Source organism: Modestobacter sp. SYSU DS0904, assembly GCF_054051115.1.
This window is the reverse complement of sequence record NZ_JBJHAQ010000004.1, coordinates 55,528-109,302: the sequence shown is the minus strand read 5'-3', so window position 1 is coordinate 109,302 and position 53,775 is coordinate 55,528. Positions and strand designations below refer to the sequence as shown.

At 75.0% G+C, this 53,775-nt stretch carries 62 protein-coding genes, 1 tRNA gene and 1 riboswitch (2 of these 64 cut by a window edge); of the genes, 29 read left to right on the top strand and 34 right to left on the bottom strand.

Annotated features, from left to right (window positions below):
- The 3 genes from ACI79U_RS04115 to ACI79U_RS04105 all read right to left on the bottom strand — a co-directional run.
- On the bottom strand, positions 1–394 hold the 5' portion of the coding sequence (locus tag ACI79U_RS04115; protein ID WP_457065656.1) for an FBP domain-containing protein. Its footprint begins 107 nt before the window's first position; only the first 394 of its 501 coding nucleotides appear in the window; it begins with the start codon at positions 392–394; its stop codon lies off the left edge, out of view.
- Between the two features lie 156 nt (positions 395–550).
- A complete protein-coding gene (locus ACI79U_RS04110) occupies positions 551–793 on the bottom strand; it encodes an acyl carrier protein (RefSeq protein WP_457065658.1) in 243 nt (80 codons plus the stop codon).
- A gap of 102 nt (positions 794–895) precedes the next feature.
- Positions 896–1,132, bottom strand: coding sequence for a hypothetical protein (locus ACI79U_RS04105; protein ID WP_457065660.1), 237 nt, complete (start codon positions 1,130–1,132; stop codon positions 896–898).
- A gap of 83 nt (positions 1,133–1,215) precedes the next feature.
- On the opposite strand from ACI79U_RS04105, the gene ACI79U_RS04100 reads away from it, so the two are divergent.
- The 6 genes from ACI79U_RS04100 to ACI79U_RS04075 all read left to right on the top strand — a co-directional run bounded on the left by ACI79U_RS04100 (position 1,216) and on the right by ACI79U_RS04075 (position 6,956).
- Positions 1,216–1,545, top strand: coding sequence for an ArsR/SmtB family transcription factor (locus ACI79U_RS04100; RefSeq protein WP_457065662.1), 330 nt, complete (start codon positions 1,216–1,218; stop codon positions 1,543–1,545).
- A complete protein-coding gene (locus ACI79U_RS04095; protein WP_457065664.1) occupies positions 1,542–2,042 on the top strand; it encodes an SRPBCC family protein in 501 nt (166 codons plus the stop codon). Before ACI79U_RS04100 ends, ACI79U_RS04095 begins: the two co-directional genes overlap by 4 nt.
- Before the next feature lie 317 nt (positions 2,043–2,359).
- Positions 2,360–4,174: a phosphoenolpyruvate carboxykinase (GTP) gene (locus tag ACI79U_RS04090; RefSeq protein WP_457065667.1), complete on the top strand. Its 1,815-nt coding sequence runs from the start codon at positions 2,360–2,362 to the stop codon at positions 4,172–4,174.
- A gap of 172 nt (positions 4,175–4,346) precedes the next feature.
- Positions 4,347–5,561 (top strand): MFS transporter, encoded by a 1,215-nt coding sequence (locus tag ACI79U_RS04085; RefSeq protein ID WP_457065669.1) that lies wholly within the window; start codon positions 4,347–4,349, stop codon positions 5,559–5,561.
- The gene (locus tag ACI79U_RS04080; protein ID WP_457065671.1) at positions 5,558–6,226 is read left to right on the top strand and encodes an acVLRF1 family peptidyl-tRNA hydrolase; all 669 of its coding nucleotides are present in this window, start codon (positions 5,558–5,560) and stop codon (positions 6,224–6,226) included. The genes ACI79U_RS04085 and ACI79U_RS04080 overlap by 4 nt, the downstream gene beginning before the upstream one ends.
- A gap of 43 nt (positions 6,227–6,269) precedes the next feature.
- Entirely contained in the window at positions 6,270–6,956 is a 687-nt protein-coding gene (locus tag ACI79U_RS04075) for an alpha/beta hydrolase (protein ID WP_457065673.1), read from the top strand.
- 6 nt (positions 6,957–6,962) lie between these two features.
- On the opposite strand, the gene ACI79U_RS04070 is transcribed toward ACI79U_RS04075, so the two are convergent.
- Positions 6,963–7,736, bottom strand: a complete 774-nt coding sequence (locus tag ACI79U_RS04070) for a PRC and DUF2382 domain-containing protein (RefSeq protein ID WP_457065675.1) — start codon at positions 7,734–7,736, stop codon at positions 6,963–6,965.
- Positions 7,737–7,839: 103 nt separating this feature from the next.
- Between ACI79U_RS04070 and ACI79U_RS04065 the strand changes: the two genes are divergently transcribed.
- Entirely contained in the window at positions 7,840–9,885 is a 2,046-nt protein-coding gene (locus ACI79U_RS04065; protein WP_457065677.1) for a HelD family protein, read from the top strand.
- Between the two features lie 33 nt (positions 9,886–9,918).
- Positions 9,919–10,770 (top strand): PPK2 family polyphosphate kinase, encoded by an 852-nt coding sequence (locus ACI79U_RS04060; RefSeq protein ID WP_457065679.1) that lies wholly within the window; start codon positions 9,919–9,921, stop codon positions 10,768–10,770.
- On the opposite strand, the gene ACI79U_RS04055 is transcribed toward ACI79U_RS04060, so the two are convergent.
- The 4 genes from ACI79U_RS04055 to ACI79U_RS04040 form a co-directional block, all read right to left on the bottom strand.
- Positions 10,760–11,590, bottom strand: coding sequence for a YihY/virulence factor BrkB family protein (locus ACI79U_RS04055; protein WP_457065681.1), 831 nt, complete (start codon positions 11,588–11,590; stop codon positions 10,760–10,762). The genes ACI79U_RS04060 and ACI79U_RS04055 overlap by 11 nt on opposite strands.
- A 74-nt stretch (positions 11,591–11,664) precedes the next feature.
- Complete coding sequence (locus ACI79U_RS04050) at positions 11,665–11,814, bottom strand: hypothetical protein (protein WP_457065683.1); 150 nt, start codon at positions 11,812–11,814, stop codon at positions 11,665–11,667.
- 89 nt (positions 11,815–11,903) lie between these two features.
- Entirely contained in the window at positions 11,904–13,454 is a 1,551-nt protein-coding gene (locus ACI79U_RS04045) for a phytoene desaturase family protein (protein ID WP_457065686.1), read from the bottom strand.
- Positions 13,451–13,909 (bottom strand): GNAT family N-acetyltransferase, encoded by a 459-nt coding sequence (locus ACI79U_RS04040; RefSeq protein ID WP_457065688.1) that lies wholly within the window; start codon positions 13,907–13,909, stop codon positions 13,451–13,453. Before ACI79U_RS04040 ends, ACI79U_RS04045 begins: the two co-directional genes overlap by 4 nt.
- Positions 13,910–14,334: 425 nt before the next feature.
- Positions 14,335–14,504, top strand: a riboswitch (cyclic di-AMP (ydaO/yuaA leader).
- Positions 14,505–14,519: 15 nt separating this feature from the next.
- On the opposite strand from ACI79U_RS04040, the gene ACI79U_RS04035 reads away from it, so the two are divergent.
- From ACI79U_RS04035 to ACI79U_RS04020, 4 genes are all read left to right on the top strand, one after another.
- Positions 14,520–15,680 (top strand): C40 family peptidase, encoded by a 1,161-nt coding sequence (locus tag ACI79U_RS04035; protein WP_457065690.1) that lies wholly within the window; start codon positions 14,520–14,522, stop codon positions 15,678–15,680.
- Between the two features lie 173 nt (positions 15,681–15,853).
- A complete protein-coding gene (locus tag ACI79U_RS04030; RefSeq protein WP_457065692.1) occupies positions 15,854–16,201 on the top strand; it encodes a DUF3817 domain-containing protein in 348 nt (115 codons plus the stop codon).
- Between the two features lie 9 nt (positions 16,202–16,210).
- A complete protein-coding gene (locus ACI79U_RS04025) occupies positions 16,211–17,542 on the top strand; it encodes a serine hydrolase domain-containing protein (RefSeq protein WP_457065694.1) in 1,332 nt (443 codons plus the stop codon).
- Positions 17,539–18,261: an aspartate/glutamate racemase family protein gene (locus ACI79U_RS04020; RefSeq protein WP_457065696.1), complete on the top strand. Its 723-nt coding sequence runs from the start codon at positions 17,539–17,541 to the stop codon at positions 18,259–18,261. Before ACI79U_RS04025 ends, ACI79U_RS04020 begins: the two co-directional genes overlap by 4 nt.
- A 2-nt stretch (positions 18,262–18,263) precedes the next feature.
- Here ACI79U_RS04020 and ACI79U_RS04015 read toward each other — a convergent pair whose 3' ends face one another.
- Both ACI79U_RS04015 and ACI79U_RS04010 read right to left on the bottom strand, forming a co-directional pair.
- Positions 18,264–18,782 carry a hypothetical protein gene (locus ACI79U_RS04015; protein WP_457065698.1) on the bottom strand — a complete coding sequence of 173 codons (519 nt, stop codon included), beginning with the start codon at positions 18,780–18,782 and terminating at the stop codon, positions 18,264–18,266.
- A 66-nt stretch (positions 18,783–18,848) separates the two neighbouring features.
- Positions 18,849–19,343: an Lrp/AsnC family transcriptional regulator gene (locus ACI79U_RS04010; RefSeq protein WP_457065700.1), complete on the bottom strand. Its 495-nt coding sequence runs from the start codon at positions 19,341–19,343 to the stop codon at positions 18,849–18,851.
- A gap of 214 nt (positions 19,344–19,557) precedes the next feature.
- Here ACI79U_RS04010 and pdhA point away from each other — a divergent pair, with 214 nt between their 5' ends.
- From pdhA to ACI79U_RS03980, 6 genes are all read left to right on the top strand, one after another.
- Positions 19,558–20,697 (top strand): pyruvate dehydrogenase (acetyl-transferring) E1 component subunit alpha, encoded by a 1,140-nt coding sequence (pdhA, locus tag ACI79U_RS04005; protein ID WP_457065702.1) that lies wholly within the window; start codon positions 19,558–19,560, stop codon positions 20,695–20,697.
- Positions 20,694–21,671 carry an alpha-ketoacid dehydrogenase subunit beta gene (locus ACI79U_RS04000; RefSeq protein ID WP_457065704.1) on the top strand — a complete coding sequence of 326 codons (978 nt, stop codon included), beginning with the start codon at positions 20,694–20,696 and terminating at the stop codon, positions 21,669–21,671. Before pdhA ends, ACI79U_RS04000 begins: the two co-directional genes overlap by 4 nt.
- Positions 21,671–23,083, top strand: a complete 1,413-nt coding sequence (locus ACI79U_RS03995; RefSeq protein WP_457065706.1) for a dihydrolipoamide acetyltransferase family protein — start codon at positions 21,671–21,673, stop codon at positions 23,081–23,083. The genes ACI79U_RS04000 and ACI79U_RS03995 overlap by 1 nt, the downstream gene beginning before the upstream one ends.
- Positions 23,084–23,145: 62 nt before the next feature.
- Positions 23,146–24,339, top strand: a complete 1,194-nt coding sequence (locus ACI79U_RS03990; RefSeq protein ID WP_457065708.1) for an AGE family epimerase/isomerase — start codon at positions 23,146–23,148, stop codon at positions 24,337–24,339.
- 90 nt (positions 24,340–24,429) lie between these two features.
- Positions 24,430–24,903, top strand: coding sequence for a hypothetical protein (locus ACI79U_RS03985; RefSeq protein ID WP_457065710.1), 474 nt, complete (start codon positions 24,430–24,432; stop codon positions 24,901–24,903).
- Between the two features lie 144 nt (positions 24,904–25,047).
- Positions 25,048–25,509 (top strand): SRPBCC family protein, encoded by a 462-nt coding sequence (locus tag ACI79U_RS03980; RefSeq protein WP_457065712.1) that lies wholly within the window; start codon positions 25,048–25,050, stop codon positions 25,507–25,509.
- A gap of 116 nt (positions 25,510–25,625) precedes the next feature.
- Here the strand turns inward: ACI79U_RS03980 and ACI79U_RS03975 are convergent, their stop codons facing one another.
- Genes ACI79U_RS03975 through ACI79U_RS03960 form a run of 4 tightly spaced genes read right to left on the bottom strand, consistent with a single transcriptional unit; the run spans position 25,626 to position 29,862 of the window.
- Positions 25,626–25,886, bottom strand: a complete 261-nt coding sequence (locus ACI79U_RS03975; protein WP_457065714.1) for an HPr family phosphocarrier protein — start codon at positions 25,884–25,886, stop codon at positions 25,626–25,628.
- 34 nt (positions 25,887–25,920) lie between these two features.
- Positions 25,921–28,050, bottom strand: a complete 2,130-nt coding sequence (locus ACI79U_RS03970) for a PTS fructose transporter subunit IIABC (protein WP_457065716.1) — start codon at positions 28,048–28,050, stop codon at positions 25,921–25,923.
- A 16-nt stretch (positions 28,051–28,066) separates the two neighbouring features.
- The gene (locus ACI79U_RS03965) at positions 28,067–29,098 is read right to left on the bottom strand and encodes a 1-phosphofructokinase family hexose kinase (RefSeq protein ID WP_457065719.1); all 1,032 of its coding nucleotides are present in this window, start codon (positions 29,096–29,098) and stop codon (positions 28,067–28,069) included.
- Positions 29,095–29,862, bottom strand: a complete 768-nt coding sequence (locus tag ACI79U_RS03960) for a DeoR/GlpR family DNA-binding transcription regulator (protein ID WP_457065721.1) — start codon at positions 29,860–29,862, stop codon at positions 29,095–29,097. Before ACI79U_RS03960 ends, ACI79U_RS03965 begins: the two co-directional genes overlap by 4 nt.
- A 218-nt stretch (positions 29,863–30,080) precedes the next feature.
- On the opposite strand from ACI79U_RS03960, the gene ACI79U_RS03955 reads away from it, so the two are divergent.
- Both ACI79U_RS03955 and ACI79U_RS03950 read left to right on the top strand, forming a co-directional pair.
- Complete coding sequence (locus ACI79U_RS03955) at positions 30,081–31,796, top strand: phosphoenolpyruvate--protein phosphotransferase (protein WP_457065723.1); 1,716 nt, start codon at positions 30,081–30,083, stop codon at positions 31,794–31,796.
- Positions 31,797–32,074: 278 nt separating this feature from the next.
- Positions 32,075–32,230 carry a hypothetical protein gene (locus ACI79U_RS03950; protein WP_457065725.1) on the top strand — a complete coding sequence of 52 codons (156 nt, stop codon included), beginning with the start codon at positions 32,075–32,077 and terminating at the stop codon, positions 32,228–32,230.
- A gap of 234 nt (positions 32,231–32,464) precedes the next feature.
- Here ACI79U_RS03950 and ACI79U_RS03945 read toward each other — a convergent pair whose 3' ends face one another.
- Both ACI79U_RS03945 and ACI79U_RS03940 read right to left on the bottom strand, forming a co-directional pair.
- On the bottom strand, positions 32,465–33,301 hold the full coding sequence (locus ACI79U_RS03945) for a tyrosine-protein phosphatase (RefSeq protein WP_457065727.1): 837 nt from the start codon (positions 33,299–33,301) through the stop codon (positions 32,465–32,467).
- A gap of 17 nt (positions 33,302–33,318) precedes the next feature.
- On the bottom strand, positions 33,319–34,209 hold the full coding sequence (locus ACI79U_RS03940) for a 3-methyladenine DNA glycosylase (RefSeq protein WP_457065729.1): 891 nt from the start codon (positions 34,207–34,209) through the stop codon (positions 33,319–33,321).
- 178 nt (positions 34,210–34,387) lie between these two features.
- Between ACI79U_RS03940 and ACI79U_RS03935 the strand changes: the two genes are divergently transcribed.
- The 4 genes from ACI79U_RS03935 (at position 34,388) to ACI79U_RS03920 (ending at position 38,134) form a co-directional block, all read left to right on the top strand.
- Positions 34,388–35,338: an ABC transporter ATP-binding protein gene (locus ACI79U_RS03935; RefSeq protein WP_457065731.1), complete on the top strand. Its 951-nt coding sequence runs from the start codon at positions 34,388–34,390 to the stop codon at positions 35,336–35,338.
- Between the two features lie 59 nt (positions 35,339–35,397).
- The gene (locus ACI79U_RS03930) at positions 35,398–36,225 is read left to right on the top strand and encodes an ABC transporter permease (protein WP_457065733.1); all 828 of its coding nucleotides are present in this window, start codon (positions 35,398–35,400) and stop codon (positions 36,223–36,225) included.
- A 68-nt stretch (positions 36,226–36,293) separates the two neighbouring features.
- Complete coding sequence (locus ACI79U_RS03925; RefSeq protein ID WP_457065735.1) at positions 36,294–37,496, top strand: sensor histidine kinase; 1,203 nt, start codon at positions 36,294–36,296, stop codon at positions 37,494–37,496.
- Complete coding sequence (locus ACI79U_RS03920) at positions 37,493–38,134, top strand: response regulator (RefSeq protein WP_457065738.1); 642 nt, start codon at positions 37,493–37,495, stop codon at positions 38,132–38,134. Before ACI79U_RS03925 ends, ACI79U_RS03920 begins: the two co-directional genes overlap by 4 nt.
- An 85-nt stretch (positions 38,135–38,219) precedes the next feature.
- On the opposite strand, the gene ACI79U_RS03915 is transcribed toward ACI79U_RS03920, so the two are convergent.
- The 13 genes from ACI79U_RS03915 to ACI79U_RS03855 form a co-directional block, all read right to left on the bottom strand.
- A complete protein-coding gene (locus tag ACI79U_RS03915; RefSeq protein ID WP_457065741.1) occupies positions 38,220–38,399 on the bottom strand; it encodes a hypothetical protein in 180 nt (59 codons plus the stop codon).
- A gap of 25 nt (positions 38,400–38,424) precedes the next feature.
- Positions 38,425–38,658, bottom strand: a complete 234-nt coding sequence (locus ACI79U_RS03910) for a hypothetical protein (RefSeq protein ID WP_457065744.1) — start codon at positions 38,656–38,658, stop codon at positions 38,425–38,427.
- 114 nt (positions 38,659–38,772) lie between these two features.
- Entirely contained in the window at positions 38,773–40,617 is a 1,845-nt protein-coding gene (locus ACI79U_RS03905) for an acyl-CoA dehydrogenase (protein ID WP_457065747.1), read from the bottom strand.
- 183 nt (positions 40,618–40,800) lie between these two features.
- On the bottom strand, positions 40,801–40,959 hold the full coding sequence (locus ACI79U_RS03900) for a hypothetical protein (protein WP_457065749.1): 159 nt from the start codon (positions 40,957–40,959) through the stop codon (positions 40,801–40,803).
- Entirely contained in the window at positions 40,956–41,405 is a 450-nt protein-coding gene (locus ACI79U_RS03895; protein WP_457065751.1) for a hypothetical protein, read from the bottom strand. Before ACI79U_RS03895 ends, ACI79U_RS03900 begins: the two co-directional genes overlap by 4 nt.
- A gap of 98 nt (positions 41,406–41,503) precedes the next feature.
- Positions 41,504–42,139, bottom strand: coding sequence for a TetR/AcrR family transcriptional regulator (locus ACI79U_RS03890; protein ID WP_457065753.1), 636 nt, complete (start codon positions 42,137–42,139; stop codon positions 41,504–41,506).
- 172 nt (positions 42,140–42,311) lie between these two features.
- On the bottom strand, positions 42,312–42,440 hold the full coding sequence (locus ACI79U_RS03885) for a hypothetical protein (protein WP_457065755.1): 129 nt from the start codon (positions 42,438–42,440) through the stop codon (positions 42,312–42,314).
- A 108-nt stretch (positions 42,441–42,548) separates the two neighbouring features.
- Positions 42,549–43,430, bottom strand: a complete 882-nt coding sequence (locus ACI79U_RS03880; RefSeq protein ID WP_457065758.1) for a metal ABC transporter permease — start codon at positions 43,428–43,430, stop codon at positions 42,549–42,551.
- 3 nt (positions 43,431–43,433) lie between these two features.
- Entirely contained in the window at positions 43,434–44,231 is a 798-nt protein-coding gene (locus ACI79U_RS03875) for a metal ABC transporter ATP-binding protein (RefSeq protein ID WP_457065760.1), read from the bottom strand.
- Entirely contained in the window at positions 44,228–45,286 is a 1,059-nt protein-coding gene (locus tag ACI79U_RS03870) for a metal ABC transporter solute-binding protein, Zn/Mn family (RefSeq protein ID WP_457065763.1), read from the bottom strand. The genes ACI79U_RS03875 and ACI79U_RS03870 overlap by 4 nt, the downstream gene beginning before the upstream one ends.
- Before the next feature lie 334 nt (positions 45,287–45,620).
- Positions 45,621–45,785 carry a hypothetical protein gene (locus ACI79U_RS03865; protein WP_457065765.1) on the bottom strand — a complete coding sequence of 55 codons (165 nt, stop codon included), beginning with the start codon at positions 45,783–45,785 and terminating at the stop codon, positions 45,621–45,623.
- A gap of 41 nt (positions 45,786–45,826) precedes the next feature.
- Complete coding sequence (locus ACI79U_RS03860) at positions 45,827–46,753, bottom strand: ribokinase (RefSeq protein WP_457065767.1); 927 nt, start codon at positions 46,751–46,753, stop codon at positions 45,827–45,829.
- A gap of 32 nt (positions 46,754–46,785) precedes the next feature.
- On the bottom strand, positions 46,786–47,304 hold the full coding sequence (locus ACI79U_RS03855; RefSeq protein WP_457065769.1) for a DUF6328 family protein: 519 nt from the start codon (positions 47,302–47,304) through the stop codon (positions 46,786–46,788).
- A 48-nt stretch (positions 47,305–47,352) separates the two neighbouring features.
- On the opposite strand from ACI79U_RS03855, the gene ACI79U_RS03850 reads away from it, so the two are divergent.
- The 3 genes from ACI79U_RS03850 to ACI79U_RS03840 are packed head-to-tail and all read left to right on the top strand — an operon-like array spanning position 47,353 to position 49,509.
- Positions 47,353–47,703, top strand: coding sequence for a DUF3140 domain-containing protein (locus ACI79U_RS03850; RefSeq protein WP_457065771.1), 351 nt, complete (start codon positions 47,353–47,355; stop codon positions 47,701–47,703).
- Entirely contained in the window at positions 47,700–48,455 is a 756-nt protein-coding gene (locus ACI79U_RS03845; RefSeq protein WP_457065773.1) for a methyltransferase domain-containing protein, read from the top strand. Before ACI79U_RS03850 ends, ACI79U_RS03845 begins: the two co-directional genes overlap by 4 nt.
- A gap of 28 nt (positions 48,456–48,483) precedes the next feature.
- A complete protein-coding gene (locus ACI79U_RS03840) occupies positions 48,484–49,509 on the top strand; it encodes a type III polyketide synthase (protein WP_457065775.1) in 1,026 nt (341 codons plus the stop codon).
- Between the two features lie 30 nt (positions 49,510–49,539).
- On the opposite strand, the gene ACI79U_RS03835 is transcribed toward ACI79U_RS03840, so the two are convergent.
- The 4 genes from ACI79U_RS03835 to ACI79U_RS03820 all read right to left on the bottom strand — a co-directional run bounded on the left by ACI79U_RS03835 (position 49,540) and on the right by ACI79U_RS03820 (position 51,763).
- A complete protein-coding gene (locus ACI79U_RS03835; protein WP_457065777.1) occupies positions 49,540–50,085 on the bottom strand; it encodes a GNAT family N-acetyltransferase in 546 nt (181 codons plus the stop codon).
- 62 nt (positions 50,086–50,147) lie between these two features.
- Positions 50,148–50,218: transfer RNA gene (locus ACI79U_RS03830), tRNA-Gly, on the bottom strand.
- A 79-nt stretch (positions 50,219–50,297) separates the two neighbouring features.
- On the bottom strand, positions 50,298–51,248 hold the full coding sequence (locus ACI79U_RS03825) for a methyl-accepting chemotaxis protein (RefSeq protein WP_457065779.1): 951 nt from the start codon (positions 51,246–51,248) through the stop codon (positions 50,298–50,300).
- 2 nt (positions 51,249–51,250) lie between these two features.
- The gene (locus ACI79U_RS03820; protein WP_457065781.1) at positions 51,251–51,763 is read right to left on the bottom strand and encodes a PAS domain-containing protein; all 513 of its coding nucleotides are present in this window, start codon (positions 51,761–51,763) and stop codon (positions 51,251–51,253) included.
- Between the two features lie 205 nt (positions 51,764–51,968).
- Between ACI79U_RS03820 and dcd the strand changes: the two genes are divergently transcribed.
- Together dcd and ACI79U_RS03810 are read left to right on the top strand one after the other, a co-directional pair.
- On the top strand, positions 51,969–52,574 hold the full coding sequence (gene dcd, locus ACI79U_RS03815) for a dCTP deaminase (RefSeq protein WP_457065783.1): 606 nt from the start codon (positions 51,969–51,971) through the stop codon (positions 52,572–52,574).
- An 89-nt stretch (positions 52,575–52,663) separates the two neighbouring features.
- Positions 52,664–53,437: a methylase gene (locus tag ACI79U_RS03810; RefSeq protein WP_457065785.1), complete on the top strand. Its 774-nt coding sequence runs from the start codon at positions 52,664–52,666 to the stop codon at positions 53,435–53,437.
- On the opposite strand, the gene ACI79U_RS03805 is transcribed toward ACI79U_RS03810, so the two are convergent.
- Positions 53,367–53,775: the 3' portion of a CynX/NimT family MFS transporter gene (locus ACI79U_RS03805; RefSeq protein ID WP_457065787.1), read on the bottom strand. It continues 977 nt past the right edge of the window; the window shows 409 of its 1,386 coding nt (coding positions 978–1,386); its start codon lies off the right edge, out of view; the stop codon is at positions 53,367–53,369. The two genes, ACI79U_RS03810 and ACI79U_RS03805, sit on opposite strands and share 71 nt — an antisense overlap.

The following is a 53,775-nucleotide window of genomic DNA, read 5'->3' as shown; positions in this document are numbered from 1 at the left end:
ACGGCGGCACCTCCCGCACCCGGCCGGCGCACCGCAGGTCGGCGCAGACGTAGGTGCCGATCGTGTTGCCGTTGCGGCCCGCCTCGCCCACCCGGCGGGCGGTGAACAGCGAGATCGCATCGGCGCTCTGCACCGTGTGGCAGAGCAGGCACATCGCCGACCGGCGGCTGGACATCTTCGTGTCCGCCGCGCGCAGCGCCACCCCGACGGGCCGGCCCTCGTGCTCGTGCACCAGCCAGCCGCGCAGCTCCGCCTTCGGGTCGCGCCAGCCGAGCACGTCGACCGCGGGCCAGTCGACGTCGTCGATGTCGCGGGGGAGCGTCATCGCCGCGGCCTCGCTGCGGGAGCAGTTGACCAGCGACCGGCGGATCGCGGCCTCGGACAGGGCCTGCACGGGGGACCTCCAGGAGCGGTGGGAGGGGCGGCCGCAGAGGCTACGTACCGCGTCCGTCGCGCCGCACCCGGATTTCGCCGGCCGCACCAGTGCGCCGGAATGGCCACTCCGGCGCCCGGGAGCGCCGGAGTGGCCACTCTGGTGCGTCGGGACGGATCAGCTGAGCGCCGGTCCGCCCGTCTCGGTGTCCGAGAGCTTCCGCAGCAGGTCGTGGCAGCGCTTCGCCCGCTGGGAGTCCTGCTCCATCACCTCGCGGAAGAACGAGGCGACGTCGTCCAGGCCGGCGTTCTCGGCGTCCCGGACGTACTGGCCGTAGTCGTGCCCGGCCTTCAGGGAGTGGTACTGCACGGAGATGAGGTCGTAGCTGACGTCGGCGAAGCCGGTCTCACCGGTGGCCATGGGTCCTCCTCGGAGACTGCGCGCGGGCCGTTGCTCAGCCCGTGCCGCAGCGCTACCCGGCCACCCGGTGGGTGACACGCCCCCGGGACGGACCGGTCCGGCTCAGGTCCGGTCGGCCGGCGGGGCCTCGCCCACCGCGCCGGCGAACCCGCCGGTGACGTCGCCGCCGCCGGCCTCGTCGGCCTCGGTGCGGGCGGTGGCGAGCTCGTCCTCGCCGGTGGCCACCTCGTCGTCCTCGGCCGAGGCGAGGTCCTCGCCCTCGCCGAGGGCGCCGGGGTCGGCCTGGGTGGTGCGCGGGTCGTTGAGCGGGTCCGGGACGTCGGGGTCGGTGACGGTCATGCCCGGGGCGTTCCCCGTCGGCCGGCGTCCGAACCGTCGTGCGTAACTGGAGGCTTACGTAAGCTTCGTGTTACACATGCTGCATGGAGGCGCTCGGAGCCCTGGCCGACCCCATCCGGCGGCAGATCGTCGCCCTGCTCGCCGCCGGTGAGCAGGGCGCCGGCGAGCTGGCCGAGCGCTTCCCGGTGAGCCGCCCGGCGGTCAGCCGGCACCTGCGGGTGCTCCGCGAGGCCGGCCTGGTCCGGGTGCGGGCCGACGGGCAGCGCCGGCTGTACGCGCTGGACCCCGCGCCGCTCGCCGAGCTCGATGCCTGGCTGGCGCCCTACCGCCGGCTGTGGGCCCAGCGCCTGGACGCGCTGGACACCGAGATCGCCCGCGGTCGGCGGGCCCGAGGGCAGGAGGACGGTCGATGACCACGGACGACGAGCGGCTGGGGCAGGTCGGCGAGGTGCCCGAGGGGGTGCGCCTGCAGTTCCGCCGCAGCTGGCCCGACCCGATCGAGGACGTCTGGGCCGCGCTCACCGAACCCGACCGGATGGCCCGCTGGATCGGCACCTTCGAGGGCGACCGGTGCGTCGGGGGCACCGGCACCTTCACCATGACCCACGAGGAGGAGCTGGTCGGCGAGCCGATGCGGATCGCCGAGTGCGCGCCGCCGCACCGGCTGGTCGTCGAGTGGCTCACCGACGAGGGGTGGCGGGTCGAGCTGGACCTCACCACCGAGGACGGCCGGACGATCCTGCGGTTCACCCAGGTCTTCCCGGCCGGCACCGAGGTCGCCGACTTCGCGATGGGCTGGCACTGGTACCTGGACAAGCTCGCCGCCGAGGTGGGCGGGAGCCCGGCCCCCGGTGGCTGGGACACGTTCCTGGCCGAGCACGGCCCCGCCTACGGCCACAGCGGGGGTTGAGCCGCGCCACCTGAGGGGGAGCCGCGCCACGGCACGGCTCCCCCTCAGGTCCGCCGGCTCAGGCCAGGGCAGTCGGCTCCGACACCCGGACCGGGTCCGGGTGTCGGCTCGCCCCGCGCACAACGGGACATCCGTCCCGGTACATCCCCCGGCGAGCTGGGTCACACTTGAGGTAGACGTCTTATACGTACGCAATTCACCCGCTAGTCTCATGCGATCCGCCCCGGCCCCACCGACGTGGCCGGGACGGCGCTCCCCAGCCGCCCAGCTCCAGCGCCGGTGCCGTTCCGCACCCGGCGTACCCCAGAGGAGACGCCGTGACTTCTGTTGCCACCCCCGGTCTCGACAACGCCCCGACCACCCACCCCCGGCTGCTGGCCTGGGTGCAGGAGATGGCCGAACTGACGGCGCCGGACCAGGTGGTGTGGGTCGACGGTAGCGACGAGGAGTGGGAGCGGCTCACCACCAAGCTCGTCGACGCCGGCACCTTCACCCGGCTGGCGAAGAAGCCCAACTCCTTCCACTGCGCCTCCGACCCCAGCGACGTCGCCCGGGTCGAGGACCGCACGTACATCTGCTCGGTCGACGAGGCCGACGCCGGCCCGACCAACAACTGGATGGACCCGGGCGAGATGAAGGCGGTGATGACCGAGCTGTACCGCGGCTCCATGCGTGGCCGCACGATGTACGTCATCCCGTTCTGCATGGGCCCGGTCGAGGCCGAGAACCCGATGTTCGGCGTGGAGCTCACCGACTCCGAGTACGTCGTCGTCTCCATGCGGGTGATGGCCCGGATCGGCAGCCGGGTGCTCGAGGCGATGGGCACCGACCGCGACTTCGTCCCGGCCATGCACTCCCTCGGCGCGCCGCTCGAGGCCGGCCAGGCCGACGTCCCGTGGCCGTGCAGCCAGACCAAGTACATCGTGCACTTCCCCGAGGAGCGGGCCATCTGGTCCTACGGCTCCGGGTACGGCGGCAACGCGCTGCTGGGCAAGAAGTGCTACTCGCTGCGGATCGCCTCGGTGATGGCCCGCGACGAGGGCTGGCTCGCCGAGCACATGCTGATCCTCAAGCTGACCAGCCCCCAGCAGAAGACCTACTACGTCGCCGGCGCCTTCCCCAGCGCCTGTGGCAAGACCAACCTGGCGATGCTCGAGCCGACCATCCCGGGCTGGAAGGTCGAGACGATCGGCGACGACATCGCCTGGATGCGCTTCGGCGAGGACGGCCGGCTCTACGCCATCAACCCCGAGTACGGCCTGTTCGGCGTCGCGCCCGGCACCGGGTGGGACACCAACCCCAACGCCATGCGCACGATCGAGCACGGCAACTCGGTGTTCACCAACGTCGCGCTCACCGACGACGGCGACATCTGGTGGGAGGGGATGACCGACGAGCCGCCGGCCCACCTGACCAGCTGGAAGGGCGCCGACTGGACGCCGGGGTCCGACGAGCCCTCCAGCCACCCGAACAGCCGGTTCTGCACCCCGATCAGCCAGTGCCCGATCCTCGCCCCGGAGTACGAGGACCCGAAGGGCGTGCCGATCTCGGCGATCCTCTTCGGCGGTCGCCGCAAGACGACGATCCCGCTGGTCAGCGAGGCGCGGGACTGGAACCACGGCGTCTTCATGGGGTCCACGCTCTCCTCGGAGACCACCGCCGCGGCCACCGGCGCCGTCGGCGTCGTCCGCCGCGACCCGTTCGCGATGCTGCCGTTCATCGGCTACAACGCCGGCGACTACTTCAAGCACTGGGTCGAGACCGGCAAGCAGCACGACGCCAGCAAGCTGCCGCGGATCTTCTACGTCAACTGGTTCCGCCGGGACGACGAGGGCGGCTTCCTGTGGCCCGGCTTCGGCGAGAACAGCCGGGTGCTCAAGTGGGTCGTCGAGCGCCTGGAGGGCACCGCCGCCGCCGAGGAGACGCCGGTCGGGCACGTGCCGACGCCGGACTCGCTGGACGTCTCCGGGCTCGGCATGACCCGCGAGCAGGTCGAGCAGGCGCTGCGCGTCGACCCCGAGGAGTGGCGCGCCGAGGTCCCGCAGATCACCGAGTGGTTCGAGAAGTTCGGTGACAAGCTGCCGACCACCCTGTGGGACGAGCTGGAGATCCTCAAGAGCCGGCTGGCCTGAGAAAGGACCCCGGTCCGCGCGGCAGCGTCGCCGTCGCGGCCCGGCCCCTCGACGGAGTCCCGTTCCCGACAACGTGGTCGGGGACGGGACTCCGTCATGTCCGGGGCCGGACGGGTCCGTCGGTTACCGTGGCTGCGGCACGCCCGACCCCGTCCCGGAGGCAGCCCCGCTCGTGCCCAACCCGTACCTGCACGTGCTGCGGACGCCGCACGCGGTGCCGATGGTGCTGGCCGCGTTCATCGGCCGGCTGCCGCTGTCGATGCTCGGCCTGGGCAGCGTGCTGCTGGTCCAGGACGAGACCGGCTCCTACGGACTGGGCGGCGCCGTCGCGGCCGTCGGGGCGGTCGCCACCGCCGTCGCCGGGCCGGTGATCGGCCGGCTGGCCGACGCCCACGCCCAGCGGCGGGTGCTGCTCGCCGTGCTGGCGGCCTTCGTCACCTCCGCCGTGGTGTTCCTGGCCGCGGTGCGCCAGGACTGGCCGCTGTGGACGGTGTTCCTCAGCGCCGCCGCCGCCGGGGCCACCATCCCGCCGGTCGCCTCGATGATCCGGGTGCGCTGGACCCACCTGCTGCGCGGCACGCCACGACTGCCCACCGCCCTGGCGATGGAGTCGGTGGTCGACGAGTTCGTCTTCATCGTCGGGCCGGTGCTGGTCACCTTCCTGTCCACGACCGGGCACACCACCTCCGGCCTGGTCACCGCGTTCACCCTCGCCGCGGTCGGTGGCCTGCTGTTCGCCGCCCAGCGGCGCACCGAGCCGCCGCCGGCCGAGCACGAGCACCGCGGCGGCCCCTCGGCGATGCGCACCCGCGGGTTGCGGGTGCTCTTCGTCGTCGGTGCTGCGGTCGGGGCGGTCCTCGGCACGCTGGAGATCGCGCTGGTCGCCTTCGCCGACGAGGTCGACCAGCGGTCCCTGGCCGGCCTGCTCATCGCCGGGCTGGCGGCCGGGTCGATGGCCTCGGGGATCGGCTGGGGCGCGGTGCACTGGCGGCTGCCGCTGCGCCACCGGCTGGTGGCCGCGCTGCTGGTGCTCAGCGTGCTCACCGTGCCGCTGCTGCTCGTGGAGGACTTCTGGCTGATGCTGCCGCTGGTGGTCGTCGCCGGGGTCGCCGTCTCGCCGTCGCTGATCAGCGCGTTCACGCTGGCCGAGGTGCTCGTCCCGCGGGCCGCCGTCACCGAGGCCTTCACCTGGATCGGGACGGCGCTGGCCCTCGGTGTGGCGGTGGGCGCCTCGCTGGCGGGCCAGATCGTCGACACGGTCGGCGCCAACGCGAGCGTGCTGGTGGCCGTGGTCGCCACCCTGGTCGCGGCCGCCGTCGTGGCCCTCGGGCAGGGGCTGCTGCACGTGCCCGCCGAGCACGTCGCCGACCCCGCCCTCGCGCGATGACCTCGCCCCGACCGGCCGCCGGTGGTGGACGGCTGCTCGGGGTGGCCCCCGAGCGGCTGGGCCGCTGGCTGGACGGCGTCGCGGAGCGGCACGGGGCGTTCGGCGAGGTGCGGGTCGAGGACGGCGACGCGGTGATCACCTGCGCCGACGCCACCTGGCTGCAGGTGACCGGCCCGCCGGGCTGGACGCCGGGGCCGGCGGTGCTGACCTCGCTGACCGTCGCCGCCCGGCAGCCCCGGCGCACGGCCGTGCTGCTGGTCCGGCGCGGCCGCTGGGCGGTCGGGGTGTTCGACGGCGCCGCGCTGGTCGTCTCCAAGGTCGACGCGCGCCGGGTGCAGGGCCGCACCGCGGCCGGCGGCTGGTCGCAGCAGCGGTTCGCCCGCCGGCGGGCCAACCAGACCGACGCCGTGGTGGGCGCGGCGGCCGACACCGCGGCCCGGGTGCTGCTGCCGCACGCCGACGGGCTGCAGGCGCTGGCCCCCGGCGGCGACCGGGGGCTGGTCGCCGAGGTGCTCGAGGACCCGCGGCTGCGTCCGCTGGCCGAGCTGCCGCGGCTGGCCCCGCTGGACGTCGGGGAGCCGACCAAGGCGGTGCTGCTGCAGACCCCCGCCCAGTTCCGCGCCGTCCGGGTGCACATCGTCGAACCGGAGGAGCGACCGGCCTGACCTCCTCCGTGCGGATGGGCCGGCCGGCGGGTAGGGGACCGTGGTGTCCGTTCCCCGCCGCGCCGCCGACGGCCGCCTCGACAGCCGCCCCCTCCCCGACCCAGCCGGCGTCCCGTTCCCGCCGGGGCTGACCACCCTGGACCCGGGGACGGGGACGGGAGCGGTGCTCGCCGTCCCGCCGGGTGACCCGGTGCCCCGCCCATTGCTGGTGTTCTGCCACGGGGCGGGCGGTTCGGCGGACGACTCGCTGGCGCTGGTCGGCGAGCCGGCCGCCGCCCGCGGGGTGCTGGTGCTCGCGCCGACGTCGGCGGCGTCCACCTGGGATCTCCTCGCCGGTGGGCTGGGGCGCGACGTCGCCAGCATCGACGCCGCCCTCGCCCAGGTCGTCGCCCGCACGGCGGTCGACCGGGTCGCGATCGGCGGGTTCTCCGACGGTGCCTCGTACGCACTGTCGCTGGGGATCGCCAACGGCGACCTCGCCGAGGCGGTGCTGGCCTTCTCCCCGGGGTTCGCCGCGCCACCGGGCCGCTACGGACGGCCGCGGTTCTGGGTCGCGCACGGCACCGACGACCGGGTGCTGCCGGTGGCCCGGTGCGGCCGGCGGGTCGCCGCGGAGCTGGCCGCCGACGGGTACGAGGTCACCTACGACGAGTTCGCCGGCGGCCACGTGGTCACGCCGGGGCTGGTGTCCGGGGCGCTGGGGTGGTGGCTGGGCGGCCCCGGGGCCTGACCCGGCTCAGCCCCGCGGGTCCTGCACGGTGGTCAGCTCGACCTGCTCGCGGCGGAGCTGGTCACCGACCTCGTGCTGCTCCGTCGTCCAGGAGGTCGCCAGCCGCACCCGCTCGATCGGCTCCCGCTCGACCGAGACCACCGGCCGCTCGCCGTAGAGGGTCACCCACTCGCCGGTCCGCTCGCTGCCCGGGTCGATCGTCGCGTCGCCGTCCGGCCGGTCGCCGGGGCGGACCGGCAGGTACTCGATCCGGGCACGCTGCCGGGTGACGGTCACCGGCACCATCACCTCCTCGGAGACCTCCTCGATCCGCAGCACCGCGCGGGTCCAGGGCTCGATCACCGTGTCGACCTGGAGCTGCTCCTCCGAGCGGGTCATCGCACCGTCGGCCGAGGCGTGACCGGCGGGGGGAGTCGTCCCGGGGCGCTCCACCGCCGGCCCGGTGCCGGCGACCTCGCCGAGGCGGTAGTGCTCCTGCAGCACGGCCTCCTCCTCGGGGCTGAGGTGGTCCGGGCGGGCGACGCGCGGGGCGGAGCGGACCGCCGTGACGGGCACGGTCAGGTGCAGCCGGCCGCCGGTGAGCTCGGCGCCGGCCATCGGTGCGATGGTCGGCACCTCCTCGTCGTCGGGCGCGGCGTGCAGCCCCTCGGTGAGGCCGATCCAGGTGGGCTGGCCGGTCACGTCGTCGAGGAAGACGGCGGTCACGGTACCCAGGGGGGTGCCGTCCCGGTCGTCGACGATCGCCCCGATGACGGGAGGCGGCGCGGAGTCACTGGTCATGCCCTGGTGGGTGCTCCGGTGTGGGCCCCGCTACACATCCCCGGCGCGCCGCGCGCGGAAGTCGGTTGAGCCGGTCCCCGTGCACGCGTAGCGTCCTCCGACCGTGTCTCCGACCCCCGCCACCGCCGAGACCGCCCCCGATCCCGTCCTCGCCGCCGAGCGCGCCCACCTGGTCCACGCAGCCGACTGCCTGACCCGGATGCGCACCGCGGCCACGGCCGTCACCGACGCCGGGGTGGACGCCTGGGCGTCCGAGCGCCTCGGTGCCGCCCGCGCCGAGCGGCTGCGTTCGCTGGCCGCCGACCCCGGCGTCCCGCCCTTCTTCGGCCGCACCGACGGGGAGTCCGAGACCTTCCACATCGGCCGCCGGCACGTGCGCGACGCCGTCGGCGACCCGGTGGTCATCGACTGGCGGGCGCCGATGAGCCGGCCGTTCTACCAGGCCAGCGCCGCCGACCCGCAGGGGCTGGCGCGCCGCCGACGGTTCGGCTTCGCCGCCGGTGAGCTGACCGGCTACGAGGACGAGCTGCTGGCGGCCGGCCATGAGATCGGCCAGGAGCAGGGCAGCGAGTTCCTCCGGCAGGAGATCGAGCGCCCGCGCAGCGGCCCGATGCGGGACATCGTCGCCACCATCCAGCCCGACCAGGACGACATCGTCCGGGCGCCGCTGGCCGAGTCGATCTGCGTGCAGGGCGCGCCCGGCACCGGGAAGACCGCCGTCGGGCTGCACCGGGCGGCCTACCTGCTCTACACCCACGGCGAGCAGCTGGCCCGCACCGGCGTGCTGGTGGTCGGGCCGAACCGGGCGTTCCTGCGCTACATCGAGCAGGTGCTGCCCGCCCTCGGCGAGGTGGAGGTCGACCAGGCCACGGTCGCCGACCTCACCGCCCGGGTGACCGTCCGGGCGCAGGACGAGCCGGCGGTCGCCGTCCTCAAGGGCGACCCGCGGATGGCCGAGGTGCTGCGCCGGGCGCTGTGGGGCGGCGTCCGCAAGCCGGTCGACTCGGTGCAGGTGGCGTTGTCCGGCCGGAAGTACCGGATCGGCGAGGACCGGCTCAAGCGTTTCGTCGACGACCTGCGCCGGGCCGGCACCAGCGGCGCCGACGACCAGCAGCTGGTGCACTACGCGGCCGGCCGGGAGCGGCTGGCGATGGGGCTGGCCGAGTACGCCCGGCGGCTCAAGGAGGCCGGCGGGGGCAGCCCGACCGACGCCGAGACCCGCCGCTGCGCCCGCAGCGCCGAGGTGCGCGCCTTCTGCGACGCCGTCTGGCCCGCGGTGGACGCCGCCGGGCTGGTGCACGACCTGTTCACCGACCCCGGGCGGCTGGCCCGGGCCGCCCGCGGGGTCCTCACCGACGAGGAGCAGGCGCTGCTGCACTGGCCGAAGGCGCCGCGGTCGGTGAGGACCGCCCCGTGGACCGCCGCGGACGCCGTCCTGGTCGACGAGGTCGCCGGCCTTCTGGAGCGCACCCCCGGGTACGGCCACGTCGTCGTCGACGAGGCGCAGGACCTGTCCCCGATGCAGTGCCGGGCGATCGCCCGGCGCCTGGGCGCGGGCTCGCTGACCGTGCTCGGCGACCTCGCCCAGGCCACCAGCCCCTGGTCGGCGCCGGACTGGGCGCAGACGCTGGCCGGCCTCGGCCGGCCGGGGACGACCATCCGGCCGCTGACCCGGGGCTACCGGGTGCCCGGCGAGGTCCTCGACTTCGCCAACCGGCTGCTGCCGCGGATCGCCCCCGGGCTGCCCGCGGCCACCGCGGCCCGCGCGGAGCCCGGTGCACTCCGGCTGCGCCCGGTGACGGCACTGGCCGGGCCGCTGGCCGCGGTGGTCGCCGAGCTGACCGACGCCGAGGGTTCGACCGGCGTCGTCTGCGCCGACGCCGACGTCGCGGAGGTGGTCGGGATGCTGGCGTCCGCCGGGCTCGAGGTGACGGCGCTGGCCGACGACGGCAGCGCGCCCGCCCGGGTCTCGGTGGTGCCGGCGACCCTGGTCAAGGGGCTGGAGTTCGACCACGTCGTGGTGGTGGAGCCGGCCGCGATCGTGGCCGCCGAGCCGCGCGGGCTGCACCGGCTCTACGTCGTCCTCACCCGGGCGGTGAGCAGCATGGTCGTGCTGCACCGCGGCGAGCTCCCCGACCTCCTGACCTGAGGCCGGCGCGAGCGGCGTCCCTAGGCTGGGCGGATGTCCTCCCTGCGCCGAGCCCTGCGCGTGCCCCCCGCCCCGGTCCGGCTGAGCACGCTCGACCCCCGCTCGACGCCGCACGTCCCCGGCGACAAGGAGCACACCCGGGAGGTCATGCGGGTCGACGCGGAGCGGCTGGCCGAGCTGCAGCAGCGGCTCTACGCCGAGGGCACCGGCGGCAGCCGGCGTCGGGTGCTGCTGGTGCTGCAGGGCATGGACACCAGCGGCAAGGGCGCGGTGGTCAAGCACGTCCTCGGCGCGATGGAGCCGCACGGGGTGCAGGTGGTCTCCTTCGGCAGGCCGACGCCGGAGGAGCTGCGGCACTCGTTCCTGTGGCGGGTGCGCCGCGGCGTGCCCGGGCCGGGCAAGATCGGCGTCTTCGACCGCTCCCACTACGAGGACGTGCTGGTCGGCCGGGTCCGGCAGCTGGCCCCGCCGGAGGTGATCGAGCGGCGCTACCGGGAGATCACCCGGTTCGAGGAGCAGCTGGCCGCCGACGAGGTGACCGTGGTCAAGGTCTTCCTGCACCTGTCGCCGTGGGAGCAGAAGCAGCGGCTGCTGACCCGGCTCGACGACTCGACCAAGCGCTGGAAGTTCGACCCCTCCGACGTCGACGAGCGGGCGCTGTGGCCGGAGTACCAGGAGGCGTACGCCACCGCGATGGAGCGCACCGACACCGACACCGCACCCTGGTTCGTGGTGCCGGCCGACCGCAAGTGGTACCGCAACTGGGCCGTCGGCCGGCTGCTGCTGGAGACGCTCACCGACCTGCGCCCGCGCCTGCCCGAGCCGGCCTGGGACGTGGACGAGCAGCGCGACCGGCTCGTCGAGGAGCAGCCGCTCAGCGGCTGACCGCCCGCTGGGCGAGGCGTTCGTCCAGCGCCTCGGTGCACAGCCAGCCGCCGATGAGCACCAGGTGCAGCAGGAACAGCCAGAAGCCGACGGCGATCACCCCACCGACCACGGTGAGCCCGCCGAACGGGGCGCCGAGGTCCAGCGGCAGGGACAGGAACAGCACGAAGCCCTGCAGGAAGCCCGACAGGCAGGCCGCGGTGAACAGCGCACCGGCCAGCACCGCCCTCCACCGCAGCCGACCGGCGGCGACCACCCCGAACACCCAGGCCAGCGGCACGGTGAGCACACCGAGCACCGAGTAGTAGCCGACCGCGAGGGCGGCCAGCCCGTTCCCGAGGCCGGGCTCGGCGGCCAGCTCGGCGAGCGCCTGCCCGGCCCGCAGCAGCGGCCAGGTCAGCAGTGGGGCGACCAGCAGCAGCGGCAGCGCCAACAGCCGGCCACGCCAGGCGGTGAACCGGTCGTGCGCCGGGCTGAACCGCAGCAGCGCCCGGCGCAGCCCTTCGCCGTACAGCGAGATGGGCAGCAGGGTGAGCAGGCCACCGAGCACGGACAGGCCCGTGCCGGCGTCGGCCAGCCGGGCCAGGGCGGCCGGTGCGCCGAGCTCGGCGGGCAGCACCTCGCCCAGCCGGTCGGTCATCCGGAGGACGGTCTCCCGGCTGGTGACCCAGCTGGTCAGCGCGAGGGAGAGGACCAGGCCCGGGACGACGGCGATCCCCGCGTAGAAGGTGAGCCCGGCGGCGATGAGCGAGGTGTCCCGCCCGCGCAGCCGGCGGCGCACCGACGCCGCGAGGTCCCGCGCCTCGTCCGCCACCCGCACCGCGCCATGTGATCACGGCGGGTGGCACCTCTGCCCGTCGGCGGGCCGGTGGCGGCAGCTCGACGCGGGCCCGGTCAGTCGACGAGACCGCCGACCAGCAGCATGTAGCCGAAGATCACCACGAGGATCAGCACGATGACCCCGGCGAGGACGGCGAGGGTCCGCTTCCGCCGGGACCTCGGCGGCTGGCCCTGGTCGGAGGAGCGGTTCGGCGGGGTGCTCATGGTGCCTCCAGTCGTCGGGTTCGGTCCGTCTCGGTCTCTCGGGTGTTCGTTCCCCGGCCACGGCTGCTCACGCACGGATGCCGGATCCGTCACCGCCCGAGCAGGTGCTGGGCGGCGGCGAACCCGCCGAGCCCGCTGACCGCGCCGCCGCGCACCGTGCCCCCGGACGACGCCGCGACCACCCGCGGGTGTGCCGTCGCCACGCCCCAGGTGCCGGCCTGGGCCGGGTCGGTCGCCACCGGCCAGGACAGGTCGCCGTGGAAGATGTGCCCGCCCGGCATGGCCAGCGCGGCCTCGACGTCCAGCGGCGAGGCCGCCTGCAGGCACGGCCGGCCCTCGGCGTCGGTGGCCAGGCAGTCGGCCAGTGGCTCGGTCAGGTGCTCGTCGAGCTGGGCGACGACCCGGCGCACCGCCTCCTCGCGGGTGCCCACCGGGTCGGCCGCGTAGAGCTCGGCCGGGGTGTGCAGACCGAACAGGGTCAGCGTGTGCAGCCCCGTGGCGCCGGTGATCGACGGGTCGGTCAGCGAGTGGCAGTACACCTCGAACGGGACGACGTCGGGCAGCCGCCCGGCGCCGGCCGCCGCGAACGCGGCGTCGATGGCCGAGGCCGACTCGTCGACGTGCACCGTGCCGCTGAACACCCGGTGCGGGTCGTCCCCGGAGCGCAGCCCGGGCAGCCGCCGCAGCACCATGTTCACCTTGAGCTGGGACCCGGAGGGCCGGGGCGCCGGGGGCGCGCCCAGCAACTCGTCGAGCACCGTCGGCGCCGCGCCGCTGACCGCGTACGAGCAGTCGGCCGCCGAGGGAGTCCCGTCGGCGTCGGTCCAGTGCACCGTGACGCCGTCGGCGCGGGTCTCCAGGGCGGTGACCGTGGCGCCGGTGACCAGGTCGGCGCCCGCGGCGCGGGCGGCGGTGGCGATCGCGCCGCTGACCGTGCCCATGCCGCCGACCGGCACCCGCCAGCGGCCGGTGCCGTTGCCCACCAGGTGGTAGAGGAAGCACCGCCCGGCCAGCCCGTCGGCGGCGTGCACGTCGGCGAAGGTGCCGATCAGCCCGTCGGTGAGGGCGATGCCGCGCAGGTCGTCGTCGGTCAGGTGGTCGGCGACGACGTCGGCCAGCGGCCGCTCGCGCAGGTCGTGCCAGATGGCCGGGTCGCGCAGCCGGCCGGTGAGCTCCGCCTCGCCGGGCAGCGGCTCGGTGAGGGTGGGCGCCAGGTCCTCGGCCAGGGTGGTCAGCCGGCCGTAGAACCGCTGCCAGCCGGCCAGTTCGCCGTCGCCACCGGTGAGCGCCCGGAAGGACGCCGCCGTCGCCGGCCCCTCGTCCCGCTCCACCAGCAGGCCGCGGTGCCGGCCGTCGCGGTGCAGCGGGGTGTACGAGGCGACGGCCCGGTCGACCAGGCGGACCGGCAGCGCCAGGTCGGTCACGATCCGGTCGGGCAGCAGGCTGACCAGGTAGGAGTACGCCGACAGCCGGACGTCGACCCCGCCGAACACCTGCTGGCTGACCGCGGCGCCGCCGAGCACGTCCCGCCGCTCCAGCACCAGCACCGACCACCCGGCGCGCTGCAGGTAGGCGGCGGCGACCAGCCCGTTGTGCCCACCGCCGACGACGATCGCGTCGTACCGGGCCGCGGTGCTCACCCCAGCTCCCGGGCGAAGAAGACCGCGTGCGGGTCGTCGGCACCCACGTAGTGCCCGAACGCCTCGATCGGCCGGTAGCCCGTCGAGGTGTACAGCGCGATCGCCTCCGGCTGCCGGACGCCGGTCTCCAGGCGCACCGTCGTCCAGCCGCGGGCCACCGCCTCGGCCTCCAGCCCGGCGAGCAGCAGCTTGGACACCCCGCGGCCGCGCGCGCCGGGAACCACGTACATCCGCTTGATCTCGGCCTCCGCCGCGCCCAGCGGGCGCAGGGCGCCGCAGCCGATCGGGGTGCCGTCGTCGTCCCGGGCCAGCAGCACCACGGCGACGTCGGCGGCGGACGGCGGCACCCCCGGCTCGCCGGTGCCGTCGTAGCGGGCGCGCAGCTCGACCTGCTGGGCGGCGGTCAGCGCGGCGACGTCGGGGTCGTCCCAGGGGGCGGTGGTGAGGGTGGGCACCGGTCCATCCTGGCGCGCCGCGCTCCGGGCCCCGCTAGCAGGCTCCGGGTCGGCGGTCGGGGAGCGCCGCGCCGGGAGCGCCGTGGGACCGCGGAGCCACGACGGCGCTGAGCCGCGCCGTTGCTCGCGGAGCGTGACGGACGGTCGCCGACGGCGGTCGGGGTTCCCCGGCCCGGCCGCGGTCGGGGGCGCTGCCCGCGTCCGGCCGGGTGCCCAGCTCGGGAAGCGTGTCGGCCGCCCGACCGCGGTGTCCGAGACGGCCGACACGCCCGATCCGGCGCGCCTGTCACGCTCGGTGAGCGTGTTGGAGCACACGCCGGGAGTTTCTCAACAAAATCGCAATGAGCCTTTGTCACGAGCCCATAACGCCCTTACGGTGGGCGACGGTCCGGACGGGCTCCTCAGCCACCCCTCGGTGGCGACCGACCAGACCGCCGCCGAACTCCGCGGCCCGTGCACTCCGGCGGGCCAGGGGACCGGGGACCCACCGCAGCACTGGGGTGAAGCACCGCGCGGCCCAGCCGGGCCGCAGGTGCCGGGTGTCTTCCCACCCGAACCCGTCAGCTAACTCGGTAGGCGGCTCGTTGGAAGAAAGGACCACCCGCCGAACATGGCGAGTTCGCTCAACCCTGCCCGCCGCGGGTCCACCTCCCGCCGGGCGGTCGTCACCCTCCTCGCCGCCGGCGCCCTCGTGGCCGCCCCGCTGCTCAGCCCCGCGCCCGCCGCGGCCGAACCCACCACCTCCGCCGAGGCGGCCACCCTGGTCGCCGAGCGCGCGCACGAACTCGAGGTCGTCACCGAGCAGTTCAACGACGCCCGGGTCGAGCTCGAGACCAAGCAGGCCGAGGTCGACGCCGCGGCCGCCCGGGTCGAGGCCGCCGAGGCCGCCCTGGTCGGCGCCCGGGACCGGGTCCGCGAGGTCGCCCGCAGCGCCTACACCGGCGACCAGCTGAGCACCCTGCAGGCGATGCTGACCAGCGACTCCGCCGACGAGCTGCTGGACCGCGTCGGCACGCTGGGCTCCATCGCCGACCACAACAACGGCATCCTGGGCGAGGCCGTCACGGCCGACGAGCAGGCCACCGAGGCCCAGGCCGCGGCCGAGACCGCCGCCACCGAGGCGCAGCGCCAGCTGGACCAGGTCGAGAAGCAGCGCACCGACCTGAACAAGCAGATCGCCGAGTACCAGGCGATGTACGAGCGGCTCTCCGCCGCGGAGCAGGCCGCCTCCCGGGCCGAGGCCGAGCGCCAGCACGCCGCCGAGGCCGCCGAGGCCGCGGCGGCCGATCAGGCCGCCGGGTCCGCCGCCGGCTCCGCCCCGGCTCCGGGGGCCCGCGCCGGTGGGGGCAGCAACGCCGCCCGCGGCTCGGCTCCGGCTGCCGCCCCGGCGCCGTCCGCCCCGGTGGTCGCCTCCAGCGGCGCCGCGGCGACCGCGGTCAGCACCGCCATGGCCCAGCGCGGCAAGCCCTACGTCTGGGCCGCGGCCGGTCCGGGGTCGTTCGACTGCTCCGGCCTGGTGCAGTACGCCTACGCCGCCGCCGGCATCAAGGTGCCGCACTCCAGCCGGGCGCAGGCGACCATGGGCCGCGCGGTCTCCCGCGGGGAGCTGCAGCCGGGCGACGTCATCGCCTTCTACTCGCCGGTCAGCCACGTGGGCATCTACATCGGCAACGGCCAGATGGTGCACGCGCCGACCTCGGGCGACGTCGTCAAGGTCGCCAGCATCGACGTGATGGGCAGCATCACCGCGATGCGGCGGATCGCCGGCTGACGCCAGCGCCTCACGACGGTGCCCCGGTCGCCTCACGGCGGCCGGGGCACCGTCGTCTCTGGGCCCTGGAACGGCCCCTCCCGGGTCCCGCCCTGAGCCTGCGAAGGGTGGGAGGAGGGGGTCCTTCGTCACATCCGGGAGACCGGGGCGCCGGTGGTTCGTTGTCCCCGGTCGTGGCTGCCCGTCTGCTCGCCCCCGCCCCCGTTGCCCGCACGTTCCGCGTCGTCGCCGTCGCCGAGGCGGTGTCCTGGGCGCTCCTGCTCGCCGGGATGTTCGTGAAGTGGGTGCTGGGCACCTCCGAGCTCGGGGTCCAGGTGTTCGGCCCGGTGCACGGCGCGGTCTTCGTGGCCTACGTCGTCGTGACGCTGGTCGCCTGGCGGGTGCTGCGCTGGTCGCTCGGCACCACCGTCCTCGCGCTGGCCGCCTCGGTGCCGCCGCTGGTCACCCTCTGGTTCGAGCACTGGGCCCGCCGCACCGGCCGGCTGCCGGTGGGGGAGGCCGCCGCCGTCCGGGCTGGCTAGCCTCCCGGCATGGCCGATCCCGTGCTGCCCTCCACCGCCCGCACCCTGCTGGCGCGCACCGCCCGCGTGCAGCGCGACGGCCGGGCGCCCAGCCTGGTCGCCGGCGTCGTCCGCGACGGCGGGCTGGCCTGGTCGGCCGGCCGCGGTGACGTCGCCGAGCCGTGCACCGACGTCCAGTACCGGCTCGGCTCGATCAGCAAGCCGGTCACCGCCCTGGTGGTGATGCGGCTGCGCGACGAGGGCGCCCTGGGCCTCGACGACCTGCTGGGCGAGCACGTGCCGGACACCCCGCTGGGCGACCGCACGGTCGGTCAGCTCCTCTCCCACCTCGCCGGTGCGGGCTCGGAGAGCCCGGGTGGCTGGTGGGAGCGCGTGCCCGGCGGCACGCTGGCCGAGCTGCCGCTCAGCGACGACGACGTGGTGCTCGGCGCCGCCCGGCGCTTCCACTACTCCAACCTCGGCTTCGGCCTGCTGGGCGAGCTGGTCGCGCGGCACCGCGGCCGGCCGTGGGCCGACGTCGTCCGGGACGAGGTGCTGCTGCCCCTCGGCATGACCCGCACCACCCCGCGGCCCAGCGGCGCCGCCGCCCGGGGCCACGCAGTGCACCCGTGGGCCGACGTCGTGCTGCCCGAGCCCGAGCACGATGCCGGGGTGATGGCCGCGGCCGGTCAGCTGTGGGCGACGCTGGCCGACCTCGGCCGGTTCGCCACCTTCCTGCTCGGCGACACCGCGGACGTGCTCTCCCCGGCGACGCTGGAGGAGATGACCGTGCCGGCCGGGGTCGACTCCTCCGCCAGCGGCTGGTCGGCGTACGGCCTGGGCCTGCAGGTGGTGCGCGTGGACGGGGCGACGCTGGTCGGGCACGGCGGCTCGATGCCCGGGTTCCTGGCCGGGGTGTTCGTCGACCGCGCCGAGCAGGCCGGCGCGGTGATGCTGGCCAACACCACCAGCGGGCTCGACCCGCTCGTCCCCGGCCTGCTGGCCGACCTCCGGGCGGCCGAGCCGCGCGTGGTCGAGGCCTGGACGCCGGCGCCGCCACCGGTGTCGCTGGAGAACCTGGGCGTGTGGTTCTGGGGGCCGGCGCCGCACGTGCTGCGGGCGCAGGGCGACCGGCTGCTCCACCTGGGCCCGCTGCCCGGTCGGCCCGGCCGGGCCAGCCGGTTCGCCGCGCGGTCGGACGGCACCTGGGTGGGGCTGGACGGCTACTACGCGGGGGAGACGCTGCGGATCGCCCCGGACCACCTGGACCTGGCGACCTTCGTCTTCACCCGCACCCCCTACGACCCCGGGGCCCCGGTGCCCGGTGGGGTCGACGAGCGCGGCTGGCAGGGGCGGTCGTGACGCCGGCGCCCCGGCAGCGGGTGATCGGGATGCTCGGCGGGATGAGCTGGGAGTCCAGCGTCGAGTACTACCGGCTGGCCAACGAGCTGGTCCGGGAACGGCTCGGCGGCCTGCACTCGGCCCGCTGCGTCCTCGTCTCGGTCGACTTCACCGAGATCGAGCGGCTCCAGGTGGCGGGGGAGTGGGCCCGGGCCGGTGAGTTCCTCGCCGCTGCCGCCCGCGGCGTGGAGGCGGCCGGCGCCGACCTCCTGCTGCTGTGCACGAACACGATGCACAAGGTGGCCGACCAGGTCCAGGCCGCCGTCGGCATCCCGCTGCTGCACCTGGCGGACGTGACCGCGGAGGCGGTGACCGCCGCCGGCATCGAGACGGTCGGCCTGCTGGGCACCGCCTTCACCATGGAGCAGGACTTCTACCGCGACCGGCTCGCCGGGCACGGGGTGCGGGTGCTCGTGCCGCCGGCCGAGGACCGGGCCGAGGTGCACCGGATCATCTACGCGGAGCTGGCGCTGGGCATCGTCCGCGAGGAGTCCCGGCAGGCCTACCGCGACGTGATCCGGCGGCTGGCCGGGGCCGGCGCGCAGGGTGTCGTCCTCGGGTGCACGGAGATCGAGCGCCTCGTCGGCCAGGACGACAGCCCGGTGCCGGTGTTCCCCACGACCCGGCTGCACGTCGAGGCGGCGGTCACCGCCGCGCTGGCGGGGCAGCCGCCCGGCTGAGGTCAGGGGCGGGCGAAGGCGTCCATCGTCGTCTTGACCACCGCGGCGTAGGCCACGTGCGGGACGACGTCGCTGAGCCAGCTGCTGGCCGACCAGGTCCGCGGGTCGGTGATGCCCAGGACGGTCATCGGCCCGTTCGACGCCACCATCACCCCGGCGGTGATCAGCCCGGTCCCGACCAGCGGCTGCGACCGGAACCCGGCGGCCCGGGCCAGCCCGGCGACGACGCCCATGCCGACGCCGGCCGCCAGCCCGGTCATCGGGCCCAGCCCCTGCACCCGGTTCTGCCGGGTCTCCTCGTCGCCGGGGATCTGCACGTGCACCTTGTCGGCGAGCGCCTCGACGGTCTGCTCGGGGGTGGAGCTGCTGCCCCGCCCGCGCACCACCATGTCCAGGTAGGTGACGGCGTTCAGCGCGGTCGTGCCGGCCGCACCGGCCGCCGCACCGCGCAGCACCCAGCCCAGCGTGCTGATCCCGCGCCGGCCCGCGCCGATGGTGCCCAGAGGGGTTCGCTTCGCCATGGGCGCGCCCCTACCCGGCAGGCCGGGAGGGTGAAACGGCCGGAGCACGTCGGCTCCCGGCGCCCGTCACTCCCCGGCGGTGCTCCCGGCGGCGCGCTCCAGCAGCGGGGTCATCCGGTGGTCGACGAAGCGGCGCAGCGCCAGGTTGGTGTCGGTGCGCTGCACGCCCGGGATGGCCAGCACCTGCTCGCTGATCCGCCAGAGGTCGTCGGCGTCCACCGCGACCACCTGCACCAGCAGGTCGGCGACGCCGGAGAGCCCGGTGACCTCCAGGACCTCCGGGATCGCCGCCAGCGCCTCGGCGACGTCGGCCAGGCTGCGCTGCACGACCTGAACCGTGACGTAGGCGCCCAGGCGGTAACCCAGCGCCTCGGGGCGGACCCGGCGTTCGAACGGGTCGAGGACGCCGCCGGACTCCAGCCGGGCCAGCCGGGCCTGGACCGTGTTGCGCGCCAGGCCCAGGGTCTGGGCCAGCGAGAGCACCGTGGCCCGCGGGTCCTCCGACAGGGCCAGCAGCAGGCGGGCGTCGGTGGCGTCGAGTCGGGTGGTGCCGGTGGTCACGGTGCGCAGTCTGGCATGCGAGGACGTCCTACTACCGGTCATCGTGCGCACCCGCCGGGATGGATCTTGCGCAGATCGGCAGCGTGGTGATCTGCTGCTGGCGGCGTCGGCATGCCACCATGTGTGTGAGCGGCGCCACACCCGGGCGCCGCGAGGACGTCCAGCGCGGGACGCCGGAGACCCCGGCCCCGCGAGACGGCGAGGAGGGACGCGCATGACCGCGCTGTCGCACACCACCGAGGTGGTCGACCCCGTACCGGGAGCCGCAGCTCCCCATCTGCCCGGGCAGCAGGAGCTGGTCCAGCTGCTCACGCCCGAGGGGGAACGGGTCGAGCACCCCGGCTACGCCCTCGACGTGAGCGACGAGGAGCTGCGCGGCCTCTACCGCGACCTGGTGCTGGTCCGCCGCTGGGACTCCGAGGCCACGGCCCTGCAGCGGCAGGGCGAGCTCGGCCTGTGGGCCTCGCTGCTCGGGCAGGAGGCCGCCCAGATCGGCGCCGGCCGGGCGCTGGCCGCCGACGACATGGCCTTCCCGACCTACCGCGAGCACGGCGTGGCCTGGACCCGCGGGGTGGAGCCGCTGCACGTGATGAGCCTCTTCCGCGGGGTCGACCAGGGCGGCTGGGACCCGGCGGCCACCGGCTTCAACCTCTACACCGTCGTCATCGGGGCGCAGACCCTGCACGCCACCGGCTACGCGATGGGGCTGCAGCGCGACGGCGCGGAGAGCGCCACGCTGGCCTTCCTCGGCGACGGCGCGACCAGCCAGGGCGAGGTGAACGAGGCGATGATCTGGGCCTCGACCTTCGCCGCGCCGGTGGTCTTCTTCTGCCAGAACAACCAGTACGCGATCAGTGCCCCGATCGAGCGGCAGTCCCGGGTGCCGTTGTTCCACCGGGCCAGTGGCTTCGGCTTCCCCGGCGTCCGGGTCGACGGCAACGACGTGCTGGCCGTGCTGGCGGTCACCCGGGCGGCGCTCGCCGCCGCCCGGGACGGCCAGGGCCCCACCTTCATCGAGGCGTTCACCTACCGGATGGGCGCGCACACCACCTCCGACGACCCGACCCGCTACCGGCTGGCCAGCGAGCTGGAGGAGTGGAAGCTGCGTGACCCGATCGCCCGGGTCAAGGCGCACCTGTCGCGCAGCGGCATCGCCGACGCCGACTTCTTCGCCGCGGTCGAGGCCGACGCCGACGCGCTGGCCGAGCGGATCCGCAGCGGCACCCGGGCGCTGGCCCAGCCGGCCCCGACCGAGATGTTCGACCACGTGTACGCCGAGATGCCGCCCGAGCTGGCCGCCCAGCGCGCGGAGTTCCTCGAGTACCACGCCGGCTTCGAGGGAGCGGGGCGGTGACCGACACCCTCACCATCGGGAAGGCGCTCAACCTCGGCCTGCGCCGGGCGATGGAGGACGACGCCAAGGTCGTGCTGATGGGCGAGGACATCGGCCGGCTGGGCGGGGTCTTCCGGATCACCGACGGCCTGCAGAAGGACTTCGGCGAGCACCGCGTCGTCGACACCCCGCTGGCCGAGGCCGGCATCGTCGGCACGGCGGTCGGGCTGGCGATGCGCGGCTACCGGCCGGTCTGCGAGATCCAGTTCGACGGGTTCGTCTTCCCCGCCTACAACCAGATCGTCACCCAGGTCGCCAAGCTGCACGCCCGCTCCCGGGGCCGGCTGCCGATGCCGATCGTCATCCGCATCCCCTTCGGCGGCGGCATCGGCGCGGTCGAGCACCACAGCGAGAGCCCGGAGGCGTACTTCGCGCACACCGCCGGGCTGAAGGTGGTGGCGATCAGCAGCCCGGCCGACGCCTACTGGGGCATCCAGCAGGCGATCGCCCACCCCGACCCGATCGTGTTCATGGAGCCCAAGCGGCGCTACTGGGACAAGGGCGAGGTCGACCTCGACGGCGCGCCGGCCCCGCTGTTCGCCTCCCGGGTGGTCCGGGGCGGCGACGACGTCACCGTGCTGGCCTACGGGCCGATGGTGAAGACGGCGCTGCAGGCGGCCGAGGCCGCCGCCGAGGAGGGCCGCTCGCTGGAGGTGGTCGACCTGCGCACGCTGTCCCCGCTGGACCTGGAGCCGGTGCACGCCTCGGTGCGCCGCACCGGGCGGTGCGTGGTGGTGCACGAGGCGCCGCTGACCCTGGGGCTGGGCGCGGAGATCGCCGCCCGGGTCACCGAGAGCTGCTTCCACTCGCTCGAGGCGCCGGTGCTGCGGGTGGGCGGCTACGACACGCCCTACCCGCCGTCGAAGCTCGAGGAGGACTACCTCCCCGACCTCGACCGGGTGCTGGACGCCGTCGACCGGGCGCTGGCCTTCTGATGGCCGAGCTGCGCCAGTTCCGGCTGCCCGACGTCGGCGAGGGGCTCACCGAGGGCGAGATCCTGTCCTGGATGGTCGCGGTGGGCGACACAGTGGCGGTCAACCAGCCGCTGTGCGAGGTCGAGACGGCCAAGGCCGCCGTCGAGCTCCCCTCGCCGTTCGCCGGCACCGTCGTCGAGCTGCTGCACGAGGTCGGGACGACGGTCGACGTCGGGGCGCCGATCATCACCATCGACACCGGCGGGCCGGACGGCACCTCGGCCGAGGCCGCCGCCCCGCCGGCGGCGGCGGCGGAGGAGCGCACCGCCGTCCTGGTGGGGTACGGGCCGCGCACCACCGAGCCGCGCCGCCGCCCCCGCCGGCCCGCCGTGCCTGCGCAGGCCGACTACGGCTCCGGCGCCGACCACCCGCCGCTGCTGGCCACCGCGCCGGACACCCGGGTGAAGCCGGTGCGGCACGGTGGGCTGGAGGCCGGCCGGGCCGCCGAGGCGCAGGCCGACCGGGCCGCCGCCGCAGCCCCCGGGATCGCGGCTCCGCCCGGCGCCGGCGCGCTGCGCCCGCTGGCCAAGCCGCCGGTGCGCAAGTACGCCAAGGACCTCGGCGTCGACCTGACCACGGTCACCGGCACCGGGGACGGCGGGGTGATCACCCGCGCCGACGTCGACGCGGCCCGCACCCGCGCACCCGGTGCCGAGCGCCCGCAGGGGCACGCGGCGGGGGAGACGCGCATCCCGGTCAAGGGGGTGCGCAAGCACACCGCGGCGGCGATGGTCGCCAGTGCGTTCACCGCGCCGCACGTCACCGAGTTCCTCACCGTCGACGTCACCCGCACGATGAAGCTGCGCCGGCGGCTGGCCGAGCGCCCCGAGCTCGCCGAGGTGAGGGTCAGCCCGCTGCTGTTCGTCGCGAAGGCGCTGCTGCTGGCCGTCGGCCGGCACCCGGTGGTGAACAGCAGCTGGGACGAGGCGGCGCAGGAGATCGTGGTGAAGTCCCAGGTGAACCTGGGCATCGCCGCGGCCACCCCGCGGGGCCTGCTGGTGCCGAGCATCAAGGACGCCGGCCGGCTGTCGCTGCCCGAGCTGGCCGGGGCGCTGGCCGACCTGACCGCCACGGCGCGCGCCGGGCGCACGCCCCCGGCCGACCTGACCGGCGGCACGATCACCATCACCAACGTGGGGGTGTTCGGCGTCGACACCGGCACGCCGATCCTCAACCCCGGCGAGTCGGCGATCCTGGCGTTCGGTGCCGTCCGGGAGCAGCCCTGGGTGCACAAGGGGAAGATCGCCGTCCGTCAGGTGACCACGCTGGCGCTGTCGTTCGACCACCGGATCATCGACGGCGAGCTGGGGTCGCGGTTCCTCGCCGATGTCGGTGCGCTGCTGCACGACCCGGGCGCCGCCCTCACCTTCTGAACCCCACCGACCAGGAGGTGTCTGCGCCACCCGTCGGCCGTCGTCGGGGCTACCTTTCCCGGGTGACCGACCTCGATCGCGTGCTCTCCTTCGCCACCCGGTCCCGGGTGCCGGGCGGTTTCGGGTGGCAGGGCGGGGACGGCGCCGTCCTGACCGACCGCCCGCTGCAGACCTGGATCACCGCCCGGATGACCCACGTCTTCGCGCTGGCCACGCTGCTCGGGTACGCCGGCGCGGAGGAACTGGCGGCGCACGGCGTCGCCGCGCTCCGGACCGGGCCGCTGCACGACGACGAGCACGGTGGCTGGCGGTCCGCCGTGGGTCCTGGTCCAGGGGACGACGACACCAAGGCCGCCTACGTGCACGCCTTCGCGGTGCTCGCCGGCGCGACCGCCACCACCGCGGGGATCGCGGGCGGCCGCGAGCTGCTCGACGAGGCGCTGGCCGTCTGGGAGCAGCGGTTCTGGGACGACGAGGAGGGTCTGGCGCGCGAGTCCTTCGACCGCGCGTGGACCACCGGCGAGGACTACCGGGGCGCCAACGCCAACATGCACGGGGTGGAGGCGATGCTCGCCGCTGCGGACGCGCTGGCCGGCAGCGACCCCGGCACCACCGCGCGGCTGCGCACGCACGCCCTGCGGGCCACCGAGCGGATCGTGCACGGTTGGGCGCGGGAGCGGGACTGGCGGCTGCCCGAGCACTTCACCGCGGACTGGGAGCCGCTGCCCGAGCTGAACCGGGACCGGCCGGCTGACCCGTTCCGGCCGTACGGCGTGACGGTCGGGCACCAGTTCGAGTGGGCCCGGCTGTGCGGGCACCTGGCCGCCGCGCTCGGCGAGCACGCCCCCGGCTGGCTGCGCACCGACGCCGACGGGCTGTTCACCGCCGCGGTCGAGCGGGGCTGGGCCGCCGACGGGCACCCGGGCTTCCCCTACACGCTGGACTGGTCCGACCAGCCGGTGGTGGTCGCCCGGATGCACTGGGTGCTCTGCGAGGCGGTCGCGGCGGCGGCGGTCCGGTTCGCCGTCACCGGTGACCCGCGGACGGCGACCCTGCAGCACCGCTGGGAGGAGCTGGGCGAGCGGTCGTTCCTGGACGAGGCGGCGGGCAGCTGGCACCACGAGCTCACCCCCGAGGGCGCGGTCGCCGAGGTCACCTGGGCCGGGAAGCCCGACGCGTACCACCTGGTGCAGATGCTGCTGCTGCGCGAGGCGCCGGTCCGCGGCAGCGTCGCGGCCGCCGTCCGCACCTCCTGAGCCTGGACGGGCCACGTCCCGGCTGGTTCCATGCACCCGGCCGTCGATCCGTCGCCGGCGCGGCGACGAACCCGAGGAGGAAGCGGGGCGATGAGCGGAGCAGGGAGCGGGCCCACCGCTCGGGACGAGGAGCTCCGGGAGCCGCTCGGGATGCCGACCCTGCTCCGGTGGCGCGGCATCGGGTTGGCCGCGGGCACGGTCGCGCTCCTCGCGCTCCTCGCGTTCCTGGTCGTCGCGGTCGCGCGGGACGGTGTCGGCGGCGCGGTGGGCGCGCTCGGCCTGCTGGCCGCCCTCGTCTGCGCACTGACGGCGCTGAGCTTCCTGCGGCGTTCGTGGTCCGAGCCCGAGGTCGCCGACGACCCGCTGGTGGCCCGGGCCCGGCGCTGGTCGGGCGTCGCCTCGACGGCCTGGTACCTCGCGATCGTCCCCGGCCTGGCGGTCCGGGTGCTGCCCGAGTCGTTCGACTGGCTGCGCTGGCTGGTGCTCGCCCTCGGCGCGGTCGCCGTGGTCGCCTTCACGGGAATGCTCGTGTGCACGGCTCGGTGGCGCCCCGCAGGGAACTGACGTCCCCGCGTCCGACGTCGATCCTCGCCGAAGTGGCCACTTCGGCGCAGGTGAGGGGTGCGTCCGTCACGCCGGGTGTTCGATCGGGCGTGCTCGGGTAGGGCGCTCTGCGACGGCAGATCCCGAGCAGAGGAGGAGCCACCCATGGCCACCGTGGAGAAGTCGATCGACGTCGACGTCCCGATCCGGACCGCGTACGACCAGTGGACCCAGTTCGAGTCCTTCCCGCAGTTCATGAACGGTGTCGAGCGGATCACCCAGCTCGACGACCGGCACACCCACTGGGTCACCAAGATCGGTGGGGTCGAGCGGGAGTTCGACGCCGAGATCACCGAGCAGCACCCCGAGGAGCGGGTGGCCTGGAAGAGCACCGACGGCGAGACCAAGCACGCCGGTGTGGTCACCTTCCACAAGCTCAGCGACACCACGACCCGGGTGATGATCCAGCTGGACTGGGAGCCCCAGGGCGTCGTGGAGAAGGTCGGCGCGGCGGTCGGTGTCGACGACCGGCAGATCAGCGCCGACGCGAAGAAGTTCAAGGAGTTCATCGAGAGCCGCGGCACCGAGACCGGTGCCTGGCGCGGGGACGTCCCGCGCGAGGGCTGAGAAAGGACCCCGTTCTCCTCATCCCTCGCAGGCTCGGGACGAGCCTCTGAACGGGGCCTGACGGCGCCCGCCACCTCCCCGTGAGGTGGCGGGCGCCGTCGCGTGCGGTGCCGGGACTACTCGGCGTCGAGGTCGCTGGCGACCATGTCGGCGATCCGGTCGAGCACCGCCTCGTCCTCGCTGCTCACCGTGACCTCGGTGCCCTGCTTGGCGCCGAGCGTCATGATCATCAGCGGCGACCCCGCGTCGATGGCGTTGCCGCCGGGGCCGGCCAGGGTGACCGGCACCCCCGACTTGGTGACGGCCTCGGCGATGAGCGCGGCCGGACGGGCGTGCAGGCCGACGGCGGAGCCGACGGTCACGGTCTTGGAGGGCATCGATGCCTGCCTTCTGTGGTCGGGTTCCTGGTGGTCAGTGTGCCGGTCGGGCGGCGACCGGCTGCGCCGGGGCGCTCCCGGTTCCGGGGCCGCCGGCCACGTCCGTGGTGAGGTCGGCCTCGGGTGCCCCGGTGGGCTTGCGGCCGATGCTCTTGGCGAGGGTCACCGCGACGCCCCCGACGATCGCCCCGGCGAGCACGGCCAGGATGAACAGCACGGCGTTGCTCATCGCGAAGAACACGAAGATGCCCCCGTGCGGCGCCTGCAGCTCCAGGCCGAGGCCGGCGACGATCGCGCCGGTGGTGGCGCCCCCGAGCATCATCGACGGGATCACCCGCAGCGGGTCGACCGCGGCGAACGGGATCGCCCCCTCGGAGATGAACGCGAGGCCCAGCAGCCAGGCGGCCTTGCCGTTGTCCCGCTCGGCCGGGGTGTACAGCCGCGGGCGCAGGACGGTGCTGGACAGCGCCATCGCCAGCGGCGGCACCATCCCGGCGGCCATCACGGTGGCCATGATGACCAGCTGCTGCTGGCCGCCCTCGCCGGCGATGGCGGCGGTGAGGCCGGTGGTGGCGAAGACGTACGCCGCCTTGTTCACCGGACCGCCCAGGTCGAAGCACATCATCAGGCCGAGGATGATCCCCAGCACGATCGATGCGGCGCCGGTCAGCCCGTTGAGGAAGTTCCCGAGCCCCTCCAGCGCCTCGGCCAGCGGGCGGCCGAGCAGCACCACCATGATCCCGCTGGAGATCAGCGTGGCCAGCAGCGGGATGATCACGACCGGCTGCAGGCCGCGGGCGAAGGCGGGCAGCTTCCAGCGGCTGATCCACAGCGCGGCGAAGCCGGCGATGATGCCGCCGACCAGGCCGCCGAGGAACCCGGCGCCCACGGTCAGCGAGACCGCGCCGACGACGAAGCCGGGGACGATGCCCGGCCGGTCGGCGATGGCGTAGGCGATGTAGCCGGCGAGCGCCGGGACGAGGAAGCCGAACGCGGCCTGGCCGAGCACGGTGCACAGCGCGCCGAGGTACCCGAGCAGCCCGTCGTTGAGGCCCTCGATCGGGGGAGCCGAGGGCAGGTCGAAGAAGTGGTTGTTCAGCGCCCAGTTGAGCGCGTAGCTCTGCGCGCCGTCCGTGGTCGGGTCCGCGTTGACGATCTGGTAGCCGCCGAACAGGAAGCCCAGCGCGATGAGCAGACCGCCGGCCGCGACGAACGGGATCATGTAGCTCACGCCGGTGAGCAGCCAGCGGCGGATCTCCGACCCGACGCCGGGCCGGTCGCCGGTGGCGGCGGGGGTGGCGCCGTCGGCGGCGGTGCCCGGCACCCGGCGGGCGTTCGGGTCGTCGGCGGCGGCGAGCGCCTCGCGGATCATCACCTCGGGCTCGTTGATCGCCCGCTTGGTGCCCGACTGCACCAGCGGCTTGCCGGCGAAGCGGTCCCGGTCCTTGACGCCGACGTCGACGGCGAAGATGGCCGCGTCGGCGTCCCGGATGACCGCCGGGTCCAGCGGGGTCGAGCCCGACGAGCCCTGGGTCTCCACGTGCAGGTCGACGCCGAGCTCCTTCGCCGCGGCGGTGAGCTTGTCGGCGGCCATGTACGTGTGCGCGATGCCGGTGGGGCAGGCGCTGACCGCGACGATGCTGCGGCGCGCCCGGGCGGGTTCGGCCGGCGCCGGGGTCTGCGGAGCCGGTGCGGCCTCCGCCGGGGTCTCGGCCGGGGAGACGACGTCCTGCACCAGGTCGACCACCTCCTCCGGCGTCCGGGCCGCGCGCAGCGCCTCGGTGAACTCCGGGCGCACCAGCGCCCGGGCCAGCGCGGTGAGCAGCGTCAGGTGGTCGGCGTCGCCGTGTTCCGGGGCGGCGATGAGGAAGGCCAGGTCGGCGGGGCCGTCCGGGGCGCCGAAGTCGACCGGCGGGGACAGCCGGGCGAACCCCAGCGACGCCTGGGTCACCGCCGCGGAGCGGCAGTGCGGGATGGCGATCCCGCCGGGCAGCCCGGTGGCCGCCTTCGCCTCCCGGGCCAGCGCGTCGTCGGCCAGCGCGTCGGCGCCGGTGGCCCGGCCGGCGGTGGCGACGAGGCCGGCCAGCCGGTGCACGACGGCGCTCTTGTCGGGACCGAGGTCGGCGTCGAGCGCCACCAGTTCGGTCGTGATCAGTGCGGGCATGGTCGTTCCCCCGGGGTCAGTGGGTGTCGGTGGCGCCGGTGGCCGGAACGGCCGCGGCGGGAGCTGGGTGGCCGGGCAGGCCGGGTGAGACGGCGACGGCGGCGCGGTCGACCTGCGCCGGCACGGGCACCGCCGAGCCGGGCAGCGCGGCGCTGGCCGTGCCGTAGGCGACCGCGGCGCGCAGCCGCTCGGCCGGCTCCTCGTCGGCCAGGTCGGCCAGCACGTAGCCGGCCAGGCTGCAGTCACCGGCGCCGACCGTGCTGCGGACGGCGACCCGCGGCGGCCGGGCCGACCACACCCCGCCGTCCGCGGTGGAGAGCACCGCGCCGTCGGCGCCGAGGGTGAGCAGCACCTCGGCGACGCCGCGCCGGTGCAACGTGGTGACCGCGGCGAGTGCCGCGTCCGGGTCGTCGGCGACGGCGGACTCGGGGAGGCCGGCCAGCTGGGCCAGCTCCTCGGTGTTCGGCTTGAGCAGGTCCGGGGCGGCGTCCGGGCCGGCGGCCAGCAGCGCCAGCAGCGGCGCCTCGGAGGTGTCGACGGCGATCCGTGCGCCGGTGCCGCGCAGCGCCCGGACCAGGGTGGCGTACCAGTCGCTGGGCACGCCGGGCGGCAGTGACCCGGACAGCACGACCCAGCGCGCCGTGCGGGCCTGCTCGAGCAGCGCGGCCTGCAGGGCCGCCAGCGCCGGCTCGTCCAGCTGGGCGCCCCGCTCGTTGAGCTTGGTGGTCGTGCCGTCGGGCTCGGTGAGCGTGTAGTTGGTGCGCACCGGGGTGCCGATCGGCACGGTGGCCAGCGGCAGACCGAGCGCCTGCAGCGCCCCGACCAGCGGGTCGTCGTCGGCCGCGGGCAGCACGGAGACGACGTCGGCCCCGGCGGCGGCGACGGCGCGGGAGACGTTCACGCCCTTGCCGCCGGGCTCGGTGGAGCTGCCGCCCAGCCGGGTCACCGCCCCCCGGTACAGCGGGCCGGGCAGCTCCAGCGTCCGGTCCAGGCTGGGGTTGGCGGTCAGCGTGACCACCCGCCCGCCCGGTGTGGCGTGCGTCCTCATGCGACGAGCACCTCGATCCCCTGCGACTCGAGCTCGGCGACGACGGCCGGGTCGGCCTCGTCGTCGGTGACCAGGACGTCGACGTCCTCCACGGCCGCGAAGCGCACCAGGTGCTCGCGGCCGAGCTTGCTGCTGTCGCCGAGCACGACCACCCGCTGCGCGGCGCTGGCCATCGCGCGCTTGACCGCGGCCTCGGCCTCGTCGGGGGTGGAGAAGCCGTGCCCGGCGCTGATCCCGTTGGTGCCGAGGAAGACGACGTCGGCGCGCAGGTCGGTGAGGGCGCCCACGGTCGACTCCCCGACCGCCGACTGGGTGATGCCGCGCACCCGTCCACCCAGCACGTGCAGGGTGACCGCCGGGGCGCCGGCCAGCCGGGCGGCGATCGGCACCGAGTTGGTGGCCACCACGAGCGACCGCTCGGCGGGCAGCAGCTCGGCGAGCGCCGCGGTGGTGCTGCCGCCGTCGAGGATCGCGCTGCCGTTGGCCGGCGGGAGCAGGGTGAGCGCGGCGGTGGCGATCCGGCGCTTGGCGTCGGTGCGGGTGCTGCGCCGCTCGCCCAGGCCCGGCTCGACCACGGCGAGGGTGCCCACCGGCACGGCACCGCCGTGCACCCGGCGTAACATCCCCGCGCGCTCGAGGACGGCGAGATCCCGGCGGACGGTCTCGGTGGTCACCCCGAAGTGCTCGGCGACCGCGGTGACCGCCACACGCCCGCGCTGGGTGACCAGGCCGGCGATGGCCTGCTGCCGCTCCTCTGCGTACACGTCCACCTCCTGGGGTCAGCCGTGCTCGGGGCCGGGTCGACGAAGGCCCGGGCGCTTGCCCGAACATGTGGGAACCGGGCTTCGTTTGTGTTGTTCTACGTGGGATCAGTTGACAAGTCAAGCCTCAGTGGTGACTCTGGTCACCGGACGCACCAAGGTTGCTGCGCGCCGGACCCCCACCCCCGCGCCCACAGGCCCGAGCAGACAGTGAGGCCCCGATGTCCTCCTCCTCCACCGGAACCGGGATCCGCCCGGCCGACCTGACGTCGCCGACGGTGCTGACGGGCACCCCCGTGGTGCCCGGGGTCGCCGTCGGGCCCGTGGTGCGTCCGGTGGGGGAGGTGCAGCTGCCCGAGACCGCCGGGCCCTGGGTGCCCGAGGACCGGCGCGCGGCCGAGAGGGACCGGTTCACCGCCGCCGCCGATGCGGTGGCCGAGCGGTTGGCCGCCCGCGCCGCGGCAGCGACCGGCGTGAGCGCCGAGGTGCTGAACACCACCGCTCAGCTCGCGCGCGACCGCGGCCTGCTCTCCGCCGTCGAGCAGCGCATCGGCGACGGCGCCACCGCGCCGGTGGCCACCGTGGGCGCGGCCGAGCAGTTCATCGAGCTGTTCACCGGCCTCGGCGGGATCATGGCCGAGCGGGTCACCGACATCCGCGACGTCCGGAACCGCATCGTCGCCGAGCTGACCGGGCAGGGGGAGCCGGGCGTCCCGGCACCGGAGACGCCGTCGGTGCTGCTGGCCGACGACCTCGCGCCGGCCGACACCGCCGGCCTGGACACCGCCCGGATCATCGCCCTGGCCACCCGGCTCGGCGGCGCGACCAGCCACACCGCGATCATCGCCCGGCAGCTCGGGCTGCCCTGCGTCGTGGGCGTGGGTGGGCTCGGCGACGTCCCGGTGGGGGCCACCGTCCTGGTCGACGGCGACCAGGGCACCGTGACGATCGAGCCCGATCCCGCGGAGGCGGGGGCCCGGGTCGACGAGGCGCGGCAGGTGGCGGCCGCGCTGGCCGGCTACCGCGGCCCGGGCACCACCCGGGACGGGCACCCGGTGCAGGTGCTGGCCAACGTGCAGGACGGCGCCGGGGCCCGCGCCGCCGTCGACGCGCACGCCGAGGGGGTCGGGCTGCTCCGCACCGAGCTCGCGTTCTTCGGCCGCACCGAGGAGCCGACCGTCGAGGAGCAGGCCGACATCTACGCCGGCGTGCTCGAGGCGTTCCCCGGGGGCAAGGTGGTGATCCGCACGCTGGACGCCGGCTCGGACAAGCCGCTGCCGTTCGCCACCCCGCCGGACGAGGCCAACCCGGCGCTCGGTGTCCGCGGGGTGCGCACCGCCCGCCGCGATCCGGGCATGCTCACCCGGCAGCTCGACGCGATCGCCCAGGCGGCCGAGCGCACCGGCACCAGCCCGTGGGTGATGGCGCCGATGGTCGCCACCGAGGCCGAGGCCGCCGAGTTCGCCGCCCAGGTACGGGAGCGGGGCCTGACGCCCGGCGTCATGGTGGAGGTGCCCTCCGTCGCGGTGCTCGCCGACCGGTTCCTGGCGCACCTGGACTTCCTGTCCATCGGCACCAACGACCTGTCGCAGTACACCCTCGCCGCCGACCGGCTCTCCGCCGACCTCGCCGACCTGACCGATCCCTGGCAGCCGGCACTGCTCGCGCTGGTGCAGGCGACGGCGGCTGCCGGTCAGCGGGCGGGGAAGCCGGTGGGCGTCTGCGGGGAGGCGGCTGCGGACCCGATGCTGGCCGGCGTCCTGGTCGGCATGGGGATCACCTCGGTGTCCTGCGCGGCCTCGTCGGTGGCCGGGGTGGGTGCCCGGCTGGCGACCGTGGACCTCGCCACCTGCCAGCGGGCGGCCGAGGCCGCGCTCGCCGCCGCCGACCCGCAGTCCGCTCGGGCCGCCGTCCGCGAGGTGCTCGCCGCCGGCTGACCCGGCTTCGGCTCAGCGCCCCGTCGGTCCACTGGACCGGCGGGGCGCTGTCGTCTGCGACGCAGGACCGGTCACCCAGCAGAGGTGACCGACTGCACCCGGTAGGTGCTGGACAAAGTGACGCTCGGGTGACGGATCGGTGGCCGGCACCCCCTTCGAGTGAAGATTCCGTCGGAAGCTTCGGCAACACGGCCTTTGATCCGTTGGAATAGAAGCCACCCTGCCTGCTTTAATGCAGGCGTAACACCCACTCAGGACCCCCGGAAGAAGGCAGTGACATGAGCAGCGTGACCTCCAGCTGGCGTCAGCGTCGGCAGGCGTCGCGTACGCGGCGGGCAGTGGATGCCGCCGTCGCCCGCACCAGCAGCCCCGCCATGCGCGACGAGCTGCTGACCCTGGCCAACAGCAGCCAGTTCGGCAACGTCCTGCGCTGAAGAAGGACCCCCTCGCCCCCCACCGCTCGCACGCTCGCGGCGGGCCCCTGCGAGGGGGCCGATGACCAGGCACGCACCGTGACCCCGGACTCCCCCTGGGAGCCGGGGTCCTCTGCTGTCCGGGGTCTGCCGCCGAGCAGCCCCTCCCCGCCCCTCGAGGCATGGGAAGCCATGCACCCGGTCTCGCGGCCGAAACCGGGTGCAAAGCCTCCTGTGCCTGGGGCGGGGGAGGCGTCAGTCGCGGAGGCGGGCGCGGAGCGCGGCCTGCTCCGCGGCGCCGAAGCCGTGCTGCTCCAGCCAGCCGATGGGGCCGCCCCACCGCTGGTCGACCAGCTCCAGCACCCGGCGCATCGTCTCCGCCTTCGGGGTGTGGCTGGCGACGTCGCGGGTGGTCATGTCCGCCTGGTAGGTGGGGCTCTGCTGCAGCTTGGCGACCAGCGCCTCGATGATCTCCGCGGTCTGCGCGTAGTCGGCGACGATCGCCCCCGGGGTGACCCCCGCGACCGCGAGCGCCAGCGCCGACACCACCCCGGTGCGGTCCTTGCCGGCGGCGCAGTGCACCACCGCCGCGCCCGGGCCGGCGGTCAGCGCCCGCAGCGCGGCCAGCACGTTGTCGGCGCTGTCGGTCAGGTAGCCGAGGTAGGAGCGGACGGCGGGCGGCTCGCCCTCGTCACCGGGCGCCGCCTGGCGGGGGAGGATCGACTCCGCCCAGTCGGCCGGCAGCTGGGCGCGGACCTGCTCGTCGTCCTCCTCGGCGGCGAAGACGTCGGTGCGCATCCCCCGCTCGGGCAGCAGCGTGAAGTGCCGGTGGGTGACCGCGGCGACGTCGCGCAGCGGGCCGCGGCCCTCCATCAGGATCTCCGCGGTGGTCCGCAGGTCGATCACCTCGGTCAGCCCCACGTCCTCCACCAGCGTGCGGACGTCGGCGTCGCTGAGCGTCTGCAGGTTGTCACTGCGCAGCACCCGCCCGAACTGCGTCGTCCCCCCGTCGACGGTGGGCAGTCCACCCAGGTCGCGGGTGTTCGTCGTCCCGTCCAGGTGCAGCCAGCGGTCGGTGCGGGTGGAGGTCACCTGCTGACCGTACGACGTCAGGCGCCGTCCAGCAGCTCCCGGCAGACCGCCAGCAGCCGCTCGCGCAGCACCGCACCGCGGGCGGCGAAGCCGCGCTGGGCGGCCCCGTACTCGGCCTTGCCCGCCGGCGTCTCGATCGCCACCGGCGGGTACCCGTGCGCGCTCAGGTCGTAGGGGGAGGCGCGCATGTCCAGCTCCCGCACCTCGGCGGCGAGCGCGAAGCAGTCGGCAAGCAGCTCGCCCGGGACGGCGGGGCTGAGCTTGTACGCCCACTTGTAGAGGTCCATCGTCGCGTGCAGGCAGCCGGGCTGGTCCATCGCGGGCTGGGTCTCCCGGGTGGGCCGCAGGGTGTTGCGCGGCGCGCCGGCGCGGGTGAAGAAGCGGTACGCGTCGATGTGGCTGCACTGCACGCGGTGGGACTCCACCACCGCGTCGGTGCCGGCCTGCCCCAGCCGCAGCGGCAGCGGATGGCGCACCTCGCCGTCCTCGGGGCGGTAGAGCATCGCCCACTCGTGCAGGCCGAAGCAGCCGAACTGGCCGGGGCGGGAGGCGGTGCCGCTCAGCAGCCCCTCGATCCAGCCGACCGCGGTGCGCCGCTTGGCCAGGAACGCCGCCCGGTCCAGCCCGACCCCGCCGGCGGTCGCGGTGTGGAACGGCCAGCTCAGCCGCTCCTGGGCCGCCGCGCCGCTCAGCACGGTGCCGACGCCGGGGTGCCAGCGGCGCAACCGGCCCGGTGGCTCGGAGTAGTAGGTGAACAGGAAGTCCAGCACCGGGTGCGCGACCCCGGCCCGCCGGCGCTCCTGGTGCGGCGCCAGCCAGGTGTCCATCCGCGCCCGGTACGCCGTCTCCCGGGCGCGCCACTCCGGCTCGGGCAGCACCGTCGGCGCGGTGTCGAGCAGCGGGTGCACCGGCCCAGGGTAGGTCGGCGCACCGGGCGCCCATGACACGTGTCATGCCCCGCCCGTGCGCCGGCGCGGCGAAGAGGTGCACGCCGGCACCTGTGCCGGCCGGATCCGGGCGGCAGCGTCAGGGGTGCGTCCGACAGCCCGGCCCCACGGCGGCCGGCGGCGCACCGAGGAGGTCGACGTGCACGCCACCACCACCCTGTCCCCGTCCACCGCGCCGGCACCGGCGCCGGCGATCGAGGTCACCGACCTGCGCCGCAGCTACGGCGACTTCGAGGCGGTGCGCGGCATCTCCTTCGAGGTGCAGCCCGGCGAGGTGTTCGCGCTCCTGGGGGTCAACGGGGCGGGCAAGACCTCCGCCCTGGAGGTGCTCGAGGGGCTGGCCGCACCCGGTGGCGGCACGGTGCGCGTGCTCGGCGCCGACCCGGTCCGGGAGCGGGCGCGGGTCCGGCCGCACCTGGGCGTGCTGCTGCAGTCCAGCGGCCTGCCCGGCGACCTCACCGTCGCCGAGACACTGCGCACCTGGGGTGGCACGCTCACCGACCCGCGGCCGGTGCCCGAGGCGCTGGCGCAGGTGCAGCTGACCGATCGCGCCGACGTCCGGGTGCGGAGCCTCTCCGGCGGCGAACGGCGACGGCTCGACCTCGCCCTGGCCCTGCTCGGCCGGCCGCGCGTCGTCGTGCTGGACGAGCCGACGACCGGCCTGGACCCGGAGAGCCGGCGGCAGGTGTGGCAGCTGGTCCGCGACCTGGTCGCCGACGGCGCCGCCGTGGTGCTCACCACCCACCACCTGGAGGAGGCCGAGGAGCTCGCCGACCGGGTGGCCGTGCTGCGCGCCGGCCAGATCGTCCTGGCCGGCACCCAGGAGGAGATCGCCGAGACCCAGCCGGCCACCATCCGGTTCACCCTCGACGACGACGCCCCCGAGCCGCCCCGGCCGGCCGCCGCCCACGTCATCACGGAGCGGCCGCGGGTCGAGTGGCACACCCGCGCCCTGCAGCCGGTGCTGGTCGAGCTGCTGACCTGGGCCGCCGGGCACGGCGTCGTCCTGCGGGCGCTGGAGGCCCGGGCCGCCTCGCTGGAGCAGGCGTTCCTGGCCGTGGCCGCCGAGGGCCGCACCCCGGCCGCCTGACCTGACCCGCCCGATCCGATCCGCTCCGACCCCGAGACCCATCCCGAGAGGACATCCCGATGACCCAGTCCAGCACCCTGCCCCGCACCCCGGACCCCACCACCGCTGCACCCAGCCGGGTGCGCCGGGTCGCCGCCCTGGCCGGCGGGGAGACCCGGCTCCTGCTGCGCAACCGCACCGCGGTGGTGAACTCGGTGCTCCTGCCCCTGCTGCTGGTGGTCGCCGTCCCGGCGCTCGGCCTGTCCGGTGACGTGCCGCTGGGGCCCCAGCTGATCGTCACCGGCGTCGGCGTCGCGCTGATCTTCCTCACCTACTACAACCTGGTCACCACCTACGTGGCCCGCCGCGAGGAGCTGGTGCTGCAGCGGATGCGCACCGGCGAGCTCACCGGTCCCGAGGTGCTGCTCGGCACCGCGGTGCCGACCCTGCTGGTCACCGGGGGCCAGATCGCCCTGGTCACGGCCGGGGTGGCGGTGATCGGGGAGTGGCACCCGCCGGTGGAGTACCTGCTGCCGGTGATCGCGGTGCTCGGGGGCGCCGCGCTGATGACGGTGCTGGCCGCCGCGAGCACGGCCTTCACCCGCACGCCGGAGAGCGCCCAGATCACCACCCTCCCGCTGGTGATGCCGACGACCGCGCTGTCCGGCCTGCTCGTGCCGCTGACCTCCTTCCCCGAGGAGCTGGCGATGGTCGCCCGGTTCCTGCCGATCACCCCGGTCGTCGAGCTGCTGCAGCTGGGGTTGAGCGGCGTGACCTGGGACGGCGCAGTGGTGGACGCCGGTGGGGCCTGGGCGGCGGCGCCCGTCCCGCTGGCCGTGCTGGCCGGCTGGCTGGTGCTGGGCACGCTGGCCGCGCTGCGGTGGTTCCGGTGGGCACCCCGCCGGTGAACCCCCCGGCACGCGGGCGCGGGGCGGTCGGCGGGGTCCGGCCGGGCCGGTACGGCACCATGACCGCCGTGCCGACCGTCTCGCGCTGGTGGCGCAGCCGGACCGCGCCCCAGCGTCTCGACCTCTACACCCGCTGGTCGTTCTACGTCACCGTCGCGACCCTCCCGCTCCTCTCCGCCGCCGTCCTGGCGTCGGCCGCGCGACCGGCCCACCCGGTGGCCTCGGTGCTCTTCCTCGCCGGGTCGTTCGCCACGGCGGCCGGCGGGATCGCCGTCACCAGGCGGGGGCTCGACGCCCACCGCCGCGGCGAGCAGCTGCCCCGCGGCCCGGTGCTCGCCGCGTTCACCGCCGCCGGCGTCACCGCGGCGGCCGGGGCCTGGGCCTTCGCCGACGAGCCCGCACTCGCCCCCGCGGTGCCCTGGGCGGTCGCGCTGCCGCTGGGGATGGTGCTGCTGGCGTGCTCGTCGGCCTGGACCACCCGGCAGCTCAGCCCGCCCGCGGTCACCATCGGCGTGCTGAGCGGGTTCGCCGCCTTCCTCGCCGGCACCCCGGCGGTCGCAGCCGTGACCCAGGGCCTCGCGCTGACAGCCGCGGCGTTCGGCGTCGTCCTGGCCTTCCGGTTCTCCGTCTGGGTGCTCGACGTGGTGGTGGAGATGGACCGCACCCGCGGGGTGCAGCTGCAGCTGGCGGTGGCCGAGGAGCGGTTGCGGTTCGCCCGCGACCTGCACGACGTGATGGGCCGCAACCTCTCGGCGATCGCGGTGAAGAGCCAGCTGGCCGGCGAGCTGGTGCGCCGGTCGCGGCCGGAGGCGGCCGACGAGGTCGCCGACATCAGCCGGATCGCCGAGGAGTCGCTGAAGGAGGTGCGCGAGGTGGTCCGCGGCTACCGCCGCACCGACCTGGCCGGCGAGCTGGCCGGTGCCCGCTCGGTGCTGCGCGCCGCCGGGGTCACCTGCACGGTGCAGGGTGAGGACGCGGCCGTCGGGCTGCCCGAGCCGGTGCAGGTCGCGCTGGGCTGGGTGGTGCGCGAGGCGGTCACCAACGTGCTGCGGCACAGCGAGGCGAGCGACTGCACGATCGTGCTCGGACGAGGGGAGGGCGAGGTGCGGCTGACCGTGGCCAACGACGGGGTCTCCGGTGCGCCGGGCTCCGGCAACGGCCTGACCGGCCTGCGTGAGCGGCTGGCCGGGGCCGGGGGGGCGCTGGACGCCGCCCGGGACGGCGACCGGTTCACCCTGACCGCCACGCTGCCCGCCGGGGGTGCGCCGTGATCGGGCGGCACGAGGTGACCGGGGGGCACGAGGCGATCCGGGTGCTGCTGGCCGACGACGAGAACCTGGTCCGCTCGGCCTTCGCCGCGCTGCTCGGGCTGGAGGAGGACCTCGAGGTGGTCGCCCAGGCCTCATCGGGCGCCGAGGCGCTGGCCATGGCCCGCACGCACACCCCGGACGTCGCCGTGCTGGACCTGCAGATGCCCGACCGGGACGGGATCAGCGTGGCGGCGGAGCTCACCACGGTGCGGCCCGGCTGCGGCGTGGTCATCGTCACCGGGCACGGCCGGCCGGGGCACCTCAAGCGGGCTCTGGAGGCCGGCGTCCGCGGGTTCCTGCCCAAGACGGTGGGCGCCGCCGTGCTCAGCGACGTGGTGCGCACCGTGCACCGGGGCGGGCGCTACGTCGACCCGGAGCTCGCCGCGGAGGCGATCAGCGCCGGGGACAGCCCGCTGACGCCGCGGGAGGCCGACGTGCTGGAGCTCGCCGCCGGCGGCGCACCCGTCGAGGAGATCGCCGCCCGCGCCCACCTGTCGCCGGGCACGGTGCGCAACTACCTGTCGGCGGCCGCCGCGAAGCTGGGTGCGGCGAACCGGCACGCGGCCGTGGAGGCCGCGCGCCGGCACGGCTGGATCTGACGAAGGACCCCCTCGCCCCCTCGCCTCGCACGCTCGGCGCGGGCCCCTGCGAGGGGGCCGGGTGCTCGGCCCCGGGGGGCCGAGCTCAGTCGTTGCCCGGGCGTGCGACGGAGTCCTCGCGCTGGGCCTCGTCGTCGGTGAGCAGGACGGTGTCCTTCTCGCCGCCGTCTCCGCGGTCGTGGCCGGAGGTGCCGTCGACCAGGTCGCCGTCCGGGTCGGAGGTCGCCGGGGAGTCGTGGTAGCCGCTGCTGGTGGGTTCGGTCATGGGGTGGGCCTCTCGATCAGGGGGTTCAGGTCGGGTCGGCGCGCTGCGCCAGGGAGGGCTCGGTCGGCGTGCGCTCCGGTTGGAGGTCGTCGCTCTCCGCGTCCCGCTGCAGCGCGGCCTCCCGGGTCAGCGGGACGCCTTCCCGGGTGCCCGTCTCGTTCGTGTCCTCCGCGCCGGTGCCCAGGTCGCTGTTGTCGCCGGTCCCTGAGGCAGTGGGCACGTCCTGCTGGATGCGGTCGCTGCCGCTGGGGTCGCTCATCACCGTCTCCTCGGCTGGACGTCGTCCTCCGCCCATGCCCGGGATCCCCCGACCCCATGCACCGGTGGCCCGGCCCCACGACGCGGCCTCAGAACGCCGCCTCAGAACGCCGCCTCAGAACGCCGCCTCGTCGACCTCCATCAGCGCGTTGTCGGTGTGCTCGGCCAGGTACCGTTCGCTGGTGAGCTTGGGCAGCACCTGGCTGCAGAAGAAGCGGGTGGCGGCGAGCTTGCCCTCGTAGAAGAGCCGGTCCCGCTCGCCGACGTCGCCGGCCAGCGCGGTCAGCGCCACCTCCGACTGCCGCACCAGCAGCCAGGCGGTGACCAGGTCGCCGACCGCGAGCAGCAGCCGGCTGGTGTTCTGGCCGACCTCGTAGAGCTTCGTGCGGTCCTCGTTCGCCGCGGTGAGCTGGCCGAACATCGCGGTGAGCATCCCCTGCACGTCAGCCAGGGCGGTGCCGAGCAGCGCCCGCTCCTCCTTGAGCCGGCCGTTGCCGGCCTCGGCGGTGACGGTGTCCTGGATCTGCTCGGCCAGCCAGGTCAGCGCCACCCCGCCGTCCCGGACGATCTTCCGGAAGAAGAAGTCCTGCCCCTGGATCGCCGTCGTCCCCTCGTACAGGGTGTCGATCTTGGAGTCCCGGATGTACTGCTCGACCGGGTAGTCCTGCAGGTAGCCCGAGCCGCCCAGGGTCTGCAGCGACTCGCTGGTGAGCAGCTGGGTGGCCCGCTCGGAGCCGTAGCCCTTCACCACCGGGAGCAGCAGGTCGTTCAGCTTCGCCGCCAGCACGGCCTCCGGGCTGTCGGTGGTGCCGGCGGCCTCGGCCTCCATCAGCTGGTCGCGGAAGGTGGCGGTGTACAGGTACAGCGCGCGCATGCCCTCGGCGTAGGCCTTCTGGAGCATCAGCGAGCGGCGCACGTCGGGGTGGTGGGTGATGGGGACGCGCGGGGCGTCCTTCGACGTGGCGGTGAGGTCCGCGCCCTGCACCCGGGTCCTCGCGTAGGACAGCGCCACCTGGTAACCGGCCGACAGGGTGGCGATCGCCTTGGTGCCGACGAACATCCGGGCGTACTCGATGACGGTGAACATCTGGGCGATGCCGTCGTGCACGTCGCCGACCAGCCAGCCCCGGGCCGGGACCGGTCCGTCCCCGAAGGTGAGCTCGCAGGTGGTGGAGACCTTCAGGCCCATCTTCTTCTCGAGGTTGGTCACGTACACGCCGTTGCGCTCGCCCAGCTCGCCGGTGGCCAGGTCGACGTGGAACTTGGGGACGACGAACAGCGACAGCCCCTTGGTGCCCGGCCCGGCTCCCTCGGGGCGGGCCAGCACCAGGTGGACGATGTTGTCGCTGAGGTCGTGCTCGGCCGAGGAGATGAACCGCTTGACCCCGGTGATGTGCCACGACCCGTCGGGCTGCTGCACCGCCTTCGACCGCCCGGCGCCGACGTCGGAGCCCGCGTCGGGCTCGGTGAGCACCATCGTGGCGCCCCAGAGGTGCTCGATCATCAGCTCGGCGAGACGCTGCTGGTCCGGGGTGCCGAGGGAGTGCAGGATCGCCGCGAAGGTCGCGCCCGAGCCGTACATGAACACCGCCGGGTTGGCGCCGAGGATCATCTCGAACGCCGCCCAGCGCAGGCTGAACGGTGCGCCGAAACCGCCGAGCTCCTCGGGCAGGTCCAGCCGCCACCACTCACCGGCCTCCACCGCCCGGACCGACTCCTTGAACGACTCGGGCAGCGTCACCGAGGAGGTGGCCGGGTCGAAGACCGGTGGGTTGCGGTCGGCGTCGGCGAAGGAGTCGGCCAGCGGCCCCTCGGCGAGCCGGCGGACCTCGGCAAGCACCCCGCGGGCGGTCTCGGCGTCCATCTGCTCGAACGGTCCGGTGCCGAACCGGTCCTTGGTGCTCTGGAACTCGAAGAGGTTGAACTCGAGGTCGCGGAGGTTGGCCGTGTAGTGGCTCATCTGCGGAGCGCTCCTGGGTGCGTGGCCGGTCGGCACGGGTGGTTCTACCCGCGGGTAACAAACGCTATTACCGACTGGTAACCGGAGCAAGGACCCGGTTCCGCTGCCTCCCACGCTGATTGCCCGCGTCCCACTTACTGCAGTACGTGGGACGCGGGCAATCAGCGTGGAACGGGCCCGGGGTCAACTGTCCCGGTCGTCGTCCCGGTGGGCATCGGGCTCGGTCTCCGGCGGCGGGCTGACCGGGCCGGCCATGCCGTCGGCGTCGTCGTCGCCTCCGGGCGGCGAGACGGCGCTGCCGAGCGGGCCGACGTCGTGGTCGGGCCGCTCCGGCGTGCTCACGACGACGACCCGGGTGCGGCGGCGTCCTCGTCGAGCACCGGGCCCGCCTCGTGGCGCGGGTGGCCCTGGGTGCGCTCGCGCTGCTTCATCCGCGCCTCGTAGACGTGCCGGTCGCCGTCGGTGAACCCGTCGCGGGCCTGCCGGTCGAAGTCGCGGAAGGTGGACCAGTAGTTGGCGTCGTAGTCCTCGACGATCTGGAAGGTCCACCGGTCGGCGATGACGTTGCGGCCGACCAGGTCCCGGTCCAGCTCGTCGGCGAACTCACCGTGGCCGGCCTGGCGGAAGAGGTCGACGGCGTCCTGCAGCAGCAGGTCGGCGCGGCCGGTGAGCTGGTGGAAGCCGTAGAGCATGCCGCGGGCGTGCTCGACGGCCTCGAGGGCCTCGGAGAGCTTGCCCACCGCGGTGACGGTGTCGTCGTCGAGGTCGGGGCGTGAGCGGTCGGTCATGGACCGATCCTGCGGGTGCGCGCGCCCGCTCGCCCGCTGGCCCCGCTGCAGGGTCCCGCCGCGAGCTCGCGAGTGGTGGGGGGCAGTGGGGTCCTTCGTCAGGCGGTGGCGTCGCGGACGGCGGCGTCGATCAGCTTCTCGGCGAGCCGGCGGCCGTGCGAGGCCGGGCCGTCGGGGCCGAGCAGCCCGCCGGAGAGGTACATCCCGTCGATGATCAGGTGCACCTGCGCGGCCAGGTCCTCGCCACCGCCGGGCACCACCTCGGCGGCCAGCCGCTCCAGCCGCAGGTGCAGCTCGAACTTGTAGTCCGCGGCCGCGCTGCGGGCCGGGTGCTGCGGGTCGTCGTACTCGCTGCTGACGTTGGTGAACGGGCAGCCGCGGAAGCCGGTGCGGGTGACGTCCTTCTCCACCGCGTCGACCACCGACAGCAGTGCGGCCCGGGGGTCACCCTCCAGCCGGATGAGCTCCGCGTCGATGTAGGACAGCACCGTGGCCGCCTTGCGCGCCAGGTAGGCCCCGACCAGGTCGTCCTTGCTCTTGAAGAGCCGGTAGACCGTCATCTTGCCCAGCCCGGTCTCGCGGACCAGCTCGTCCATGCCCACGCTGCGCGAGCTGCGCGCCGAGAACAGGCGCTCGGCGGTGTCCAGGACGATCTCCTGTCGCTCCGCGCGGGACCGACGGAGCGGTGCCGGACCGTCGTCGGCCGTGTGCAGGGGGAGGGCTGCGGCAGTCACGTCAGCGATCGTGCAGCACCTCGTGACGGAGCAGTTCGCGGCACGCCGACGTGTTCAGGCGCTCAGGCAGTGCTGTCGTGGCGCACGGCACCGGCCGGGGCGGAGGGCGTTCCGTGGGGCTCGTGGGACGACGTCGCCGCAGGTCCGCGGCGGGGCGGTCAGGCCCCGCGGGTCACGCTCGGCGTACCCGGCGGGGGTTGGCCAGCATGCGGATGACCGGCTGCTGGTCCGCGCGTGCCTCGTCGGCCCCGCTGGGGGCGTTCTGGTCCATCCGCTGCTGCTCGGTGTCGTTCGTCGGCATGACGCGAGCTTCCCCCGCACCCGGCCACGGAAAACAGCCCGGCGGGCACGAGAACCCGATCGGGGGCTGAGATGTCGATCACCCCGCCCGTCGCCGGGCGGGTGGCGGTCAGCCGGCGCGGTCGACGAGCAGCGGGGTCTGGTCCACCACCGGCTCGGTGGCCCGGCGGGGAGTCCGGTCCCGGGTGAGGAGCAGCGTGACCGCCCAGGTGAGGACGGCGAGGCTGGTGACGAAGAAGCTCGGCGGCAGGTTGACCATCGCCGAGAGCACCAGGCCGAGCCAGACGCTGCCCAGGGCGATCGCGACGGCGAGCGCGGCGACCATCCCGGGGCGCGCGGTGATCCGCAGCGCCGCGGCGGCCGGCGTGACCACCAGCGCGAACAGCAGCAGGGTGCCCACCACCTGCACGGCCATGGTGATGGTGAGGGCGAGCAGGACGATGAAGGCGACGCCCAGCGCGCGCACCGGCACCCCGCGGGCCTCGGCCACCGCCGGGTCGACCGAGGAGAAGACCAGCGGGCGGGCGATCACCGCGAGCGCGCCGACGACGACCAGGGTGAACCCGCCGAAGATCCACAGCTGATCGGTCGAGATCGCCAGCAGGTTGCCGAACAGGACGGCGGTGGTGCGGCTGGCGTTGGCGGTGGCCAGCGAGGCGAACAGCACGCCGAGGCCGGTGGCGAAGGCGAGGATGGTGCCGGTCGCGACCTCCCGCTCGGCCACCCGCTTGCCGAACAGGCCGATCAGCAGCCCGCCGCTGACGCAGAAGACCGCCAGGCCGAGGGTCACCGGCGCACCGACGAGGATGGCGCCGGTGGCGCCGGGGAAACCGATGTGCGCCAGCGCGTGCGCGGCGAAGGCGTTCTGCCGGGTGACGACGAACCAGCCCATCAGCCCCGCGGTGAGCGCGACCATCGACCCGCCGATCAGGGCGTGCTGCATGAACGAGGCCTGCAGCACCTGCAGCCAGTTCTCCTGGAAGGTGACCACGGTTCAACCGCCCCGGGTGAAGAGATCGCCCTGCGCGGTGCGCACCACCCGGACCGGGGTGCCGTACAGGTGGGTGAGCAGGTCCTCGGTGACGACGGCGTCGATCGGGTCGTGGTGCGGGTGCCCGTCGAGCAGGTAGACGGCGTCGGTGAGCACCGGGAGCAGCGGGTTGAGGTCGTGCACGACGACCATGATGGTCACCTGCCGGGCGCGGGTGAGCTCGCCGAGCAGCGTGACCACCTCGTGCTGGTTGCGCAGGTCCAGGTTGGCCAGCGGCTCGTCGAGCAGGAGCAGCTCGGCGTCGTCCACGATCGCCTGCGCGATGGCGACCCGCTGCTGCTGCCCGCCGGAGAGCTCCGACATCCGCCGGTCGGCGTACCCGGTGGCGCCGACCCGGTCGAGTGCGTCGTCGACCCGGGCCCGCTCGGCGGCGGAGGCGCGGCGCAGGCCGAAGCGGCCACCGGTCAGGCCGAGCATCACCAGGTCACGGGCGCGGACCGTCTCGCCCAGGGCCGCGGTGTAGTTCTGCGGCACGTAGCCGATCCGGCCGTCACCCCGGCGCGGGGTGCGCCCGAGCACCTCGACCCGGCCGGTGGCCGGGGGCAGCAGCCCGAGGGCCAGCTGGAACAGCGTCGTCTTGCCCGCGCCGTTGGGGCCGATGACCCCGACCACGGCGCCGGTGGGCACGGTGAGCGTGCCCTGCGACCAGACCGTCCGGCCGCCGCGCACCACCGAGACGTCGTCGAGGACGAGCGCCGGTGGCGGCGCGGCGACCGGGTCGGCCGTCCGGATGTCGGTCACTGACCCCCACCGAGAGCGTCGGAGAGCTGCCGCAACTGGGACAGCTGCCAGGAGACGAACGAGGTCTCGCCGTCCGGCACCGACTCTGTCACCTCGACGACGGGGACGTCGGCCGCCTCCGCCGCGGCCCGCAGCTGCTCGGGCACGCTGCCCTCGGTCTGGGTGTTGTAGACCAGCACGTCGACCGCGCCGTCGGAGAGCGCGGCCTCGAAGGCGGCGACGTCGCCGGGCGCCGGCTCGGCCTCGTTGCTGGCCGCCTCGCGGTAGCCCTCGGGGGTGGCGTCGATCAGGCCCACCGCCTCGGCGGTGTACTCGAAGACGCTCTCCGTGGCGGCGTAGCTGCGCCCGGCGGCCGCGTCCCGCAGGGAGTTCAGCTCGTCCAGGTAGGGCTGCAGGTCGGCCTCCCAGGCCTCGGCCTGCTCGGCGAAGTAGGAGGCGGCGTCGGGGGAGAGCTCGCTGAGCTGCTCGGTGACCGCCGCGGCGACGCCCTGGACGTAGTCGGGGGAGTACCACAGGTGCGGGTTGACCCCGCCGTGCCCGTGACCTTCCTCGGCGTGGCCCTCCTCGCCCTCGGCGTGCTCCTCCGCCGCGTGCCCGTCCTCGTCGGCGTGCTCCTCGGCGGCGTGCTGCTCGCCCTCGGCGTGGTCCTCGAGGCCCACGACCTCGGCCGCGTCGACGACGGCGGGGTCCGCGTCGAGGGAGGCCACGGCGTCGGCGGCCCAGTGGTCGTAATCGGCGCCGTTGAGCACGACGAGATCGGCCTCGGTGAACGCGGCGATGTCGGCGGAGGTGGCCTCGTAGTCGTGCGGGTCGACGGCCGAGGAGGCGAGCACGGTGGTGACGGTGGCGCAGTCCCCGCCCAGCTGCTCGACGACGTCGCCCCACTGGCTCACCGAGACGACGACGTCGAGGACCTCGCCGGGGCAGTTGTCCGCGTCGGCCTCGCTGGTCGTGGTGCCGGCGCCGCCGGAGCTGCCGCAGGCCGCCAGGGTCAGCGTGGCGGTGGCGGCCAGCGCGGCGAACGCGGGGCGGCGGAACAGGGCAGGGCGGGGCACGGCGGGTCCTCACGTGGATGCCTACTGGGAATGAATCTCACAACCAGTATCACCCAGATGTCGGACGTGGTCGAGGTCGGTCCCCGGAGGTGCTGGCCACAATGGCGCGCAACGCCGTCCGGAGAGCCGGGCGGCCGTGCTGGAGGAGGGGCTCGTGCCCGTCTCGCCGGATCGCCCGTCGTCCGTGCGCCCACCCACCGCACCGCCGCGTCGGGCGCCGCGGGCTCCGGACCGGCCTCGGCCGGAACCGGAGCCGGAACCGGAGCCGGAGGAGTCGGTGCAGGACCGGCCGCCGCGCGGCTGACCCGGCGGTACCCGGGTCAGCCTGCCCGGCTCAGGCGCCGGTGACGCGGTTCTCCGGGTCCACCCCGTCCTCGGCCGCCTGCTCCCCGCCCTCGGCCGGCTGGTCGGGGTGCGGCGTCCGGCCGCCCTCCTGGTCGACGGCGGGGTCGGAGCCCTCGGCGGGCTCGCTGCTGTGCTGCGGTGCGCTCTCGGTCATGCCAGGGCGGATGCCCGGCCGGCCGGTGCGGAAACCCGCCCTCAGGCCACCGCGTCGGCCGGCGGCGTGCGGGGCAGCAGCGCCTGGACGGCATCGTCGTCGGGCAGCGCACCCCGGGCGCCGGGGCCCGTGGTCGACAGGGCCGCCGCGGTCACCGCGTACCGCACCGCCTCGGCCAGGCCGGCGCCGCGGTCCAGCGCGCTGCTCAGCGCGCCGCAGAAGCAGTCGCCGGCACCGGTGGTGTCCACCGCGTCGACCGGGGGCGGTGCCTGCAGCAGCACCGGCCCCTCGGTGGGCACCACCAGGGCGCCGCGTCCGCCCAGGGTCACCACCACGTCACCGGTGGCCACCTGCCGGGCCAGCGCGGCGAGTGCGGCCGGGGCGTCGCCGCCGTCGGTCCCGACGCCGGCCAGCGCCCGCAGCTCCGGCTCGTTGGGCACCAGCACGTCGACCTCGGTGAGCAGCTCGGCCGGCAGCGGCCGGGGCGGCGCCGGGTTGAGCACGACCCTGCCCCCGGTGGCCCCGGCGGCGGCCCGCACCGTCTCCAGCGGGGTCTCCAGCTGGAGCAGGAGCACACCGGCGCGGTGCACCGACTCGACGTCGACGTCGGCCGGGGTGAGCGCGGCGTTGGCCCCGGGGACGACGACGATCAGGTTCTCCCCACCGCGCGCCTCCACCGGGATCGTCGCCGACCCGGTCGGCGTGCCGGCGGTGCGCTGCACCCGCCCGACGTTGACCCCGGCATCGGCCAGGGCGGCCAGCTGGCGGCCGGCGGCGGGGTCGTCACCGACCCGCCCCACCATGTGCACGCCGCGGCCCAGCCGCCCGGCCGCGGCGGCCTGGTTGGCGCCCTTGCCGCCGGGCAGCAGCGTCACCGCGGAGCCGACCACGGTCTCCCCGCGCCCGGGGAGCCGGTCGACGGTGACCACCAGGTCCTCGTTCAGGCTGCCGACCACGGTCACGGACATGCGGGGCTCCCGGTGATCACCACGGCGCCAGCCTAGGAGTCGCGGTCGGCCGCCCGCCGCTGGCGCAGCGGCAGGAGGTACCAGGTGACCAGCCCGAGGACGCCGATCACCGCGCACACGGCGATCGCCGGACCGCGACCCAGCACCACGTCCAGCACCAGCAGCACCGCGCTTCCGATGCCGACGAGGAGCAGGGTCAACCCGCCCACCAGCGACCGGTCGGCGAACGCGACGATCGCCGACTTCTGCCGCCGCCGGAACAGCATCCGGTGGAAGGAGACCGGGGCGACCAGCACGACGGTGGACAGGGCGGTGCTGATCATCGTGATCGCGTACACCGTCGTCCCGAAGGTGCCCAGGTCGCCGAAGCGGGACTGGAACGGCAGGGTCAGCAGGAAGGCGAAGAGCACCTGGACCGCGGTGATCGTCACCCGGATCTCCTGCAGCACCTCGTTGACGTTGCGGTCCAGCACCTCGTCGGGGCTCTCGCCGCGCGCCCGGGCCGTCCGCTCGGCGGCCGCCCGTTCGACGTCGGTCCGTTTCTCTGCCACCCGCCTGCGGTACCGCAGGCGAAGTCGATCAACACCCGGGAGACGCCCATGCCCGAGCGCCAGGCCGAGGACGCCGACGCGATCCGCCGCGAGTTCGGCGAGGCGGTGAACATGACCGCGGGTGAGCTGGAGAGGTGGCTGGCCACCGAGGAGTCCCAGGCGGTGGGGCAGAAGGACGGCGGCTCCGGTGAGTCGACCGGGCACGAGTCCGGCCGGCGGATCGTCGCGCTGCTGCACACGAAGCAGGCCGACCTGACCGACGACGACCTCGCGCACATGCGGAAGGTCACCGGTTACGTGCGGCGACACCTCGCCCAGCAGCCGGCGAAGGAGGACGTCGAGACCTCGAAGTGGCGGTACAGCCTGATGAACTGGGGCCACGACCCGTTGAAGGAGTGAATCCGCTGCCGCGCAACGACCTCGCCCGCAACGACCCTGCTCAGTACGACCAGCTCGCCGACCAGTGGTGGGATCCGCGCGGTGGCTTCGCGATGCTCCAGTGGATCGCGGCCTCCCGCGCCGAGCACGTCCCCCCGGCGTCCGCGCCGGGTGCCGTGCTGGTCGACCTGGCCTGCGGCGGCGGGCTGATGGCGCCGCACGTCCAACGGCTCGGCTACCGGCACGTCGGCGTCGACATCGGCCTGGCCGGGCTGCAGATCTCCCGCCGGCACGGGGTCGAGGTCGTGCGCGGGTCGGTGCTCGCCGTGCCGCTCGCCGACGGGTGCGCCGACGTCGTGACCGCCGGGGAGATCCTCGAGCACGTCGAGGACCCCGGGCAGGTGCTCGCCGAGAGCGCCCGGCTGCTCAAGCCCGGTGGGCTGCTGGTCATCGACTCGATCGCGGCCACCCGGATCGCCCCGCTGGTGGCCGTCCGGATCGCCGAGCGGCTGCCCGGCGGGCCGCCTCCCGGCATCCACGACCCGGCGCTGTTCGTCGATCGGCGCGAGCTGCTGGCCACCGCGGATCGGCTGGGGCTGGACCTCCGGCTGGCCGGTCTGCGCCCGTCGGTGCGCGACCTGGTGTCCTGGCGGCGCGGTCGGCGGGCGGCGGTCCGGATGCGGCGGATGCCCTACACCGGCATCCTCTTCGCCGGCTACGGGGTCAAGCGCGACGGGCGGGGGCCCGGTCCCGGACGTACGGTCGGGTCATGAGCTGGACCGACGGAAGCCGCCCGCGGCCGTGAGCGCGGTCGTCACCGGCGCCGGACGGGCGCTGCCGGCCACCTACGAGCAGTCCGCCGTCTGGCGCGACTACTTCGCCCCCCGCTACGACGGGCTGCGGGCCGCCGAGCGGGTCTTCATGGCCGCCGGCGTGCGCACCCGGCACGCGGTGGTCTACCCCGGCGCCGAGGACCTCTCCTCGGCGGGCACCGAGACCCGGATGCTCCGTTACGTCGCCGAGGCGATGCCGCTGGGCAAGCAGGCCGTGGCCGGCGCCCTGGACGCCGCCGGCCTGGCCCCCGGCGACGTCGGGCTTTTCGCCGTCGCCTCGTGCACCGGCTACGTCACGCCCGGGCTGGACATCCGGCTGGCCAACGACCTCGGCATGCCGGCCGACCTGCAGCGGCTGTTGGTCGGGCACATGGGCTGCTACGCCGCGCTGCCCGGGCTGGGGGCGGTCGGCGACTACGTCACCGCGCAGTCCCGTCCCGCCGTCCTGCTGTGCCTGGAGCTGACCAGCCTGCACGTGCAGCCGGCCGTCCCGGAGCTGGAGCAGGTGGTCAACCACTCGCTGTTCAGCGATGCCGCGGCGGCCGTCGTCGTGGAGCCGGGGGCCCGGCGGGGCCGCCGAGTCGCGGCCACCGTGGCCCGCACCGACTACCCCACCGCCGACCACATGACCTGGGACGTCACCGACCTGGGGTTCCGGATGGGGCTCTCCCCGCGGGTGCCCGACGTGCTGTCCCGGCACGTCGGCGGCGTCGTCGACGAGCTGCTGACCGGCGCGGGGCTGCGGGTGGAGGACGTCGCCGGCTGGGCGGTGCACCCCGGTGGGCCGCGGATCCTGGACGTCGTCCGCGACCAGCTCGGACTCGCCGAGGAGCAGCTGGGCGCGTCGCGGCGGGTGCTCGCCGAGCACGGCAACTGCTCCTCGGCCACCGTGCTGCTGGTGCTGGAGGAGCTCGCCGACGTCGACGGGCCGGTGGTCGCGATGGCGTTCGGGCCGGGGCTGACCCTCTACGCCACCCTGCTGCTGCCCGCCTGAGTTCGCGGCGCGGTCACCGGAGGTCGCCAGTCACCAGAGATCGCCGCGGCGCCAGTCGCAGATCAGCCGGTCGACCGGGTCGAGCACGATCGGCGTCGACGGCGTGGCCAGCACGAACACGCTCTCGTGCGGGGTCTCCCGCACCCCGTCGGGGGTGAGCGCGGCGGTCGGCCCGGTCCAGGGCAGCCAGCCGCGGGCGGTGTACAGCGCGGCGCCGGCGGTGCTGGCCGCGAGCGCGCCCAGCTCGGCGCCGCCGGTGACCAGCCGCTCGGCCTCGGCCATCACCGTCGTCCCCACGCCCCGGCGGCGGAACGACGCGGCCGTGGCCACCGCCTCGACGTAGCCGGTGCGCAGCGTGACGCCGTCGGCGATGAGCTGGCGGCCGACGACCGCGGCGTGCCCCGCGAGCTCGCCGTCGACGGTGGCCAGCACGTGCACCCCGCACAGCGCGTGGCTCCAGTCGTCGTCGCCGAAGGAGTCGAAGGCGGTGTCGAGGAACCGGCGCAGGTCACGCAGCTCGGTGGGGGAGAGGTCCGCCGTCGGCAGGGTGCGCAGCTGGACGTCGGAGGAGGTCACCGGCACAGCCAAGCGGACCGGCCCGGCAGCCGCAGCCCGGGCGTGACCGGGCGGGGGAGGAGAGCGGGTGACGAGAATCGAACTCGCACTGTCAGCTTGGGAAGCTGATGTTCTACCATTGAACTACACCCGCGGCGGGGCTCAGGCCCTGCACCGGAGAGCCTACCAAGCACCCGGGGCGAGGCGTCAGCCCCCCGGTCAGCCCTGTTCGGTCATCCGCGCATCACGCCCAGGAAGCCGGTCATCTCCGACCGCAGCGTCTCCGCCATCCGGGACAGCCCGGTGGTGTCCGTGCCGGCCGGGCCCAGCGACGACGAGCCGTCGACCGCCGCGGAGATCCCGTCGACCAGCCCGGTCATCTCCTCGACGGTGTTGCCGACGTTGGCCATCACGGTGGCGACGTCCTCGCAGGCCGCCCGCACCGACTCGACCTGCGTGGTGACCCGCTCCGTGGCCCGCGCGGTCTGGTCGGCGAGGTCCTTGACCTCCGAGGCGACGACGGCGAAGCCCTTGCCCAGCTCGCCGGCCCGCGCCGCCTCGATGGTGGCGTTCAGCGCCAGCAGCCGGGTCTGGTCGGCGACCGTCTCGATCAGCGCGATCACCTGCTGGATCTCCGTCGAGGAGCGGTTGAGCGAGACGATCGTCTCCCGGGCCCGGGAGACCTCGCCGCTCGCCGCACCCGCCGCGCCGGTCAGCCCGGCGGCGCTTGCGCTCAGCTCGGTGGCGGCCGTGGCCACGCCCTCGCTCATCGCCAGCACGACCGACTCGAAGTCGTCGGCGAGCCTGAGCCGCGAGTCCCGGGCCTCCAGCACCCGGCCCTGGGTCCGGGCCATCGCGTCCCGCGCGGTGTTGATGTCCGAGGCGCCGTTCCGGTAGGCGCCGGGCAGCCCGGTGAGCAGCACCTGGCGGTGGAAGCGGCCCTCGGCCGCCGAGGTCAGGGCCGCGCTGGACTCGCGGACGAACGCGTCGGAGACGTCGAGCGCGCGGTTGACCGCGTGCTGCAGCGCCACCAGCTCGGGGACGTCGTCGGACCCGGGCACCGGCCGGGCCCGGGACTCCAGGTCGCCGCGGGCGGCGGCGTCGCAGGCCTCGGTCAGCGACCGCACGAAGGCTCGGTAGACCGCCAGCTCGCCGGCCTCGCCGCGGTTGCCCCGTCGTCCCACGGTCAGCAGCCCTTCTCGGAGATGACCGACCAGATGAAGTCCTCGTAGCTCGCGGCCTGCTCGGCGATCAGCCGGTGCAGCAGCGCGGTGGAGGCGTCGACCGCCGCCCGGCCGTTGGCGTGGCGGCGTTCCTCGGCGAGCAGCTGCTCGTAGAGCGGGCGCACCGCGGCGATGCCGGCGGGCGCCGGCCGGCGGCGGTTGGAGTGGTAGCCGACGACCCGGCCGGCGGCGTCCCGGGACGGCGTGACGTGCGCGAGCACCCAGTAGTGGGCGCCGTCCGCGGCCAGGTTGTCGATGTAGGCGAACAGCTCGGCGCCGCTGGCCAGGGTGTCCCACAGCAGCTTGAACACGGCCTTGGGCATGTCCGGGTGCCGGATCAGGTTGTGCGGCTGGCCGATGACCTCGTCCAGGGAGTACGCGCCGACCCGGAGGAAGACGTCGTTGGCGTAGGTGATCACGCCGCGGGCGTCGGTCTTGGAGACGATCAGCTCGTCCTCGGCGAAGGTGCGTTCCACGCCGGTGGGGTGCACCGCCGTCCGCCCGGTCCTCGGCACGCTCGGCGCCGGCCGCGTCATGACCACGTCGCCTGCTTTCGCTCAGGTGCCGTTCCGGCACTCGGTGGTGTCCGACGTACATCGGCAGCCGGGCGCCGCTGTTGATCCCGGCCGGCCGGGTAGGGACCAAGGTCCCGGTCACCCACGGGTCCCTAGACTCCGCGGCATGCTGCTGTCCGACCGCGACATCCGGGCCGCGCTGGCCGACGGCCGGCTCGGCATCGAGCCCTACGACGACGCGATGGTGCAGCCCTCCAGCATCGACGTCCGGCTGGACCGGTTCTTCCGGGTGTTCAACAACGCCCGGTACACCCACATCGACCCCGCCCAGCAGCAGGACGACCTGACCACGCTGGTCGAGCCCACCGGCGAGGACCCGTTCGTGCTGCACCCCGGGGAGTTCGTGCTCGGCTCCACCCTGGAGGTGGTGCGCATCCCCGACGACCTGGCCGCCCGGCTGGAGGGCAAGTCCTCGCTGGGCCGGCTGGGGCTGCTCACCCACTCCACCGCCGGCTTCGTCGACCCGGGCTTCTCCGGGCACATCACCCTCGAGCTCTCCAACGTGGCGAACCTGCCCATCACGCTGTGGCCGGGCATGAAGATCGGCCAGCTGTGCCTGTTCCAGCTGTCCTCGCCGGCCGAGCACCCCTACGGCTCGTCGGTCTACGGCTCCCGCTACCAGGACCAGCGGGGCCCCACCCCGTCCCGGTCCTTCCGCAACTTCAGCCGCACCGAGACCCGCCGGACCGACGCCGCCGCCCCGCTCGCGTGACCGCACCACAGCCGGGTGCTCCGCGGCCGGTGGGTGAACAGTCGTGCACGGCCGGGTGACGGGCCGCCGTGCTGGGTAGGGATGCCGCCATGGACCCCCGGGACACCGCCGTTCTGCTGCCGACGGCCTCTGACGACCGCGTGGCGGACGGCTTCTTCGACTGCGCCGAGGAGTCGGCGCACTACGCCTTCGGGGTGCAGCTGCTGCTCACCCAGTACGCCTCCCTGGTGCCCTGGGAGCAGGAGGGGGTCGCCGAGCTCGGCAGCGGCGACGCCCGCGCGATCGCGCACGTCGTCCGTGCCGTCCCGGGCCTGCGGGTGCACGGCACCGACATCAGCGAGTCGTCGGTGACCCGCGCCCGGGAGACGATCGCGGGCGTCGGCGTCGGCGACCGGTACACCGTCGAGCACGGCGACTTCTTCGCCTGGGCCGACTCCGCCGGGGGTGAGCGGGTCAGCACGGTGATCGCCAACCCGCCCTACCTCCCCGCCCCCGACGGCGAGCTGCTGATGCCCGAGCTGTGGGGCGGCTGGTACGGCAACGACCTCGTGCTGCGGTTGCTCAAGGCCGGCTTCGACCACCTGCTGGTGGCCATGCCCAGCTACTCCGACCCGGCCGGCACGTTGGCCGCGGCCGCGGAGCAGGGCTTCCGGGTGGCCAACTTCCTGGCCATGGGGCTGGAGTTCGGCGCCTACAGCCGCGAGCCGAAGGTGCGCGAGCACATCGCGCGGCTCACCGCCGAGGGGCACGGCTGGGCCGGTGAGGACGAGTACGTCGTCGCCGTCGCCCTGCTCACCCGCTCGCCGCAGCTCCGCCGGGACCGCGGGGTCGAGCTGCTGCGCGCCCTGCAGCTGCCGGTCTGACGGTCGGGTCCTCGGACGGGGGGACGGCGATCGGCGGCTCGGCGCCGGCGACCTCCACCTCCGCCGCGGGCCGGCTACTGGGCGGCGTCGGGCCGGGCAGCTCGTCGTCGACGTAGCGCTCCCGGCAGATCGCCCACCCGGTCAGCCCGAGCAGGACGACGCCGGTGTAGACCAGCACGAACATGCCGGTGTACCCGCCGGTGATCCCGCGCAGCAGCCCGACCAGCAGCGGTCCGACCCCGGCCAGCGCGTACCCCCAGCCCTGCGCCACCGTCGACAGCGCCGCGACCGACTCCGGGGTGCGGCCGCGCAGGCCGAACAGCGCCAGCACCATGGCG

What these genes read in the sequence shown, in the direction of transcription:
- ACI79U_RS03885 (WP_457065755.1), bottom strand. Translation starts at nt 42,440, where the DNA reads ATGCCGACGAACGACACCGAGCAGCAGCGGATGGACCAGAACGCCCCC.
- ACI79U_RS04050 (WP_457065683.1), bottom strand. Translation starts at nt 11,814, where the DNA reads ATGAGCACCCCGCCGAACCGCTCCTCCGACCAGGGCCAGCCGCCGAGG.
- ACI79U_RS03915 (WP_457065741.1), bottom strand. Translation starts at nt 38,399, where the DNA reads ATGACCGAACCCACCAGCAGCGGCTACCACGACTCCCCGGCGACCTCC.
- ACI79U_RS04110 (WP_457065658.1), bottom strand. Translation starts at nt 793, where the DNA reads ATGGCCACCGGTGAGACCGGCTTCGCCGACGTCAGCTACGACCTCATC.
- dcd (WP_457065783.1), top strand. Translation starts at nt 51,969, where the DNA reads ATGCTGCTGTCCGACCGCGACATCCGGGCCGCGCTGGCCGACGGCCGG.
- ACI79U_RS03965 (WP_457065719.1), bottom strand. Translation starts at nt 29,098, where the DNA reads ATGAGGACGCACGCCACACCGGGCGGGCGGGTGGTCACGCTGACCGCC.
- ACI79U_RS03985 (WP_457065710.1), top strand. Translation starts at nt 24,430, where the DNA reads ATGAGCGGAGCAGGGAGCGGGCCCACCGCTCGGGACGAGGAGCTCCGG.
- ACI79U_RS03905 (WP_457065747.1), bottom strand. Translation starts at nt 40,617, where the DNA reads ATGAGCCACTACACGGCCAACCTCCGCGACCTCGAGTTCAACCTCTTC.
- ACI79U_RS03955 (WP_457065723.1), top strand. Translation starts at nt 30,081, where the DNA reads ATGTCCTCCTCCTCCACCGGAACCGGGATCCGCCCGGCCGACCTGACG.
- ACI79U_RS04095 (WP_457065664.1), top strand. Translation starts at nt 1,542, where the DNA reads ATGACCACGGACGACGAGCGGCTGGGGCAGGTCGGCGAGGTGCCCGAG.
- ACI79U_RS03810 (WP_457065785.1), top strand. Translation starts at nt 52,664, where the DNA reads ATGGACCCCCGGGACACCGCCGTTCTGCTGCCGACGGCCTCTGACGAC.
- ACI79U_RS03895 (WP_457065751.1), bottom strand. Translation starts at nt 41,405, where the DNA reads ATGACCGACCGCTCACGCCCCGACCTCGACGACGACACCGTCACCGCG.
- ACI79U_RS03975 (WP_457065714.1), bottom strand. Translation starts at nt 25,886, where the DNA reads ATGCCCTCCAAGACCGTGACCGTCGGCTCCGCCGTCGGCCTGCACGCC.
- ACI79U_RS03865 (WP_457065765.1), bottom strand. Translation starts at nt 45,785, where the DNA reads ATGACCGAGAGCGCACCGCAGCACAGCAGCGAGCCCGCCGAGGGCTCC.
- ACI79U_RS03910 (WP_457065744.1), bottom strand. Translation starts at nt 38,658, where the DNA reads ATGAGCGACCCCAGCGGCAGCGACCGCATCCAGCAGGACGTGCCCACT.
- ACI79U_RS03950 (WP_457065725.1), top strand. Translation starts at nt 32,075, where the DNA reads ATGAGCAGCGTGACCTCCAGCTGGCGTCAGCGTCGGCAGGCGTCGCGT.
- ACI79U_RS04025 (WP_457065694.1), top strand. Translation starts at nt 16,211, where the DNA reads ATGGCCGATCCCGTGCTGCCCTCCACCGCCCGCACCCTGCTGGCGCGC.
- ACI79U_RS04070 (WP_457065675.1), bottom strand. Translation starts at nt 7,736, where the DNA reads ATGACCAGTGACTCCGCGCCGCCTCCCGTCATCGGGGCGATCGTCGAC.
- ACI79U_RS04105 (WP_457065660.1), bottom strand. Translation starts at nt 1,132, where the DNA reads ATGACCGTCACCGACCCCGACGTCCCGGACCCGCTCAACGACCCGCGC.
- ACI79U_RS03980 (WP_457065712.1), top strand. Translation starts at nt 25,048, where the DNA reads ATGGCCACCGTGGAGAAGTCGATCGACGTCGACGTCCCGATCCGGACC.
- ACI79U_RS03930 (WP_457065733.1), top strand. Translation starts at nt 35,398, where the DNA reads ATGACCCAGTCCAGCACCCTGCCCCGCACCCCGGACCCCACCACCGCT.
- ACI79U_RS04100 (WP_457065662.1), top strand. Translation starts at nt 1,216, where the DNA reads ATGGAGGCGCTCGGAGCCCTGGCCGACCCCATCCGGCGGCAGATCGTC.
- ACI79U_RS04060 (WP_457065679.1), top strand. Translation starts at nt 9,919, where the DNA reads ATGTCCTCCCTGCGCCGAGCCCTGCGCGTGCCCCCCGCCCCGGTCCGG.
- ACI79U_RS03970 (WP_457065716.1), bottom strand. Translation starts at nt 28,050, where the DNA reads ATGCCCGCACTGATCACGACCGAACTGGTGGCGCTCGACGCCGACCTC.
- ACI79U_RS04015 (WP_457065698.1), bottom strand. Translation starts at nt 18,782, where the DNA reads ATGGCGAAGCGAACCCCTCTGGGCACCATCGGCGCGGGCCGGCGCGGG.
- ACI79U_RS03995 (WP_457065706.1), top strand. Translation starts at nt 21,671, where the DNA reads ATGGCCGAGCTGCGCCAGTTCCGGCTGCCCGACGTCGGCGAGGGGCTC.
- ACI79U_RS03860 (WP_457065767.1), bottom strand. Translation starts at nt 46,753, where the DNA reads ATGTCCGTGACCGTGGTCGGCAGCCTGAACGAGGACCTGGTGGTCACC.
- pdhA (WP_457065702.1), top strand. Translation starts at nt 19,558, where the DNA reads ATGACCGCGCTGTCGCACACCACCGAGGTGGTCGACCCCGTACCGGGA.
- ACI79U_RS04035 (WP_457065690.1), top strand. Translation starts at nt 14,520, where the DNA reads ATGGCGAGTTCGCTCAACCCTGCCCGCCGCGGGTCCACCTCCCGCCGG.
- ACI79U_RS04080 (WP_457065671.1), top strand. Translation starts at nt 5,558, where the DNA reads ATGACCTCGCCCCGACCGGCCGCCGGTGGTGGACGGCTGCTCGGGGTG.
- ACI79U_RS03850 (WP_457065771.1), top strand. Translation starts at nt 47,353, where the DNA reads ATGCCCGAGCGCCAGGCCGAGGACGCCGACGCGATCCGCCGCGAGTTC.